At 73.4% G+C, this 57671-nt stretch carries 50 protein-coding genes (1 of these 50 running past the window's edge); 12 read left to right on the forward strand and 38 right to left on the reverse strand.

Annotated features, from left to right (window positions below; all coding sequences use genetic code 11):
* Nucleotides 1-46 precede the first annotated feature (46 nt).
* The 19 genes from PKC53_RS07195 to PKC53_RS07285 form a co-directional block, all read right to left on the reverse strand.
* Nucleotides 47-1813: a branched-chain amino acid ABC transporter ATP-binding protein/permease gene (locus tag PKC53_RS07195; RefSeq protein ID WP_324427691.1), complete on the reverse strand. Its 1767-nt coding sequence runs from the start codon at nt 1811-1813 to the stop codon at nt 47-49.
* Complete coding sequence (locus PKC53_RS07200) at nt 1810-2862, reverse strand: branched-chain amino acid ABC transporter permease (RefSeq protein WP_324427692.1); 1053 nt, start codon at nt 2860-2862, stop codon at nt 1810-1812. Before PKC53_RS07200 ends, PKC53_RS07195 begins: the two co-directional genes overlap by 4 nt.
* 55 nt (nt 2863-2917) lie before the next feature.
* Complete coding sequence (locus PKC53_RS07205; RefSeq protein ID WP_324427693.1) at nt 2918-4054, reverse strand: ABC transporter substrate-binding protein; 1137 nt, start codon at nt 4052-4054, stop codon at nt 2918-2920.
* Nucleotides 4055-4127: 73 nt separating this feature from the next.
* Nucleotides 4128-5354: a CoA transferase gene (locus PKC53_RS07210; protein ID WP_324427694.1), complete on the reverse strand. Its 1227-nt coding sequence runs from the start codon at nt 5352-5354 to the stop codon at nt 4128-4130.
* 10 nt (nt 5355-5364) lie between these two features.
* Nucleotides 5365-7749 (reverse strand): molybdopterin cofactor-binding domain-containing protein, encoded by a 2385-nt coding sequence (locus PKC53_RS07215; RefSeq protein WP_324427695.1) that lies wholly within the window; start codon nt 7747-7749, stop codon nt 5365-5367.
* Complete coding sequence (locus PKC53_RS07220; protein ID WP_324427696.1) at nt 7746-8234, reverse strand: (2Fe-2S)-binding protein; 489 nt, start codon at nt 8232-8234, stop codon at nt 7746-7748. The genes PKC53_RS07215 and PKC53_RS07220 overlap by 4 nt, the downstream gene beginning before the upstream one ends.
* A complete protein-coding gene (locus PKC53_RS07225) occupies nt 8218-9156 on the reverse strand; it encodes an FAD binding domain-containing protein (RefSeq protein WP_324427697.1) in 939 nt (312 codons plus the stop codon). Before PKC53_RS07225 ends, PKC53_RS07220 begins: the two co-directional genes overlap by 17 nt.
* A complete protein-coding gene (locus PKC53_RS07230) occupies nt 9153-10811 on the reverse strand; it encodes a methylmalonyl-CoA mutase family protein (RefSeq protein ID WP_324427698.1) in 1659 nt (552 codons plus the stop codon). Before PKC53_RS07230 ends, PKC53_RS07225 begins: the two co-directional genes overlap by 4 nt.
* A complete protein-coding gene (locus PKC53_RS07235) occupies nt 10808-11248 on the reverse strand; it encodes a cobalamin-dependent protein (RefSeq protein WP_324427699.1) in 441 nt (146 codons plus the stop codon). Before PKC53_RS07235 ends, PKC53_RS07230 begins: the two co-directional genes overlap by 4 nt.
* On the reverse strand, nt 11245-12378 hold the full coding sequence (locus tag PKC53_RS07240) for an acyl-CoA dehydrogenase family protein (protein WP_324427700.1): 1134 nt from the start codon (nt 12376-12378) through the stop codon (nt 11245-11247). Before PKC53_RS07240 ends, PKC53_RS07235 begins: the two co-directional genes overlap by 4 nt.
* Nucleotides 12379-12381: 3 nt before the next feature.
* On the reverse strand, nt 12382-14106 hold the full coding sequence (locus PKC53_RS07245) for a hydantoinase B/oxoprolinase family protein (protein ID WP_324427701.1): 1725 nt from the start codon (nt 14104-14106) through the stop codon (nt 12382-12384).
* Entirely contained in the window at nt 14099-16258 is a 2160-nt protein-coding gene (locus PKC53_RS07250; protein WP_324427702.1) for a hydantoinase/oxoprolinase family protein, read from the reverse strand. The genes PKC53_RS07245 and PKC53_RS07250 overlap by 8 nt, the downstream gene beginning before the upstream one ends.
* Nucleotides 16255-17841: an AMP-binding protein gene (locus tag PKC53_RS07255; protein ID WP_324427703.1), complete on the reverse strand. Its 1587-nt coding sequence runs from the start codon at nt 17839-17841 to the stop codon at nt 16255-16257. Before PKC53_RS07255 ends, PKC53_RS07250 begins: the two co-directional genes overlap by 4 nt.
* Complete coding sequence (locus PKC53_RS07260; RefSeq protein ID WP_324427704.1) at nt 17838-19049, reverse strand: thiolase family protein; 1212 nt, start codon at nt 19047-19049, stop codon at nt 17838-17840. Before PKC53_RS07260 ends, PKC53_RS07255 begins: the two co-directional genes overlap by 4 nt.
* Nucleotides 19046-19825, reverse strand: coding sequence for a GntR family transcriptional regulator (locus PKC53_RS07265; protein ID WP_324427705.1), 780 nt, complete (start codon nt 19823-19825; stop codon nt 19046-19048). The genes PKC53_RS07260 and PKC53_RS07265 overlap by 4 nt, the downstream gene beginning before the upstream one ends.
* Before the next feature lie 374 nt (nt 19826-20199).
* On the reverse strand, nt 20200-20514 hold the full coding sequence (locus tag PKC53_RS07270) for a hypothetical protein (protein ID WP_324427706.1): 315 nt from the start codon (nt 20512-20514) through the stop codon (nt 20200-20202).
* Complete coding sequence (locus PKC53_RS07275; RefSeq protein ID WP_324427707.1) at nt 20511-20849, reverse strand: hypothetical protein; 339 nt, start codon at nt 20847-20849, stop codon at nt 20511-20513. The genes PKC53_RS07270 and PKC53_RS07275 overlap by 4 nt, the downstream gene beginning before the upstream one ends.
* A 156-nt stretch (nt 20850-21005) precedes the next feature.
* Nucleotides 21006-21641 carry a response regulator transcription factor gene (locus tag PKC53_RS07280; RefSeq protein ID WP_324427708.1) on the reverse strand — a complete coding sequence of 212 codons (636 nt, stop codon included), beginning with the start codon at nt 21639-21641 and terminating at the stop codon, nt 21006-21008.
* On the reverse strand, nt 21638-23998 hold the full coding sequence (locus PKC53_RS07285; protein WP_324427709.1) for an ATP-binding protein: 2361 nt from the start codon (nt 23996-23998) through the stop codon (nt 21638-21640). The genes PKC53_RS07280 and PKC53_RS07285 overlap by 4 nt, the downstream gene beginning before the upstream one ends.
* 130 nt (nt 23999-24128) lie before the next feature.
* On the opposite strand from PKC53_RS07285, the gene PKC53_RS07290 reads away from it, so the two are divergent.
* Nucleotides 24129-25232 (forward strand): helix-turn-helix transcriptional regulator, encoded by a 1104-nt coding sequence (locus PKC53_RS07290; protein ID WP_324427710.1) that lies wholly within the window; start codon nt 24129-24131, stop codon nt 25230-25232.
* Between the two features lie 47 nt (nt 25233-25279).
* Here the strand turns inward: PKC53_RS07290 and polA are convergent, their stop codons facing one another.
* Nucleotides 25280-28012, reverse strand: a complete 2733-nt coding sequence (gene polA / locus PKC53_RS07295; RefSeq protein WP_324427711.1) for a DNA polymerase I — start codon at nt 28010-28012, stop codon at nt 25280-25282.
* A 66-nt stretch (nt 28013-28078) separates the two neighbouring features.
* On the opposite strand from polA, the gene PKC53_RS07300 reads away from it, so the two are divergent.
* The 6 genes from PKC53_RS07300 to PKC53_RS07325 all read left to right on the forward strand — a co-directional run bounded on the left by PKC53_RS07300 (nt 28079) and on the right by PKC53_RS07325 (nt 33635).
* Nucleotides 28079-28405 (forward strand): hypothetical protein, encoded by a 327-nt coding sequence (locus PKC53_RS07300; protein WP_324427712.1) that lies wholly within the window; start codon nt 28079-28081, stop codon nt 28403-28405.
* A gap of 8 nt (nt 28406-28413) precedes the next feature.
* Entirely contained in the window at nt 28414-29391 is a 978-nt protein-coding gene (locus PKC53_RS07305; RefSeq protein ID WP_324427713.1) for a homoserine kinase, read from the forward strand.
* 4 nt (nt 29392-29395) lie between these two features.
* Entirely contained in the window at nt 29396-30229 is an 834-nt protein-coding gene (locus tag PKC53_RS07310; protein WP_324427714.1) for a BPSS1780 family membrane protein, read from the forward strand.
* Nucleotides 30230-30343: 114 nt separating this feature from the next.
* A complete protein-coding gene (locus PKC53_RS07315) occupies nt 30344-31279 on the forward strand; it encodes an amidohydrolase family protein (RefSeq protein ID WP_324427715.1) in 936 nt (311 codons plus the stop codon).
* Nucleotides 31280-31293: 14 nt separating this feature from the next.
* Nucleotides 31294-32208 carry an amidohydrolase family protein gene (locus PKC53_RS07320; protein WP_324427716.1) on the forward strand — a complete coding sequence of 305 codons (915 nt, stop codon included), beginning with the start codon at nt 31294-31296 and terminating at the stop codon, nt 32206-32208.
* A gap of 56 nt (nt 32209-32264) precedes the next feature.
* On the forward strand, nt 32265-33635 hold the full coding sequence (locus PKC53_RS07325) for a UbiD family decarboxylase (RefSeq protein ID WP_324427717.1): 1371 nt from the start codon (nt 32265-32267) through the stop codon (nt 33633-33635).
* Nucleotides 33636-33732: 97 nt separating this feature from the next.
* On the opposite strand, the gene PKC53_RS07330 is transcribed toward PKC53_RS07325, so the two are convergent.
* Nucleotides 33733-33921, reverse strand: a complete 189-nt coding sequence (locus tag PKC53_RS07330) for a hypothetical protein (RefSeq protein ID WP_324427718.1) — start codon at nt 33919-33921, stop codon at nt 33733-33735.
* A gap of 13 nt (nt 33922-33934) precedes the next feature.
* Between PKC53_RS07330 and PKC53_RS07335 the strand changes: the two genes are divergently transcribed.
* Nucleotides 33935-34807: a hypothetical protein gene (locus PKC53_RS07335; protein WP_324427719.1), complete on the forward strand. Its 873-nt coding sequence runs from the start codon at nt 33935-33937 to the stop codon at nt 34805-34807.
* Nucleotides 34804-35367 carry a c-type cytochrome gene (locus tag PKC53_RS07340; protein WP_324427720.1) on the forward strand — a complete coding sequence of 188 codons (564 nt, stop codon included), beginning with the start codon at nt 34804-34806 and terminating at the stop codon, nt 35365-35367. The genes PKC53_RS07335 and PKC53_RS07340 overlap by 4 nt, the downstream gene beginning before the upstream one ends.
* Nucleotides 35368-35385: 18 nt before the next feature.
* Here the strand turns inward: PKC53_RS07340 and PKC53_RS07345 are convergent, their stop codons facing one another.
* From PKC53_RS07345 to PKC53_RS07390, 10 genes are all read right to left on the reverse strand, one after another.
* A complete protein-coding gene (locus PKC53_RS07345) occupies nt 35386-36426 on the reverse strand; it encodes an XdhC family protein (RefSeq protein ID WP_324427721.1) in 1041 nt (346 codons plus the stop codon).
* A gap of 18 nt (nt 36427-36444) precedes the next feature.
* Nucleotides 36445-37494: a GTP-binding protein gene (locus tag PKC53_RS07350; protein ID WP_324427722.1), complete on the reverse strand. Its 1050-nt coding sequence runs from the start codon at nt 37492-37494 to the stop codon at nt 36445-36447.
* On the reverse strand, nt 37491-39815 hold the full coding sequence (locus PKC53_RS07355) for a xanthine dehydrogenase family protein molybdopterin-binding subunit (protein ID WP_324427723.1): 2325 nt from the start codon (nt 39813-39815) through the stop codon (nt 37491-37493). The genes PKC53_RS07350 and PKC53_RS07355 overlap by 4 nt, the downstream gene beginning before the upstream one ends.
* A complete protein-coding gene (locus tag PKC53_RS07360; protein ID WP_324427724.1) occupies nt 39812-40288 on the reverse strand; it encodes a (2Fe-2S)-binding protein in 477 nt (158 codons plus the stop codon). The genes PKC53_RS07355 and PKC53_RS07360 overlap by 4 nt, the downstream gene beginning before the upstream one ends.
* Entirely contained in the window at nt 40285-41151 is an 867-nt protein-coding gene (locus PKC53_RS07365; protein ID WP_324427725.1) for a xanthine dehydrogenase family protein subunit M, read from the reverse strand. The genes PKC53_RS07360 and PKC53_RS07365 overlap by 4 nt, the downstream gene beginning before the upstream one ends.
* A 327-nt stretch (nt 41152-41478) precedes the next feature.
* Entirely contained in the window at nt 41479-42078 is a 600-nt protein-coding gene (locus PKC53_RS07370; RefSeq protein WP_324427726.1) for a UbiX family flavin prenyltransferase, read from the reverse strand.
* A gap of 2 nt (nt 42079-42080) precedes the next feature.
* Nucleotides 42081-43499, reverse strand: a complete 1419-nt coding sequence (locus PKC53_RS07375) for an amidohydrolase family protein (protein ID WP_324427727.1) — start codon at nt 43497-43499, stop codon at nt 42081-42083.
* A complete protein-coding gene (locus PKC53_RS07380) occupies nt 43496-44320 on the reverse strand; it encodes an ABC transporter permease (RefSeq protein WP_324427728.1) in 825 nt (274 codons plus the stop codon). Before PKC53_RS07380 ends, PKC53_RS07375 begins: the two co-directional genes overlap by 4 nt.
* A gap of 28 nt (nt 44321-44348) precedes the next feature.
* Nucleotides 44349-45158, reverse strand: coding sequence for an ABC transporter ATP-binding protein (locus PKC53_RS07385; RefSeq protein ID WP_324427769.1), 810 nt, complete (start codon nt 45156-45158; stop codon nt 44349-44351).
* Between the two features lie 55 nt (nt 45159-45213).
* Entirely contained in the window at nt 45214-46182 is a 969-nt protein-coding gene (locus PKC53_RS07390) for an ABC transporter substrate-binding protein (protein WP_324427771.1), read from the reverse strand.
* A 136-nt stretch (nt 46183-46318) separates the two neighbouring features.
* Here PKC53_RS07390 and PKC53_RS07395 point away from each other — a divergent pair, with 136 nt between their 5' ends.
* Entirely contained in the window at nt 46319-47224 is a 906-nt protein-coding gene (locus tag PKC53_RS07395; protein WP_324427729.1) for a LysR family transcriptional regulator, read from the forward strand.
* Nucleotides 47225-47276: 52 nt separating this feature from the next.
* Nucleotides 47277-48545, forward strand: a complete 1269-nt coding sequence (locus tag PKC53_RS07400; RefSeq protein ID WP_324427730.1) for an acyl-CoA dehydrogenase family protein — start codon at nt 47277-47279, stop codon at nt 48543-48545.
* Nucleotides 48546-48560: 15 nt separating this feature from the next.
* Here the strand turns inward: PKC53_RS07400 and PKC53_RS07405 are convergent, their stop codons facing one another.
* The 4 genes from PKC53_RS07405 to PKC53_RS07420 are packed head-to-tail and all read right to left on the reverse strand — an operon-like array spanning nt 48561 to nt 52436.
* Nucleotides 48561-49031 (reverse strand): rhodanese-like domain-containing protein, encoded by a 471-nt coding sequence (locus PKC53_RS07405; RefSeq protein ID WP_324427731.1) that lies wholly within the window; start codon nt 49029-49031, stop codon nt 48561-48563.
* Between the two features lie 34 nt (nt 49032-49065).
* Nucleotides 49066-50535: an aminotransferase class V-fold PLP-dependent enzyme gene (locus PKC53_RS07410; protein WP_324427732.1), complete on the reverse strand. Its 1470-nt coding sequence runs from the start codon at nt 50533-50535 to the stop codon at nt 49066-49068.
* Between the two features lie 5 nt (nt 50536-50540).
* Nucleotides 50541-51704: a DUF819 family protein gene (locus PKC53_RS07415; RefSeq protein ID WP_324427733.1), complete on the reverse strand. Its 1164-nt coding sequence runs from the start codon at nt 51702-51704 to the stop codon at nt 50541-50543.
* Nucleotides 51705-51710: 6 nt separating this feature from the next.
* Entirely contained in the window at nt 51711-52436 is a 726-nt protein-coding gene (locus tag PKC53_RS07420; protein ID WP_324427734.1) for a ribonuclease activity regulator RraA, read from the reverse strand.
* Between the two features lie 218 nt (nt 52437-52654).
* On the opposite strand from PKC53_RS07420, the gene PKC53_RS07425 reads away from it, so the two are divergent.
* A complete protein-coding gene (locus PKC53_RS07425) occupies nt 52655-54772 on the forward strand; it encodes a TonB-dependent receptor (protein WP_324427735.1) in 2118 nt (705 codons plus the stop codon).
* 13 nt (nt 54773-54785) lie between these two features.
* On the opposite strand, the gene PKC53_RS07430 is transcribed toward PKC53_RS07425, so the two are convergent.
* From PKC53_RS07430 to PKC53_RS07440, 3 genes are all read right to left on the reverse strand, one after another.
* On the reverse strand, nt 54786-54995 hold the full coding sequence (locus tag PKC53_RS07430; protein ID WP_324427736.1) for a 4-oxalocrotonate tautomerase: 210 nt from the start codon (nt 54993-54995) through the stop codon (nt 54786-54788).
* 98 nt (nt 54996-55093) lie between these two features.
* Nucleotides 55094-56587, reverse strand: coding sequence for a nucleobase:cation symporter-2 family protein (locus tag PKC53_RS07435; protein ID WP_324427737.1), 1494 nt, complete (start codon nt 56585-56587; stop codon nt 55094-55096).
* A gap of 96 nt (nt 56588-56683) precedes the next feature.
* A protein-coding gene (locus PKC53_RS07440; RefSeq protein ID WP_324427738.1) for a urate hydroxylase PuuD crosses the window boundary here: on the reverse strand, nt 56684-57671 show its 3' portion. Its footprint extends 224 nt past the window's final position; only the last 988 of its 1212 coding nucleotides appear in the window; the start codon falls outside the window, past its right edge; the stop codon is at nt 56684-56686.

Genomic DNA, 57671 nt, shown 5'->3' on the forward strand with positions numbered 1-57671 from the left:
CCCGCGGGAGGACGAGCGCCGCCTTCGGGCGGCCGGGCGGCGGCGCTCACTGCACCCCCCCGAGGTAGGCCTCGATCACCGCCGGGTCGCGCTGCACCTGCCGCGGCGTGCCCTCGCACAGCTTGCGGCCGGACTCCATCACGACCACGCGGTCGACCAGCCCCATCACGAAGTCCATGTCGTGCTCGACGAGCAGGATGCTCAACCCCTCGTCGCGCAGCTGGCGCAGCAGCGCCGCGAGCGCGCGCTTCTCGCCCAGCCGCAGCCCGGCGGCGGGTTCGTCGAGCAGCAGCAGCACCGGGTCGGCGGCCAGCGCGCGTGCGATCTCGACGACGCGCTGTTGCCCCAGCGGCAGGCTGCCGGCGGCGTCGTGCAGGTGCGCGCCCAGGCCCACGCGCTCGATCTGGCGCGCCGCCTCGGCGAGCAGCCGGCGCTCCTCGGCGCGGTCGGCGCGCAGCATCGCGCGCAGCGTGCCGCCGCGGCCGCGCAGGTACGCGCCGAGCGCGACGTTGTCGAGCACCGACATCGCCGACACCAGCCGCACGTGCTGGAAGCTGCGCGCCAGCCCCAGGCGCGCGATGCGGTGCGGCGGCAGCGCCTCGACGCGCCGGCCCTGCAGCCGCACCTGGCCGGCGCTGGCGGCGACGGTGCCGCTGACCAGGTTGAACACCGTGCTCTTGCCGGCGCCGTTCGGGCCGATCAGCCCGAGGATCTCGCCGCCGCGCAGTTCGAACGACACGCCGTCGACCGCCACCAGCCCGCCGAAGCGCTTGGCCAGCGACTGCACCTCGAGCAGCGGGGCGCCGGCTGCGGTGCGCTCGCGCCGCGCCAGCGGTTCGGCCGGCGCCGGCGGCGGCGCCGCGCTTGCCGGCAGCCAGCGCGCCAGCGCCGGCGTCAGTCCCAGCCGCGTGCGGTGCAGCAGCAGCACCATCAGCACGCCGAAGACGATGATCTCGTAGTTGCCGGTGGCGCCGAGCACCGCCGGCAGCGCCTCCTTCAGCCACTCCTTGAGCACCGTGAGGATCGCCGCGCCGACCACCGCACCCCAGACCTGCGCGGCGCCGCCGATCACCGCCATGAACAGGTAGTCGATGCCGGCGTTGACGCCGAACGCGTGCGGGCTGACGAAGCGCAGGAAGTGCGCGTGCAGCCAGCCGGCCACGCCGCCGAGCAGCGCCGCGTAGACGAACACCAGCAGCCTCAGCGACGCGACGTCGACGCCGAAACTCGACGCCATCGTGCCGCGGAAGCGCAGCGCGCGGATCGCGCGCCCGTTGCGCGAGTCCAGCAGGTTGCGCGCCGCCGCGAGCGCCGCCAGCAGCGTGCCCCAGATCAGCCAGCTCATGCGCGCGCCGGTGTCGGCGTGCCAGTCGGCCAGCGACACCGGCGGCAGGTTGTCGATGCCGCTGTGCGCACCCAGCCCCGGCAGGTAGGCGAACAGGTGGTAGATCGCGATGCCCCAGGCGATGGTGGCGATCGTCAGGTAGTGCCCCGACAGGCGCAGCGTCACCGCGCCGATCAGCAGCGCCGCGGCGGCCACCGCCACCAGGCTCGCCGCCAGCCCGAGCCACGGCGACAGCCCCGCGGCGGTGCTCAGCACCGCGGTGGTGTACGCCGCGATGCCGACGAAGGCCTGCTGCCCGAACGAGACGATGCCGGCGATGCCGGTCATCACCACCAGCCCGAGCGCGACCAGCGCGGCCAGCCCGATGTAGTTCAGCAGCGTGACGTGGAACGCCGGCAGCGCCAGCGGCGCGGCGACGAAGGCCGCCGCGCCCGCGGCCGCCAGCGCGGCGCGCCGCGCGCGCGTCATTCGTCCTCCTCCTCGTGCTCGACGGCGTGCGCGCGCGCCGCCAGCGAGCGCCACAGCAGCACCGGCAGGATGAACGTGAAGACGATGACTTCCTTGAGCTGGCTGGCCCAGAACGACGAGAACGCCTCGAGCAGGCCGACGCCGAGCGCGCCGAGCGCCGCCAGCGGGTAGCTCGCCATGCCGCCGAGGATCGCGCCGACGAAGCCCTTGAGCCCGATCATCAGCCCGGTGTCGTAGTAGACGGTGACGATCGGCGAGATCAGGATGCCCGACAGCGCGCCGATCGCCGCGGCGAGCGTGAACGCGGCGCGCCCGGCACGCGCCGGCGGGATGCCCACCAGCCGCGCGCCGACGCGGTTGACCGCGGTCGCGCGCAGCGCCTTGCCGCCGTAGCTGCGGCCGAAGTACAGCGCCAGCGCCGCCATGCTCGCCAGGCTGGCGCCGAGCACCCACAGGCTCTGGGCGCCGACGCTGACCGGCCCGAGCGCGAACGACGCGCCGGCGATCGCGCTGGTGCGCAGCCCCTCGGCGCCGAACATCACCAGCGCCAGACCCATCATCGCGTAGTGCACCGCCATCGAGACGATGAACAGCACCAGCACCGAGCCCTGCGCCAGCGGCTGGTACGCGAGCCGGTACAGCAGCGGGCCGAGCGGCACCACCAGCGCCGCGGTCAGCGCCATCTGCAGCGCCAGCCCCGGCGCACGCGGCGCGGCCCACGCGGCGACGCCGGCCACCGCGGCCGGCAGCACGAGGTACGCCAAGGCGATGCGCGGCAGCCGCGGCCACGCGCGCTCGCGCCACGCCGCGGCGGCCTCGACGGCGGCGACCGTCGCCCCGGCGCCGAGCAGCAGCCAGGCGGTGGCGGGCACGCGGCCGAGCTGCAGCGTGCCCAGCGTCAGCGCGGCGTAGACGACGAACTCGCCCTGCGGCACGAAGATCACGCGCGTGACCGCGAACACCAGCAGCAGCGCCAGCGCGAGCAGCGCGTAGATCGCGCCGCTGGTCGCGCCGTCCTGCGCCAGCCACAGCGCGATCTCCGTGTTCATGCCCGCCCCCGCGGCCGTTGGGTCGCGCCGCGGCGCGCCGGCGCGACCGCCCGCGTCACTTCGTCAGCCGCCACTTCCCGTCGGCCACGTGCACGAGCACGCGCGCGCGCTCGTCGAGCCCGTTGCGGTCGTCGGCGCTGAGGCTGTAGACGCCGTGCGTGCCGACCACGTTCTTCACGTTCTCGATCGCGTCGCGCAGCGCGGCGCGGAACTCGGGCGTGCCGGGCCTGGCCTTCTTCAGCGCCTGCGGCGCCGCGGCCTCGAGCAGCAGCACCGCGTCGTAGCTGTAGCCGGCGAAGGCGTTGCGGCTGCCGGCGCCGAACGCGGACTCGTAGCGCTGCACGAAGTCCAGCGACACCTTCTTCGTCGGGAAGTCCGCCGGCAGTTCCTCGGCGACGATGAGCGCGCCGGTGGGCGCGATCGCGCCCTCGGCCGCCGCCTTGCCGGTCTGGATGAACGGCAGGTTGACGGTGCCGTGGTTGTGGTAGATCGGCCCCTTGAAGCCGCGTTCGACGAGCGCGATCTGCGGCGTCGCCGCCGGCGAACCCGACCCGCCGACCACCACCGCGTCGGGCCGCGCGGCCATGATCTTCAGCACCTGGCCGGTGACGCTGGTGTCGGCGCGCGCGTAGCGCTCGTTGGTGACGACCTCGAAGCCGTGCGCGGGGGCGAGCTTGGTGATCGCGTTGTAGACCAGGTCGCCCCAGGTGTCGGAGAAGCCGATGAAGCCGATCTTCTTCAGGCCGCGCCGGCGGATGTCCTGCGCCACCGCGCTCATCATCAGCTCGGTGGGCTGCGGCACGATGAACACCCAGGGCTGGCGCTCGGCCGGCAGCGGGGGCAGCGGCGTCAGCGAGATCATCGGCGTCTTCGACTCGGCGGCGACCTGCGTGATCGCGACCCCCGAGGGCACGCCGTTGGAGCCCATCAGCACGTCGACCTTGTCTTCGGTGACGAACTTGCGCGCGTTCTTCGCCGCGTTGTCGGGCTTGGACTCGTCGTCGAGCACGATGTAGCGTACCGGCTCGCCGGCGATCGTCGCCGGCACCAGCTGGAACGCGTTCTTGTACGGGATGCCCAGCGACGCGCCGGGCCCGGTGGTGCCCAGCGTGACGCCGACGGTGATCTCGGCGTGCGCGGCGGCGGCCAGGGCCAAGCCGACCGCCAGCGTGGCGAGGCGTTGCGATGTCATGGTGTCGTCTCCTGTGTCGCTTCGTGGGTGGACCCCCGGGGCGGTCTCGGGCCGCCCTCGGGGCAAGGCGCGCCTAGGCGTGCGCGGGCGGCCCGGTGGCCGCGGCGACGACGCCGGCGGCCGCCAGCGCGTCGATCTCGGCGCCCGCCAGCCCCGCCTCGGCGAGCACGGCGCGCGTGTGCTCGCCGTAGCGCGGCGCCATCGGCAGCGCGGCGCGCGCGCCGGCGACGTCGACCGCCATCGGCTGCATGCGCACCTCGCGGCCGTCGGGCAGCGTGGTGCGCGTCAGCCGCGCCGCCAGCGCCGGCAGCTCGCGCACCTGGCGGATGTCGTAGATGCGCGTTGCCGGAATCGTCGCCGCGGCGAGCTCGGCGAGCAGTTCGTCGACCGACGCCTGCGCCGTCACCGCCGCCATGTCGCGGTGGATCGCCTCGCGCTCGGCGTGGCGACCCTCGTTGGTCAGCCGCACCGCGTTGGCCACCGGCGCGAAGCGCGGGATCGCGGTCAGCCGGCGCCACTGCACGTCGCTGCCGATCGCCAGGTAGACGTAGCCGTCGCGCGCCGGGTAGACGTTGGTCGGGATGAACTTGCGGTGCTCGTTGCCGGCGCGCGTGATCTCGTCGGGTCGGCAGCCGAAGTCCACCAGCGGCAGCACGGTGATCAGCCACGACGCCGCGGCCTGCAGCATCGACACGTGGATCGTCTGCCCGGCGCCGGTCTCGGCGCGCTCGACGAGCGCGCGCATCACGTTGGCGTACAGCTCGTCGCCGGCCTTCAGGTCGACGATCGGGATGCCCGCCAGCATCGGCGGGCCCTCGCGCTCGCCGGTGACCTCCATGTACCCGGCCATCGCCTGGATCACCGGGTCGTAACCGGGCGCGTTCGGGTGCTGCGGCCCCATCGCCGAGATGCCGGCCCAGATCAGCGCCGGGTGGCGCGCGCGCAGCGCCTCGGGCGCGATGCCCAGCGCGGCGTAGCGCGAAGGCACCGTGTTGCAGCAGAACACGTCGACGCCCAGCGCATCGATCAGCCGGTGCAGCAGCTCGTGCGCACGCGCGTCCTTCAGGTTCAGCGCGATCGCCTGCTTGCCGACGTTCGGCGCGACGAAGTAGCTGCGCCGGTCGTCCGCGGCGTCGCCGCCCAGGCGCGAGCCGATGTAGCGGTTCGGGTCGCCCGGCAGGCCGTCGGCGCCGGGCGTGGCCTCGATGCGGATCACGCGCCAGCCGAGCTGCGCGAAGCGCAGCGTCGCGTACGGCAGCGACAGCGCCTGCTCGAGCGACAGCACGGTGCGCGGCTTCATCGCGACGGGCTCAGGCCGCGGGCAGCGCGGGCACCGGGCGCACCGGCGGCAGCGCGCCGCGCAGCGCGCGGTACACGCGCTCGGGGGTGAACGGCAGGCTGGTGATGCGCACCCCGGTGGCGTTCTCGATCGCGTTCGCGGTGGCCGCGGCGATGCAGATCGACGGCGCCTCGCCGACGCCCTTGGCGCCGCGCGGGCCCTCGCCGTCCATCGTCTCGATGAACGCGATGTCCATCTCGGGGATCTCCGGCGCGGTGACCAGCTTGTAGTCGCGGAAGTTCGGGTTGCGCACCGCGCCGTGGTCGACGAGCAGGTTCTCGGTCAGCGCGTAGCCCTGGCCCATCACGATGCCGCCCTCGATCTGGCCCTCGATGCCCAGGCGGTTGAGCACGCGCCCGACATCGTGCGCGCCGGTCACCTTGAGCATGCGCACGACGCCGGTGGCGGTGTCGACCTCGACCTCGACGACCTGCGCCGCCCAGGCGTAGGCAGCCGAGACGTCGCCCTTGAAGCCCTTGTCCTGGTGCACGCTCGGCGGCTCGTAGTAGTGCGTGGTCATCACCAGCTCGGCGCGCTCGCTGAAGTGCAGGCTGCGCAGCAGGCGCGGCAGGTCGACCAGCTTCTCGCCGCCGGCACGGCGCACGACGTGGCCGCCGGCCAGCTCGAGGTCGTCGGCGCGGCAGTCGAATCGCGGCGCCGCGGCGGCGAGGATCTTCGCCTTGGCCTTGCGCGCCGCACCGATCGCCGAGTTGCCGGCGATGAAGGTGGTGCGGCTGGCGTGCACGCCGACGTCCCACGGCGTGATGTCGGTGTCGTTGTTGACCACCGTCACCGCGGCGATCGGCAGCCCCAGTTCCTCGCACACCAGCTGCGCGAGCACGGTCTCCGAGCCCTGGCCGATCTCGCTGGCGCCGGTGATCAGCGTGACGTGGCCGAAGTCGTCGAGCTTGAGGATGGTGCCGCAGCCGTCGGACGGGTAAATCTTCGCGCCGCCGCCGACGTGCAGCATCGCCGCGATGCCGATGCCGCGCTTGAGCGTGCCCGGCTCGTGGCGTTGCGCGGCGTAGGCGCGGCGCTTGGCGACGTAGTCGCTGCGTTCGGCGGCGCTTTGCAGGCAGTCGCGAAAGCCGCAGCTGCGAAACACCATGCCCTGGCCGCTGACCTCGCCGGGCTCCTGCGCGTTCTTCAGCCGCAACGCGAGCGGGTCCATGCCGATCGCGTCGGCGAGCCGGTCCATGTGCTGCTCGACGGCGAACGTCGCCTGCAGGTTGCCGTAACCGCGGAACGACCCGGCGTACGGGTTGTTGGTGTAGACGGCGAGCGTGTGGTAGTCGCAGTGCGGCACGCGGTACAGCGACGAAAAGGTCTGCATCATCACGAACGGCGTCGTCGCGCCCCACGACGTGTACGCGCCGTTGTCGTGGATCGTGCGCACGCTGCGGAAGGTCAGCGTGCCGTCCTTGGTGCAGCCCGAGCGCAGCGTCAGGCGCACCGGCTGGCGCGTCGGCGACGCGACGAACTCCTCCTCGCGCGAGTAGACGAGCTTGACGGGCCGGCCGGTGGCGCGCGCGAGGAACACCGCGATGACCTCGAACGGGTAGATGTCGAGCTTCGAGCCGAAGCCGCCGCCGATCGGCGGCTGCACGATGCGCACGCGCGCCGGGTCGATGCCCAGGTACTCGGCGAACTCGCGCTTGTGCAGGAACGGCACCTGCGTGTTCGAGATCAGCTGCAGGTTGCCCTTGGCGTCGAACTCGGCGATCACGCCCGAGGTGCCCATGCAGCAGTGCGTCACGTAGTGCAGCTCGAAGCTGTCCTCGACGACGACGTCGGACTCGGCCTCGCCGCGCACGACGTCGCCGTGCGCGTAGTCGAAGCGCATCGCGACGTTGTCGGCCTTGCCCGCCAGCCCCACCGGTGCGCCGGGCCTGGCGCCTTCGATCGGCGGGTGGATCAGCGGCGCACCGGGGGCGAGCGCGTCCTGCGCGTCGCCGAGCACCGGCAGGTCGTCGTACTCGACGTCGATCAGCGCCAGCGCGGCACGCGCGATCACCTCGGTGTCGGCGGCCACCGCGGCGATCTCGTCGCGCACGCTGCGCACGCGGTCGGCCTTCAGTGGCAGGTGGTCCTTGGCGACGCCGATCGGCCGCTGGTCGGGCACGTCGGCGGCGGTGAGCACCGCGTGCACGCCCGGCAGCGCCTTCGCGCGCGAGGTGTCGATGCGCACGATGCGTGCATGCACCCGCGCGCTGCGCAGGATCGCGCCGTGCAGCTGCCCCGGCACGTCGATGTCGTGCAGGTAGCGCGTCTTGCCGGCGGCCTTCTCGGGCGCGTCGAGCTTGGTGATGCGCTGGCCGATCAGCGAGCCGGCGGCCGGCGTGGCGACGTCGTTCACGGGGTGCCCTCCCTGGCCAGCGCGGCGCCGGCGTCGACGACCGCATCGACGATCTTCTGGTAGCCGGTGCAGCGACACAGGTTGCCCTCGATCGCGCGCTTGGCCGCCGCGGCGTCGGGCGCGGCGTCGCGCTCGAGCAGCTCGACGGCCTGCATCACCATGCCCGGCGTGCAGAAGCCGCACTGCACCGCGCCGTGCTCGACGAAGGCGCGCTGCAGCGCGCGGGCGCGCGCATCGGCGGCCACGCCCTCGATCGTCACCAGCTCGCGGCCGTCGCAGTCGACCGCGAACATCAGGCACGACGCGACGGACCTGCCGTCGACGCGGACCGTGCACGCGCCGCACTCGCCCTCGCCGCAGCCGTGTTTGGTGCCGGTCAGGCCGCACACCTCGCGCAGCAGTTCGAGCGCGCTCATGTCCACCGGCACGCGTTCGCGCCGCGGCACGCCGTTGAGCGTGAAGCCGATTTCAACGTCGAGCGACATCGTCGATCATCCTTTGCGTGAGGTTGCGCACCAGCTCGCGGCGGTACCAGCCGCTGGCGCGCACGTCGTCGATCGGCGACGCCGCGTCGGCGGCGGCCTGCGCGGCGGCGGCGGCGAGCGCGGCGTCGGGCACGCGGCCCTCGAGCAGCGACTCGGCGGCGCGGGCGCGCAGCGGCACCGGCGCGACCGCGCCCAGCGCCAGGCGCACGCCGTGCAGCGCGCCGCGGCCGTCGCGGCGCGCCGCCAGCGCCAGCGAGATCGTCGAGATGTCCAGCGCCGGACGCGTGCCGGCCTTCTCGAAGCGCACCACCTGGCCGGCCGGCGCCAGCGGCACGCGCACCGCGGTCAGCAGCTCGTGCGGCGCGCGGCGCGTGCGCCCCGGGCCGTCGAAGAAGGCGTCGAGCCGCATGCGGCGCGTGCGCACCTCGCCGTCGTCGTCGAGCGCGGCGAGTTCGACCTCGGCGTCGAGCGCGAGCAGCGGCGTCGCGGTGTCGGACGCCGGCGAGGCGTTGCACAGGTTGCCGCCCAGCGTCGCGGCGTTGCGCACCTGCGCGCTGGCGAAGCGGTCGGCGGCGACGGCCAGCAGCGGCGCGTGCGCGCGCACCAGGGGGTGCTCGAGCAGCGTGGTGATCGTCACCAGCGTGCCGAGCAGCAGCGCGTCGCCGTCGACCGCGACGCGGTCCAGCCCCTCGACGCGGCGGATGTTGAGCAGCGTCGGACGCGGCGGCACGCGGCGCGCGTGGCTCTGCGGCATCAGGTCGGTGCCGCCGGCGAGCACGGTCGCACCGCCGGGGTGCGCCAGCGCGCCGAGCGCGGCGGCGAGCCCGGTGGGTGCCAGGTAGCGCTGCACGCCGCTCAGGGGGCCACCCTGCGCAGCGCCCGCCGCGAGGGCCATCGCCCGGGAGACGGCCGGCGCGCTCATGCGACCACCTCGGCGCGCGCGCGCGCCAGCTCGGCCAGGTCGGGCTCGTCGAAGCGCACCGGCTCGACGTAGCGCCCGAACACGCCGACCAGCCGCTCGGTGATCTCGCCGACGCTCGCGTAGGCCTGCACCGCGTCGACGATCGCCGGCATCAGGTTGCGTGCGCCGCGTGCGTCGGCCTCGATGCGCGCCAGCGCGCGCGCCACCGCGGCGGCGTCGCGTTCGGCGCGCACGCGCTGCAGCGCCGCGACCTGCGCCGCCGCGGCCGCCTCGTCGTAGGGGTGCATCTCGACGTCGCGTTCGCTCTCGCCCTCGGTGCGGTAGCGGTTGACGCCGACCTTCGGGAACTCGCCCGACTCGATCGCGCGGCGCAGCCGGTACGCCTGCGCCGACACGCGCGCCTGGATCACGCCCTGCTCGATCAGCTCGACGATGCCGCCGGCGGCGTCGGTCTCGGCGACGATGCGCTGCATCTCGTCGCGCATCCGGTTGGTCAGCGTCTCGACGTAGTACGAGCCGCCGAGCGGGTCGACGGTGTCGGCCAGCCCGATCTCCTCGACGAGCAGCTGCATCGTGCGCAGCGAGATGCGCTGCGCGTACTCGCTGGGGATCGTGTAGGCCTCGTCGTAGCAGCACAGGGCCATCGTCTGCGCCCCCGACAGCGCGCCGACCAGCGCGTAGTACGCGCCGCGCACGATGTTCAGCTCGGGCTGCTCGGCGGTCAGCCCGCTGCCGCCGCCGCCGGCGATCATGCGCAGCCACATCGACGACGGCTTCTTCGCGTCGTACTGCTCGCGCACGATCTTCGCCCACAGCCCGCGGCCGGCGCGGAACTTGGCGACCTGCTCGAACAGGTTGCCGTAGATGTTGAAGTTGTACGACAGCCGGTCGGCGAAGTCGTCGATCGGCACGCCGCGGCGGACCACCTCGTCGGCGTAGGCGCGCGCGATGCAGAACGCCCACGCCATCTCCTGCGTCGGCGTCGCGCCCGACTCGCGGATGTGGTAGCCGCACACCGACACCGGGCTGTACTTCGGCGCGTGCTCGGCGCAGTACTCGATGGTGTCGCCGACCAGGCGGATCGAGGGCTCGACCGGGAAGATCCAGGTGCCGCGGCCGACGAACTCCTTGAGGATGTCGTTCTGCGCCGTGCCGCGCAGCGTCTTCAGGTCGAAGCCGCGCTTGGCGGCCATCGCCAGGTACATCGCGATGAGGATCGCCGCCGAGCCGTTGACCGTCAGCGACACGGTGATGCGGTCGAGGTCGATGCCGTCGAACGCGATCTCGAAGTCGCGCAGCGTGTCGACCGCCATGCCGACGCGGCCGACCTCGCCCGCGGCGCGCGCGTCGTCGGAGTCGAGCCCGCACTGCGTGGCCAGGTCGAACGCGACGTTCAGCCCGGTCTGGCCGTTGGCGATCAGGTACTTGAAGCGGCGGTTGGTGTCGGCGGCGTTGCCGAAGCCGGTGTACTGCCGCATCGTGAACGGCTGCTTGCGGTACATCAGCCGGTGGATGCCGCGCGTGAACGGGTACTCGCCGGGGCGCCCGAGCATCGCGAGCCCGCCGCTGGCGTCGACGTCGTCGGCGGTGTACAGCGGCTGGATCGGCAGGCCCGACTCGTTGACCACCGGGCGGATCGTCACTTCGTTCTTCATCGCGCGGCCTCCTCGGCGGCGGGTCGGGCGGCGCGGCGCGGCGCGTGCGCGCGCACGAAGTCGCAGGTGGCGTCGAGCGCGCTGCCCACCGGGAACACGCCGACGAAGCCGAGCGCGCGCAGCGCGTCGTGGTCGGCCGCGGGGATGTTGCCGCCGATGATCCACAAGCGGTCGGCGAGCCCGGCGGCGTCGAGCAGCGGCTCGAGCCGGCGGCAGAAGTCCAGGTGCGCGCCGGCCATGCTCGACAGCGCGATGACGTCGGCGTCGTGCGCCAGCGCCGCGTCGCGCACCTGCTCGGGCGTCTGTCGCAGCCCGGTGTAGCGCACGTCGAAACCGGCGTCGATCATCGCTCGCGCGACGACCTTGGCGCCCTGGTCGTGTCCGTCGAGCCCGGGCTTGGCGAGCACGACCCGAATCTTGCGGCCAACCGCGTTCATGCACACAACTCCTTCGCGACGATCAGCTTGAGGATCTCGCTCGTGCCGCCGCCGATCAGCGTGAAGCGCACGTCGCGCAGGTGGCGCTGCACCGGGTACTCCATCGCGTAGCCGTAGCTGGCCAGCACGCGCGCGGCCTGGTCGCAGACCATCGCCGCGGTCTCGCTGGCGTGCAGCTTGGCCATCGCGGCCTGCTGGTGGTGCGGCCGGCCGGCGGCGTGCAGCCAGGCCGCGTGGCGCACCAGCAGCACCGCCGACTCGAGCGCGGTGGCCATCTCGGCGAGCTTGAGCTGGATCGCCTGGAAGCGGTCGATCGGCTTGCCGAACTGCACGCGCTCGCCGGCGTAGCGCACCGCGTCGGCCAGCGCGGCGCGCGCGATGCCGACGGCCATCGCGCCGGTGATCACGCGGATCTCGGCGAGCAGCTTGCGAAGGTGCGACTCGCCGTCGCCCTCTTCCTTCGACAGGCGGTGGCTGTCGGGCACGAAGCAGGCGTCGAAGCCGACCTCCGAGGTCGGCAGCGCCCACACGCCCATCTTGCGGATCTCGCGCCCGACGGCGAAGCCCTCGAACCCGCGCTCGACGAGGAAGATCGTCAGCTTGCGCTCGGGACCGGCCTTGGCGAACACGGTGAAGAAGTCGGCCACCGGCGCCGAGGTGATCCAGGTCTTGCGCCCGTCGAGCAGGTAGCCGCCGTCGACCCGGCGCGCCGTCGTCGCGATGCCGCCGAGGTCCGAGCCGGCACCGGGCTCGGTCATGCAGATCGCGCCGATCTTCTCGCCGCGCAGCGCCGGCACCAGCAGCCGCGCGACGATGTCGGCGTTGCCGAGCATCTGCAGGAACTTGGTGCCCATCAGCGACTGCATCGCCGCTGCGCCGGCCAGCGACATCGAGCCGCGCGCGACCTCCTCGAGCGCGAGCGCGAACTCGGGCAGCCCCAGCCCCGACCCGCCGACCTCGGCCGGGTAGCGCAGCCCGAACAGGCCGAGCCCGCCGAGTGCGGCGAACAGCTCGCGCGGAAAGGCGTGAGCCTCGTCGATCGCCGCGGCCTGCGGCGCGACGCGCTCGTCGACGAATCGCGCGAACGCGTCGCGGATCGCGCGCTGGGTGTCGTCGAGGTCGAAGTCCATCGCTCAGACGCCGTGCGCCGACAGTTCGGCCTCGGTCATGCCGTAGTCGCGCACCGCCGCCTCGCGGCTGATCACGCCGTTGCGCACCTCGTCGGCGAGCACGCGGCGGTCGCGAAGCTTCGGGTCGCCCCAGCCGCCGCCGCCGTTGGCCACCTGGTGGTACACGGTGCCGCGCGGCACGCCGGTGATCAGGTCCTTGTTCCTCGGCACCACCACGCGCCCGTCGGGGTAGGTCAGGCGGATGAAGTTCAGCCCCGCGCCGTGACCGCCGGCCAGCCCGAACGCGCCCTCGAAGTCGCCGTCGCCGAAGGTCACGAGCTGCGTGTCGTCGCTGCCGATCTCGAAGATCGTCTCCACCCCGAGCCCGCCGCGCCACTGGCCGGCACCGCCGGAGTCGGCGAGCAGCTCGTGGCAGATCAGCCGGTGGGGGGTCTGCTGCTCGAACATCTCGTAGTCCTGGTCGAGCACGCCGCCGCTGGCGTCGATCATGCCGATGTGGTCGTAGCCGTCGCAGCCGTGCAGCGCGCCCGACCCGCCCTTCAGCCCCATGAAGCCGATGTCGACGTACTTCTCGCCCTTGCCCGGGTCGATGCCGGTGGTCAGCGCCGCGAGCAGGTTGTTCCAGCCGGCGGTCACGCGCTCGGGCAGCACCGCGCTGAGCGCGCGCTGGATCGCGTCGGCGTTCGGCGGGCACAGGTGGTTGCCGAACGTCGTCGCCTTCGGGTAGGCGGCGTTGAGGATCGTGCCCTCGGGGATCACGATCTCGATCGGCTCGACCATGCCCTCGTTGTGCGGGATGTCGGGGTTGACCATCTGCAGCAGCGTCAGGATCGTCGCCGACGCGCTCGAGGTGAAGGTGCCGTTGACGAAGCCGTTCGTCTGCGGGTCGGTGCGCGAGTAGTCGAAGCGCACCGACCGGTCGTGCACCTCGATGTCGACGCGGATCGTGAACTTGCTGCCCTCGTGGCGGCCGTCGTAGTAGACGTAGCCCTCGCCGCTGTAGCGCCCGTTGGGGATCTTCGCGATCTCGGCCTGCATCATGCGCCGCGTCGCGTCGAACAGCGCCTGCTTGTGCGCGCGGTAGCTGGCCGCGCCGTACTTGCCGATCAGCTCGGCCAGGCGCCGCGCGCCGACCTCGCAGGCACCCATCTCGGCTTTCATGTCGTGCTGCACGATGTCCAGCCGGACGTTGGCGAAGATCAGGTTCCACACGTCGCGCCTCAGCACGCCGCGGTCGACCACCTTCACCGCCGGGATGCGCAGCGCCTCCTGCCAGACCTCGACGGCGTTCGGGTTGTAGCCGCCGGCCACCGCGCCGCCGATGTCGGCCTGGTGGCCCTTGACCGCGGTCCAGCCGACGAGCTCGCCGTCGAAGAACACCGGGCGGAACACCGCGACGTCGTTGTTCTGGTTGCCCAGCGTGAACACGTCGTTGTGGAAGAACACGTCGCCGTCGTGGATGTCGCCGTCGAAGGTGCGGCGGATGTGCTTGCACACCGGCGCCAGCGAGAACGCCAGGATCGGCAGGTTCTCGGTCTGCTCGAGCATGCGGCCCTCGGCGTCGTACAGCCCGGTGACGTAGTCCTTGGCCTCGCACAGGATCGGGCTGCGCGTGGTGCGCTGCATCGAGATGCTCATCTCGTCGGTGATCGCCTTGAAGCTGCGCGCGTACACCGACAGCAGGATCGGGTCGATCGCCGCGTCGCGGTCGCGTCCGGGTTCATGCATGTTCGACCTCCCGCGCGTGCAGCGCCGTGTCCACCAGGTCGCCGCGCCCCTTGGCGTAGAGCACGAACGACCCGAGCGCGTCGACGACGCCGTCGTAGCCGTCGCTGACGAACACCGCGGTGGTGCGCTGCTCGATCAGCGCCGGCCCGGCGACGCGGTGCCCGCAGCGCAGCCGGTGGCCGTCGTACACCGGCACGTCGGCAAAGGCGTCGCGCTCGGGCACGTAGACGCTGCGCCGCCCCTTCAGCGCCGCCGACGCGTCGGCGTCGCCGGGCGCGTCTCGGTGCAGCGCCGGGCGCTCGACGCCGCCGATGGCCTGCAGTCGCAGGTTGACGATCTCCACCGGGCTGCCCTCGGCCTCGAGCGTGTAGCCGAACAGCCGCCGGTGCTCGTCGTGGAACGCGCGCGCGATGGCCGCCGCGTCGCGCCGCTGCACCGCGTCCAGCGGCACCGCCACCGAGACCTCGTGGTACTGCTTGACGTAGCGGCAGTCCAGCCGCAGCTCGCGCCGGCGGCGCGCCGGCGGCACGCGTTCGTCGTCGAGCAGGCGCTCGCCCTCGGCGACCATCTCGCCGATGCGCGTGGCCAGCGCGGCCCAGTCGAGTGCGTCGACCCGCGCGACGAAGGTGCGCACGAAGTCGTGCCGCAGCTCGCCCATCAGCATGCCGAAGGCGCACAGCACCGAGGCCTCGCGCGGCACGACGAGCAGCGGGATGCCCAGCTCGGTGCAGATCGCGCAGCCGTGGATCGGGCCGGCACCGCCGCCGGGGATCAGCGGGAACTCGCGCGGGTCGAAGCCGCGCTTGATCGTCACCTCGCGCACGCCCTGCGCCATGTTGTTGCACGCGACGCGGTACATGCCGGCCGCGGCCTGCTCGACCGTCAGCCCCATCGGGCGCGCGAGGTGCGTGTCGATCGCGCGCCGCGCCGCGGCCACGTCGAGCGCGATGCTGCCGCCGGCGAAGTAGTCCGGGTCCAGGTAGCCGAGCACCAGGTTGGCGTCGGTGGTCGTCGGCAGTTCGCCGCCGCGGCCGTAACACGCCGGGCCGGGGTCGGCGCCGGCGCTGTGCGGGCCCATGCGCAGCAGCCCGCCGTCGTCGAGCCACCCGATCGAGCCGCCGCCGGCGCCGATGGTGTGGATGTCGAGCATCGGCAGCGCGATGCGCCGGCGCGCGATCTCGCCGTCGTTCTTCACCAGCGGCGCGCCGACCGCCAGCGAGGCCTCGAAGCTGGTGCCGCCCATGTCGGTGGTGATGACGCGGTCGCGGCCGAGCGCGCCGACGCAGTACAGCCCGGCGCCGGGACCGCCCGACGGGCCCGACAGCAGCGTCAGCGCCGCCTTGTCGCGCGCCGCCGCCGGCGTGATCACGCCGCCGTTGGACTGCATGATCAGCAGCAGCCCGTCGAAGCCGACGCCGGCCAGCCTCGCGACCAGCGCGTCGAGGTAGTGCCCGAGCTTTGGCCCGACGTAGGCGTTGAGCACCGTGGTGCTGACGCGGTCGTAGAAGCGGATCGCCGGCAGCACCTCGGTGGACACCGACAGGTAGACGTCGGGCCACTCGGCGCGCACCAGCGCGGCGGCGGCCTGCTCGTGCGCCGCGTTGGCGAACGCGTTCATGAAGCACACCGCGAGCGCCTCGACGCCTTCGTCGCGCCAGCGGCGCAGCTGCGCGCGCACCGCGTCGAGGTCCAGCGGCTCGACCTCGCGGCCGTCGCGGTCGATGCGCCCGGGCACGCCGACGCGCCGCACGCGCGGCACCAGCGCGGCGACGTTGGTGAAGCGGTTGTCGTACTGCGCCTCGCGCACGCCGCGGCGCATCTCGAGCGCGTCGCGCACGCCCAGCGTGGTCAGCAGCGCGGTCTTCGCGCCGGTCGAGGTCAGCGTCGCGTTGGTGGTGACGGTGGTGCCGTGCACGATGGTGTCGATGCCGCGCACGAAGTCGCGCACCGACTGCGGCGGGTCTGTCGCCGCAGCGATCTGCGCCAGCCCCTCGACCACCGCGATCGACGGGTCGTGCGGGGTCGACAGGGTCTTGTGGATGCGCGGGCGCTCGCCGTCGCGTGCGATGACGAAGTCGGTGAACGTGCCGCCGACGTCGATGCCCAGCTTGATGCCGCGACCGCGCGGCCTCGGTGACGCGGCGATGTTCACGCGATCCCCTCCTTGGCGCTCGGCGACGCCGTGGCGTCGGCCGCTTCGGCGGCGAACAAGCGCCGCAGTTCGTCCTTGCGCACCTTGCCCAGCGCGGTGCGCGGCAGCGCGTCGACGAAACGCAGCCGCTTCGGGTGCTTGAAGCGCGCCAGCCGCCCGGCGAAGCGCGCGAGCAGCCGCTCGGCCGAGGGCTCGACGCCGGCGCGCGCGACCACCGCGGCGGCCACGACCTCGCCCCAGCGCGCATCGGCCACGCCGACCACCGCGGCGTCGGCGACGTCGGGGTCATCGAGCAGCACCGCCTCGACCTCGGCCGGGCTGACGTTCTCGCCGCCGCAGATGATCATGTCCTTGAGCCGCCCGTCGATGTGCAGCAGGCCGTGTTCGTCGAAGTGGCCGCTGTCGCCCGAGTGGAACCAGCCTTCGGCGTCGATCGCGCGCGCACTGCCCTCGGGGTCGCGCCAGTAGCCGAGCATCAGCGTGCGTGCGCGCACCCACACCTCGCCGCTGGCGCCGGCGGCGGCGTCGCGCCCGTCGGCGTCGACGACGCGCAACTCGACCCCGGCGGCCGGCGCGCCGGCCGCGCCGGCGTGGCGCACCGCCTGCTCGGGGCGCAGGCACGCGGCGATCGGCGCGGTCTCGGTCGCCCCCCAGACCTGGATCAGCGGCACGCCGCGCGCGTGCACCGCGTCGATCAGCCGCCGCGGCACCAGCGTCGAGCCGGTGCTGATCGCGCGCAGGCTCGACAGGTCGGCGTCGCGCCAGCGCGGGTGCGCGAGCATCGCGTCGAGCTGCGCCGGCACCAGCACGGTCAGCGTGATGCGCTCGGACTCGATCGCGTCGAACACCGCGTCGGCGTCGAAGCGCGGGTGCAGCGTGACGCTGGCGCCGGCGCGCAGCGCGGGCGTCGTGAGGATGTTCAGCCCGCCGACGTGGAACAGCGGCAGCGTGGTCAGCACGCGATCGTCGGCGCCGAGGCCGTGCATCGCGTCGCTGGCGTCGGCGTTGGCGGCGAGCGCGTCGGCGCTGAGCAGCACGCCCTTGGCGCGGCCGGTCGACCCCGACGTGTAGCACAGCAGCAGCGGCGCGGCAGCGTCGGCCCCCCCGCCCGGCTCGCCGCCCTGCCCGGCGCCGACCGCGCCGCCCCGCCCGGCCGCGAGCAGCGTCTCCCAGCGCGACCACCCCGGCGGCGCGTCGCCGCCGATCGTGGCGCAGCGCGTGTGCGGCGGCGCGACCGCGTGTGCCGCGCTCGCCGCGGCGAAGTCGGCGTCGGCGACGAACAGCACGGGTGCCGCCTCGTGCAGCATCGCGCGGTGCTCGGGCGGCGCGAGGCGCCAGTTCAGCGGCATGAGGATCGCGCCCAGCCGCGCGCAGGCGAACAGCGCGACCAGCATGTCGCCGCGGTTCAGCCCCAGCCACGCCAGCACGTCGCCGCGCCCGACGCCGGCGCGCGCGAGCGCCGCCGCGGCGTCGTCGACGCGCCGCGCGAGGTCGGCATACGTCAGCGCCTGGCCGTCGCAGCGCAGCGCCGTGCTCCCGGGCCGCAGCCGCGCCTGCGTGGCGATCCACTGCGCGACGCTCACCGCGCGTCCCCCACCTCGAGCACCACCGCCATCGCGGTGTCGCCGGCCGCGCAGCCGGTGAACAGGCCGCGCCCGCCGCCGCGCAGCGCGAGCGCCTCGATCAGTTCGATGACCGCGCGCGTGCCCATCGGCGCCTGCGGATGGCCCCACACCAGCGAGCAGCCGTACGGGTTCATCGCGCGCCAGTCGACGCCGGTGGCACGAGCGAAGTACAGGTCGTTGACGGCGAACGGGTTGTGCGTCTTCACGACGTCGACCTGCGCGATGCCGATGCCGGCCTGCGCCAGCGCGCGCTGCGCCGCCGGCACCGTCGCCTCGGGCATGTGCGCCAGCTCGGCGCGCGCCTGGCCGAAGCCGAGCAGGCGCACCGCGACCTTCGGGTCGCTGGCCAGCTCGCGTGCGCGCTCGCGCGTCGCGACGACGATCGCCGCGCTGCCGTCGGCCGGGTGCGTCTGGGCGCCGTAGGTCACCGTGCCGCCGGGCTGCACCGGCTTGAGCGCGGCCAGCCCCTCGGGGGTCGAGCGGCTGACGCCCTCGTCGCCGTCGAGCGTCGCGGCGGTCTTGCGGTAGCCGGGCGCGGGCACCTCGAACGGCAGCGTCATGAAGCGCCTGAGGAACGCGCTGCCGTCGGCGAGCGCGTCGGCGTACTGCGCCTCGCGGCGCAGCACGAGGTCGTGCTGCTCGGCGGTGCCGATGCCGTGCCGCGCGGCGACGTTCTCGGCGGTGGCCAGCATCGCGTGCGGGCCCAGCGGGTCGCAGCCGAAGTTGTCGAGCACCCAGTCCTCGCAGGCGCCGGTGCCGCCGGGGCCGCGCGGGTTCGGGTAGTACAGGTGCGGGCCGTTGCTGGTGCGGTCGCAGGTGACGACCAGCGCCGCGGTGGCCATGCCGCACTGCAGCTCCTGCGCCGCGGCGAGCAGCGTGCGCACGCCGGTGGCGCAGGCCTGCATCAGCGTCGGCCCGCCCAGGCGCGGCGCGCCGATCAGCCCGGCCAGCCACGGCAGCCCGTAGAACGAGTGCTTCTGCGGCACCGAGAAGCCGAGCACGCCGTGGTCGAAGGCCTGCGCCGGGTCGATGCCGCGGTGCGCCAGCTCGCGGCGCGCGACGTGCGCGGCGAACTCGATGCTGTGCAGTGCGGCGAAGCTGCCCTGCCAGCGCGCGAACGGCGTGCTCCAGTAGGCGCCGTACGGGATCTCGGCGAGCGCGCTCATCGCGTCCTCCTTGGAGCGCGGCGGCGCGCCACGCCGTCGCCGTGGGTGACCCCACCGCCGTCGCTCGGTGTTTGCGTACCGCCGCCGGGCAGCGTCTGCGCGTCGCCGTCGGCCAGGCCGGTGGCGCTGAGGAACGCGCGCCGCGCCTGCGTCAGGTGTTCGTGCGCGGCGGCCGCCGCGGCGTCGCCGTCGCCGGCGGCCAGCGCCGCGGTGATGCGCGTGAGCCCGCGCAGCACGATGGTGCGCACGGCGGCGTCGCCGAGCGTGATCGCGCGGATGTGCTGCATGTGGTCGGCGTACAGCTCGATCGCACGCACCAGCCGGCGGTTCGGCACCAGCGCCAGCCAGGCGCTGCGGAACGCGACGTTGGCCTCGCGGAACGCCTCGCTGTCGCCGGCGCGGTGCGCGGCACGCGCGCGCCCCAGCGCGGCCTCGACGTCGGCGCGCCGCGCCCGGGTGGTGGTGATCGGCGCGATGCCCCGCAGCGCGGCGGGCTCGAGCAGGAAGCGCAGCTCGTAGATGTCGTCGATGTCGCGCCGCGTCAGCGCCGGCACCGTGTAGCTGCGGCGGTCGACCGACAGCAACCCCTCGCTGGCCAGCCGCGCCATCGCCTCGCGCACCGGCGTGCGCGACACGCCGAGCTGCGTGGCCAGCGGCACTTCCTGCAGCGGCACGCCGACGTCGATCGCGCCGCGGCGCAGCTGCGCGCGCAGCGCCTCGTAGACCTGGTCACCCAGCCCCGGTGCACGTTCGACCGGCTTGATCGGCTGCTTCACGACGGCCCTCGCGGTGCGGCATCGCCGAAGGGCGACGCGTCGTGAATACTGTATACATAAGACACGACGGCGCGTCAGCGGATCGGACCGGAGCCGGGTGCGCCCGCGTTGCGGCAGATCAAACTTCCGGTGCGCTGCGCGGCGCGCGACGACGCGGCGTCGACGCACCCTGGGCGCAACCCTGGGCGCGCACCTGCCCGCCGTCAAGCGCTGCAGCGCGCCGGCCTGCACGTCGGCGCGTTCGATCGTTCGCGGCGCGAGGCGGGCCTGGCCGCCCCGTGCGCGTCGAGCCGGGCATGGCCGGCGGGGACCCTGCCGCTGCGCTGGCGGTGCCCCCGGGGCGGGCGCCGACAGCGCTGCGGGGGCGGTTCAGATCACTCGTCGTACGCCGCCACCGCCAGCGGTGCCGGGTTCGGCGCCACCTCGACCTCCCGCCAGTCGATGCGGTACGCCGCGCTGAAGCCGGTGTCGGCCGAAGGCAGCGGCGACCGCGCCGCGTCGACGCCCGGCGGCGGTGACGGCGGCGCGACCCCGTACGGCGACGGCGCCAGCACCGGGACCAGCGCGATCGCGGCAAACACCGCCACCCCCGCGAGCAGCAGCGCCGTGCGCCAAGCCGCGCCGCCGGCGACGCGCCGGCGCCCGACGTGAGGCGGCGTGCGGCGCCGCGGTGATCGTGTGGCGCTCATGACGACCCTGCCTTCGCGGCGGTGCGCAGGCCGTCGCGCAGCAGCGCGGCGCGCCAGGTCGCGCGTTGCGTCGGCGTCGCGCCGAAGTCGCGCCCGTACAGCTGCGGCCCGTGGCGCTGCATCAGCAGCGCGATGCGCGCGGCCTCGCCGTCGCCGGCGTCGGCGAGCGCACCGACGACCCGGTAGGCCTCGTCCCAGTGGCCGCGCTCGTAGGCGTCCATCGCGGCGTGCATCGTCGTCGGCGTGGTGGTCTGCGCGATGCCCGCGGTGCACGCCATCGCGGCGAGCAGCGCGAGCAGATGGCCGGCGTGCCGGCTGCGGGGTGCGTGGATCATGGTCGTTCCTCCATGTCGGTGACCATGCGCACGACTCTAGGCAGCGCGCGTCGCCGGCTCATCCCCTCGCGAGGGGAGGGGCGGCTCTGCCCGGCGGCTTAGACGAAGGGCGTAGACCGACGGCGCCGGCGGCAGGCATGCACGACCGCCGGCCGGTCAGCCGCGTGCACCGACGTCGAGCTCGAGCGAGCGCACGATCGCCTCGCTGCGGTTGCGCGCGCGCAGCACGCGCAGGATCGCCGCCACGTGCACCTTCACCGTGCCCTCGCTCAACCCGAGCGCGCCGGCGATCGCCTTGTTCGGCAGCCCGCGCTGCAGCAGCGCGAGCACCTCGCGCTGGCGGGCGGTCAGCGCCTGCAGCGCCGCGGCGTCGCCACCGGCGTGCCCGCCGGGCACGACACTGTGCCAGCCGACAAGATGCGCGCCGGCGCCGTCGCCCGACAGCACCGCGCGCACCACGTCGCCGATCACGTCGCTCGACTCGCGCTTGCCGATGAAACCCGCGGCACCGGCGGCGCGCGCGGCGCGCACCGTGCCCGCGTCGTCCTGCGCCGACACCACCCACACCGGCGTGCCCGGCCAGCGTTCGACGATGCGCCGCACCCCCTGCACACCGTCCATGCCGGGCATGTTCAGGTCGACCAGCACCAGCGCGGGGGCCTCGCCGCCGAGCGCCAGCAGGCCGGGCAGGTCGGCCGCGGTGTCGACGGCGCCGACCTGCGGCAGCGCCGCGACCATGCTGCGCAGCGCGTCGCGCAGCAGCGGATGGTCGTCGGCGACCAGCACCCTCACGGCGCCACCCCGGCGGTCACCGTCGACGCAACGGCACCCGCAGGCGCGCCGACGCCGATCTCGCCGGCGCGACGCCGCACCACGACACCGAGCCAGGTGCGCAGCGTCGGCGCCGCCACCGGCTTGGACCACCAGTCGAAGCCGCTGGCGTGCAGCGCGGCGAGCTGCGGCGGCGCGGTGTCGCCGGTCAGCAGCACCGCCGGCGTCGCGGTGCCGAACTCGGCGCGCAACACGGCGATCGCCTGGTCGCCGGTGTCACCGTCGACCAGGCGGTAGTCGGCGACGATTGCCGACACCGGCGGGCGGCCCAGCGCGCGCCACTGCGCCAGCACGCCACCGGCGTGCGCGGCGCCGAGCACGACGCAGGCCCACTGCGCGAGCAGCGCGCCCAGCGCGTCGCGCACCTGGGCGTCGTCCTCGACCACCGCGACCACCAGCCCGGCGGGCAGGTCGTCGTCGGCCGCCGCCGACGCCGCCACCGGGGGTTCGTCGGTGGCCGGCACGCGCAACGACAGGCAGGTGCCGCGTCCGGTCACCGAGCGCAACTGCAGCGGCGCGCCGAGGATCGCGCACAGCCGGCGCACGATCGACAGCCCCAGCCCGAGCCCGCGTTGCCGGTCGCGCTGCACGTTGGCCACCTGGTAGAACTCGTCGAACACGCGCGCCTGCTCGGCGCGCGCGATGCCGCAGCCGGTGTCGCGCACCTCGACCAGCCAGTGCGGCGCGCCGCCGCTTCGCAGGCGCCAGCTCAGCAGCACGCCGCCGCGCTCGGTGTACTTCAGCGCGTTGTCCAGCAGGTTGCGCACGACGCGCTCGAGCAGCGCGGCGTCGGTGCGGGCGTAGGGCGTCGCGCGCGCGACGCCGGCGTGCACCGCCAGCCGCAGGCCCTTGGCGGCGGCCGGCGCGGCGAACTCGTCGGCCAGGCGGTGCAGCAGCTCGAACAGGTCGACCGGCCGCGGCTGCGGACGCACCAGCCCGGCGTCCATGCGCGAGATGTCGAGCAGCGCATCGAGCATCGCGCCCAGCGCGGCGAGCGCGGCGCCCATGCGCTGCACGAGCAGCCGCTGCGGCACGGCCAACGCCTCACCGCGCAGCGTGCCGAGGTACAGGTCGAGCGCCTGGATCGGCTGGCGCAGGTCGTGGCTGGCCGCGGCGAGGAAACGCGACTTGGCCTCGTCGGCCGCCAGCGCGCGGTCGCGCGCGGCTCGCATGTCGTCGAGCGCGACGCGCAGCTCGGCGCTCTTGGCCGCGACGCGCTGCTCGAGGTGCGCATTGACCTGCTCGAGCTCGCGCGCGGTGCGCACGTAGCGGTCGATCAGGATCCACGCGACGAGCACGATGAACAGCGCGCCCGAGTACGGCGTCAGGTACACCGGGTTGTTGTCGGTGAAGGCCCGCGCCGTCAGCCAGTCGCGTGCGGCGAACGCCAGCGACACCGCGCCGGTCGACGCCAGCAGCACGCTGTCGGCGTTGCGCCGGCGCCAGGCGTCGGCGACCACCGCCCACACCGCGACCGCCACCGCCGCGATCAGCGCCAGCCGCCAGTAGGCGGCGGCGTCGAACAGCACGCCGAAGGCGTCGGCGGCATACAGCAGCGGTGGCGCCGCGAGCACCGCCAGCCACAGCGTGCGGTCGAAGCGCGGCCAGCGTCGCTGCGCGAAGCGCAGGCAGAAGACGACCAGCATCGCGACGAAGCCGCTGTACAGCACGTGCCACCAGATGCTGTAGTGGGCGCCGGTCAGCAGCGGCGCCGGCAGCAGCGTCCAGCCGGTGTGCAGCGCCCAGCCCAGCGCACCGACGCCGAAGTAGCCGTACAAGGGGTCGCGCCCGTGCCGCACCCACAGCAGCAGCACGCACAGCGCCAGGCAGGCCATCACGGTCGCGACGAAGGCCGGACCGATGACCACGCCCAGCAGCCGCCGTTCGTGCATCTGCCGCAGCGCCTCCTCGTCGCCGACCCACACCGCCGACACGCTGACCGTGCCCGGCCCCGCGGCGACGATCTCGATGTCGTTGTGCCCGGTCTGCACGAACTCCGACGGCAGCGGGATCACGCGCAGCCGACGCACGCTGCGCGGCAGAGGCTGCGCGGCGTCGGCCAGGCGGTCGTCGACGACGTGGCCGTTGACCGCGATGCGCGCGTGCGCGACCAGCCCGGGCAGGTACAGCGCCAGGTCGCGCAGCGGCGGCGCCAGCGAAGCCCGCAGGCGGTACGTCACCGGCGCCGCCGGCGCCGCGGCGACCCGGTCGGGCAGGCGCACCACGTCGGCCTGCCCGTCGACGCTCACGCGGATGGCGGCGTCGACGGCCTGCGGGCCCGGCGCGGCGCCCCACGCCGCCGCGGCGCCGAAGGCCACGGCAGCGACGACGCGTGCGACCCACGAGCCCACCCTGCCCACGATGGCGCGATTGCGCCACGGTCGCCAGCGCGGCGCATCCTCTTCCTAGGGGGCGACACAGGGGGTGTCGCGGCGCTAGCGTCGCGACATGTCGAAGCGCGCGGCCGAACTTGCCCGCCTGCGCGCGCTCGGCGCGATGGGGCTCGCCGCCGAGACCGTCGTGCCGGCGCTGCTCGAGGCACTGCACGCCATCGTGCCGTCGTCGCGCAACCGCTTCGGCTGGGCCGACGCCCGCGGGCGGATGTCGAGGCTGTACGTCGAGGGCCCGATCGACCACCGCATCGCCGCGCACTACTTCGCCGAGTACCACGAGCGCCGCGAGGCCGACACGCTGCCGACCTTCTCCGACACCGTGCTCGGCCGCGCCGCCGGCCGCGTCGACGAGCGATGCCGTCCGGCGTTCTACCGCAGTGCGCTGTACCACGAGGTGTGGCGCCCGCACGGGCTGCACACGCGCATCGAGGCGGTGGTGCGCGGCGCGCGCGGCCAGCCGCTCGGCGCGCTGGCGCTTTACCGCGGCGCCGGCGACCCGCCGTTCACCGCCGACGACGAGTGGCTGCTGGCGCAGGCCGCGCAGTACGCGACGCGCCCGCTGGAGGCGGCCTGCCCGGTGCCGCGCGCGGCCGAGTACGTGTCGCGGCGCGACCGGCGCGCCCAGCTCGGCCTGGACGCGCAGGGCGAACTGCTGCACCTGTCGCCCGACGCGCTGAAGCTGCTGATGCTGTCGCACGGCGGCATGACGCCGGCGGCGATGGCGCGCGCACCGCGGCGCGAGGACTTCCCGACCCTGTCGATGCTGTGGCAGCACCACCAGCGCGCGCACGCGCTGAGCGACGACCCGCTGACGGTGACCGTCGAGAATGCGTGGGGGCGCTTCGTCTTCGACACCGCGGTGCTGGCGCCGATGCACCCCGCGCAGGCACCCGTGATCCACGTGGGCATCCAGCAGCAGGAGCCGCTCGCCCTGGCGCTGCGGCGCACCATCGACGCGCTACCGCTGTCGTCGGCGCAGCGCGAGGTCTGCGCGCTGCTCCACTCGGGCCTGTCGCAGGCCGAGATCGCGCGCACGCTGTCGGTGGCGCCGTCGACCGTCGCCGACCATGTGAAGAAAATCTACGGACGGCTCGACGTGCACTCGGTGCACGAGCTCGGCGAGCGCATCCGCCAGCTCACGGCCAGGCAGCTCGCGTGAAGCCCCCTCCCCCCCCCCGGACGCGCCATCGCCGCTTCGGGGATTCCTCAGTGCGCCTGGTCCCAGTTCGCGCCGACGCCGACCTCGGCGAGCAGCGGGACCCGCAGTTCGGCGACGCCGGCCATCAGCCGCGGCACCGCGTCGCGCGCCCAGGCGAGCTCGGCGTCGGGCACCTCGAACACCAGTTCGTCGTGCACCTGCATGATCATGCGCGTCGCGCGCTGCTCGCGGTCGATCGCGCGCTGCACCGCGATCATCGCCATCTTGATCAGGTCCGCCGCAGTGCCCTGCATCGGCGCGTTGATCGCCTGCCGCTCGGCGGCGGCGCGGCGCGGGCCGCTGCCGCCCTTGATCTCGGGCAGCCACACGCGCCGCCCGAACAGCGTCTCGACGTAACCCTGCTCGGCGGCGCGCCGGCGCGTCTCGTCCATGTAGCGCCTGACGCCGGCGAAGCGCTGGAAGTAGCGGTCGATGTAGTCCTTCGCCGCCTTGGTCTCGATGCCCAGGTTGCTCGCCAGCCCGAACGCGCCCATGCCGTAGATCAGGCCGAAGTTGATGACCTTGGCGTAGCGGCGCTGCTCGCTGCTCACGGCGTCGAGCGGCACGCCGAACACCTCGGCGGCGGTGGCGCGGTGCACGTCCAGCCCCTGCGCGAAGGCGCGCAGCAGGCCGGGGTCCTCGCTGATGTGCGCCATGATGCGCAGCTCGATCTGCGAGTAGTCGGCGCTGACGATGACGTGCCCCGTCGGCGCGACGAAGGCCTCGCGGATGCGCCGCCCCTCGGGCGTGCGGATCGGGATGTTCTGCAGGTTCGGGTCGTTGCTCGCCAGCCGACCGGTCACCGCCACCGCCTGCGCGTAGCTGGTGTGCACGCGCCCGGTGCGGGGGTCGACCATCTGCGGCAGCTTGTCGGTGTAGGTGCCCTTGAGCTTGGCCAGGCCGCGGTGTTCGAGGATCTTCGCCGGCAGCGGGTAGTCGGCGGCGAGCTCGGTCAGCACGTCCTCGTCGGTGCTCGCCGCGCCGCTGGCGGTCTTCTTCTTCACCGGCAGCCCAAGCTTGCCGAACAGGACCTCGCCGATCTGCTTCGGGCTGCCCAGGTTGAACGGTTGTCCGGCAAGTTCGTAGGCTTCGCGTTCGAGCGCGACCATGCGCTCGGCCAGCTCGCGGCTCTGCTGCGCCAGCAGCTTCGCGTCGATCAGCACGCCGTGGCGCTCGATGCGCGCGAGGATGACGCTGACCGGCAGCTCGATGTCCTGGTAGACGCGCCGCAGCCCCGGCTCGGCGGCGATGCGCGGCCACAGCACATGGTGCACGTGCAGCGCCATCTCGCTGTCCTCGCCCGAGTACTCGGTGGCGCGCTGCACGTCGACCTGCGAGAACGGGATCTGGTTCGCCCCCTTGCCGCACAGGTCCTCGTAGCTCAGACCCTTGCGGTTCAGGTGCCGCTCGGCGAGTCTCTCGAGGCCGTGGCCCAGGTGCGCCTCGAGCACGTAGCTCTCGAGCAGCGTGTCGTGCGCGACGCCGGCCAGCGCGATGCCGTGGTTCGCGAACACGTGCGTGTCGTACTTCAGGTGCTGGCCCATCTTGGCCGCCTTCGGGTCCTCGAGCCAGGGCTTGAGCCGTGCGAGCACGTCGGCGAGGGGCAACTGCGCCGGCGCGTCGGCGTAGTCGTGGGCGAGCGGCACGTACGCCGCCTCGCCCGGCGTCACCGCGAAGCTCACGCCGACGATGCGCGCGCGCATCGGGTCGAGCGAGTCGGTCTCGGTGTCGAGCGCGACCAGCGCGGCGCCGGCGACGCGCTGCATCCAATGCTCGAGCCGCTCCCACGCAAGCACCGTCTCGTAGTGGCGCGCGAGCGGGGCCGCGGCGTCGCCGGCCGCCGGCGGCGCGCCCTCGGCCGCGCCGCCGAGCGCTTCTTCCAGCTCGCGCTTCCACGTGCGGAAGCCGTAGCGGTTGAAGAAGTCGAGCAGGCCCTCGCGGTCGACGTCGCGCAGCCCGAGCGCGTCGAGCGAAGGCCAGCCGGGCACCGCGCCCGACAGGTCGCAGTCGGTGGCCACCGTGACGAGGCGCCGGGCCTGCGGCAGCCAGTCGAGCGCCTTCTTCAGGTTCTCGCCCGCGGCACCCTTGATGCCGTCGGCGGCGGCGATCACGCCGTCGAGCGAGCCGTGCTCGGCGATCCACTTGGCCGCCGTCTTCGGGCCGACCTTCTCGACGCCGGGCACGTTGTCGACCGCGTCGCCGACCAGCGTCAGGTAGTCGACGATGCGCTCGGGCGGCACGCCGAACTTGGCCGTCACGGCGTCGACGTCGAGCGTCTCGTTGCTCATCGTGTTGACCAGCGTGACCTGCGGCGAGACGAGCTGCGCGAGGTCCTTGTCGCCGGTCGAGATCACGACGCGCTGGCCGGCCTCGGCGGCGCGCCGCGCCAGCGTGCCGATCGCGTCGTCGGCCTCGATGCCGGGCACCTCGAGCACCGGCCAGCCGAGCAGGCGCGCCACCTCGTGGATCGGCGCGAGCTGCTGCGCCAGCGGCCCGGGCATCGGCGGGCGGTGCGCCTTGTATTCGGGGTACCACGCGTCGCGGAACGTCGGGCCCTTGGCGTCGAACACGCAGGCCGCTTGCGCCGCGGGCACCTGCTCGCGCAGGCGCCTGAGCATCGCGATGAAGCCGTGGATCGCGCCGGTGGGGAAACCGTCGGGCGCGGTCAGGTTCGGCATCGCGTGGTAGGCGCGGTACAGGTAGCTCGACCCGTCGACGAGCAGCAGCGTGTCTTGCGTCATGCCGGCATGGTACGGCGCGGGCGCGCGCACCGACCGTGCCCGAGGGGCGTCGGTAGAATCCCTCGCATGTCGCCGACCCCGATCCGCCTGCTGGCCTGGACCTTCGCATGGCTGTGCTCGCAGGCGTGGGCGCAGCCGCCGCTGGCCCCGTCGGGCGCCGCGCCGACCCCGCCCGAGCCGCGCGTGCAGCGCAGCGTGGTCGAGGACGACGGCGTTCGCGTCGAGGAACTGCGCGTTCGCGGCGAGGTGCGGCGCATCGTCGTGCAGACCAAGGGCGAACGCGGGTCGCGCTACGAGGTGCTGCCCGCCGACGGGGCGCGCAACCTCGCCCCCGGCCCCGGCTCCACCCGCGGCGCCGCCGGCCAGCGCGTGTGGCACGTGCTGAGCTTCTGACGGCGTTCATGGCGGTGTTCACCGAGGTCTCGTTCGACGAGGCCGACGCCCTCGTCGATCGGCTCGACATCGGCCGCCTGGTCGCGCTGCACGGCATCCGCGCCGGCATCGAGAACACCAACTACCTCGTCGTCACCGACCGCGGCGAGTGGGTGCTGACGCTGTTCGAGCGCCTGGGCCTCGACCAGCTGCCGTTCTACCTGCACCTGATGAGACACCTGGCGCGCAAGGGCCTGCCGGTGCCCGAGCCGCGCGCCGACGCCGGCGGCGAGATCCTGCACACGCTGCGCGGCAAGCCGGCGGCGCTGGTCGACCGGCTGCCCGGCGCGCACCAGCTGGCGCCCGACGCGCACCACTGCGCGCAGGTCGGCGAGGTGCTCGCGCGCATGCACCTGGCCGTCGCCGACTACCCGCGCCGGCAGCCGAACCTGCGCGGGCTCGACTGGTGGGCGCGCACGGTGCCCGAGGTGCTGCCGCACGTCGATGCGCCGCAGGCCGCGCTGCTGCGCGACGAACTGGGGTTCCAGCAGGAGCTCGCCGCGTCGCCGGCGCACGCGGCGCTGCCGCGCGGGCCGATCCACGCCGACCTGTTCCGCGACAACGTGATGTTCGACGGCCTGCCCGGGCGCGAGCGGCTCACCGGCGTGCTCGACTTCTACTTCGCCGGCGTCGACGCCTTCGCCTTCGACCTGGCGGTGTGCCTGAACGACTGGTGCGTCGACCTCGACAGCGGGCGCGGCGTCGACGAACGCGCCGCGGTGCTCGTCGGCGCCTACGAGGCGGTGCGGCCGCTGGCCGGCGGCGAGCGCCGCCTGCTGCCGGCGCTGCTGCGCGCCGCGGCGCTGCGTTTCTGGCTGTCGCGGCTGCGCGACTGGCACCTGCCGCGCGACGCGCAGTTGCTCGAGGCGAAGGACCCGGCGCCGTTCGAGCGCGTGCTGCGCGGGCGCATCGCCACGCCGTGGCACCCACCGCCGCCGGCCGACTGACCCGATGGCCCTGCACCTGCGCACCGTCGAGCCTCGCCAGGGGCTGGCGTGGCTGAAGGCGGCGTTTCGCACCTTCTTCCGCCGCCCGCTGGCGTTCACGCTGCTGTTCGTCGTGTTCCTGCTCGGCGCGCTGGTCGCGATGGCGCTGCCTTACCTGGGCGGCATCGTCGTGATGATGGCGCTGCCGCTGCTGTCGCTGGGCTACATGGTGGCCACGCGGTCGGCGCTCGCCGGCGGGCCGGTGCACCCCGGCCAGCTGTTCGAGCCGCTGCGCGGCGACGACCGCCGCCGCCGCGCGTTGCTGCAGCTGTGCGCCTACTACGCGCTGGCGACGCTGCTGGTGATGGTGGTGTCCGACGCGCTCGACGGCGGGCGCTTCGAGCGCGTGCAGGTGCTGCTGGCCACGCCCGATCGCAGCGGCACCGAGACCGCCGAACTCGACGCGCTGTTCGACGACGACCGGCTGCTGTGGGGCGTCGTCGCGCGCTTCGGCCTGACCGCGCTGCTGGCGATCCCGTTCTGGCACGCGCCGCCGCTGGTGCTGTGGGGCGGCCAGGGTGCGCTGCAGGCGCTGTTCTCGAGCACGCTCGCGGTGTGGCGCACGCGCGCGGCGATGCTGCTGTACGTCGGTGGCTGGCTGGCGATGATCGCACTGGTCAGCGTCGCGTTCGGCCTGCTGTTCGGCCTGCTCGGCGTGCGCCAGCTCGCCGGGCTGGTCGCGATGCCCGCGGCGCTGGTGTTCACCTGCGTGTTCTACGTGTCGCTGTACTTCACGTTCACCGACACCTTCGGCGACAGCCCCGCGCCTCAAGGCGACGACGCGATGGCCGCGGCCTGAAGGCGGTCCGCGCCCCGGGCTGATCGCCGGCGCCGATCAATTTATCCCGTTGCCCCCGTTTGTCGATCGACACGGCGGTGTCAGCATGGGTGTGCCCCACCCGTGAGGACCGCGATGATCATCGACACCAGCTGTTACCCCACCGACCAGGTCGACCTCGCCTGGTGGCACGACGGCGAGCCCTTCACCGGCGAGCGGCTGCTCGCGATGATGGACGGGCCGTACTTCGTCAACGGCAAGCCGCGGCGCATCGACAAGGCGTTCATCCAGCCGCCGCAGGGCAACACGATCTACACCTGGACCGACGGCGAGCTGTCGGGGCGCGAGTCGATCGACGCCTACATGGCCTACACGCTGAAGATGGTGCAGGCCCACCCCGACCGCTTCATCGGCTGCTTCGTCTACAACCCGCGCTGCGGCGTCGAGGCCAGCGTCGAGGCGCTCGAGCACTACGTGAAGGTGCACGGCTTCAGGATGGTGCAGATGCAGGCCAACATGCACGCCTACCGGCCCGACCGCGCGCTCGACTGGGTGCGCCCGTGCTTCGAGAAGTGCGCCGAGCTCGGCGTGCTGGTCAAGCTGCACACCGGCGACGGCCCGTACAGCATCCCCACCGAGTGGGTGCCGATGATCAAGGCCTTCCCGACGGTGAACTTCATCATGGCGCACTTCGGCGTGCAGACCGGCGGTGTGTACTGCTTCGAGCCGTACCAGTGGGCGATGGAACTGCCCAACGTCTACTGCGAGTCGGGCTGGTGCCTGCAGTCGCGCATCGTCGAGTTCGCCAAGACGCTGCCCAGGCACAAGATCCTGTTCGGCAGCGACACGCCGCCGAACGAACCTGGCATGTGGCTGCGCCTGCTCGAGGTGCTGTGCAGCAACCCGCCGCAGGGGCTCAACCTCGACGAGGACACGCTCGAGGATTACCTGGGCAACAACGTGGCGCGCATGGTCGGCCTGCCGACCTCGCCGCCGCCGCGCAGCTTCGACGAGGCCTGCGAGCGGCTCGGCCGGCGCGTCGAGCCGCAACCCGTGATCCCGCTGTACTGAGCCGCGAGCGCATCATGATCATCGACACCCACCTGCACCCGACCAACCTCGTCGACGAGGCCTGGCGCCACACCGGCACGCCGTTCACCGGCGAGCGCATGCTCAAGCTGATGGACGGGCCGTACATGATCAACGGCAAGCCCCGGCGCATCGACATGGGCTTCATCCAGCCGCCCCCGGGCAACACCGGCTACCGCGACGGCAACCGGCGCGGACGCGACGGCATCCGCGACTACATGGCCTACATCGCCGAGCTGTGCCAGAAGTACCCCGACCGCTTCATCGGCAACTTCACCTACAACCCGCGCTGGGGGCCGGAGAACGGCGCGCTCGAGATCGAGCACCACCACAAGGCCTACGGCTTCAAGATGATCAAGCTGCACGCCAACATGCACGGCTACCGGCCCGACCGCGCACTCGACTGGCTGCGCCCCGCGATGAAGATGTGCGCCAAGTACAACATCGTGGTGCTGATCCACACCGGCGACGGGCCGTTCACGATCCCGACGATGTTCTACCCGATCATCCGCGAGTTCCCGATGGTCAACTTCATCATCGGTCACTTCGGCATCCAGACCGGCGGCAACTACAGCTTCGAGGCGTTCTGGATGGCGATGGACACGCCCAACGTCGTCTGCGAGTCGGGCTGGTGCTTCCAGGCGCGCATCGCCGAGTTCGCCAAGCAGCTGCCCAAGCACAAGATCGTCTTCGGCACCGACAGCCCGCCGAACGAACCCGGCATGTGGCTGCGCGAGCTCGAGATGCTGTGCGCGCCGCCGCCGCACGGCATCGGCCTCGACGAGGACACGCTCGAGGACTACATGGGCAACAACATCGCGCGGCTGGTGGGCATCAAGACCACGCCGCCGCCGCGCGACATGGCCGAGGCGCAGGCGCGGCTGACCGACACCTACGCGATGGTCGACTGACCCGCCGCGGCGGCGCCCGACGACGCCGCTGCGCCACCGGGCGACGGAGCAACGGCATGCACATCGACGGCGCGCAGGACGCGCAATCGTTCATCGCGCGCTACCGTGCCGAGCGGCCCGACGACGTGCTCGTCGTCGGCGAGCCGGTGTCGGCCGACCAGGAGATCACCGCGGTCGTCAACGCGCTCGAGCGCGACGGCCGCCGGCCGCTGTGCCTGTTCGAGCGCGTCGGCGGCCTCACGGTGCCGGTGGCGACCAACCTGTTCGCGTCGCGCGAGCGCGTCGCGCACTGGTTCGGCGTGCGCGTCGACCGGCTGCACGAGGCCTACCAGGCGCGTGCGCGCGCCGCCTGCGCGCCGCGCGTGGTCGAGTCGGCGCCGGTGAGCGAGGTCGTGGTCAGCGACGGTATCGACCTGGCGCACCAGCTGCCGATGCTGCGCCACTTCGCCAGCGACCGCGGCCCGTACGTGACCAACGCGGTGATCGTCGCCGAACACCCCGACACCGGCGCCGGCAACATGAGCTACCACCGCTCGACGCTGCACGCGCGCGACGCGCTGGCCACCAGCCTGCACTCGCGCGGCGACCTGTGGCGGCTGCTGCAGATCGCCGCCGCGCGCGGGCGACCGCTGCCGGTGGCGATGGTCGTCGGCATGCACCCGCTGGTGATGCTCGCCGCGTCGGCGCGGCTGCCGTTCGGTGCCGACGAGCGCCACGTCGCCGGCGGCCTGCTCGGCGCGCCGCTCGAGGTGGTGCGCACGCCGCGCCACGGCATCGCCGTGCCGGCGGGCGCCGAATACGTGCTCGAGGGCGTCATCGACCCCGCGGCGCACGCCGACGAGGGGCCGTTCGGCGAGTTCACCGGCTACTCGTCGAACCGCTCGACGAACAACCTGCTGCAGGTGCACACGCTGATGCACCGCGCGCGCCCGATGCTGGTCGACGTGATGGGCGGCAACGCCAGCGAGCACCTGAACCTGGCGCGCATCCCGCGCGAGTCCGAGATGGTGGAGAAGATCCGCCAGCGATTTCCCAGCGTCACCGCGCTGCACTACCCGACCTCGGGCACGCACTTCCACGCCTACGTCGCGCTCAAGCCGATGCGCGACGGCGAGGCGCGCCAGGTCATGCTCGGCCTGCTCGGCTGGGACCCGTACCTGAAGACCGTGATCGCGGTCGACGACGACGTCGACGTGACGCGCGACGAGCAGGTGCTGTGGGCGCTGGCCACGCACTTCCAGCCGCACCGCGACCTGATGGTCATCGACGGCCTGCCCGGCAGCGCGCTCGACCCGTCGGCCTCGGGCGCGGGCACCACGTCGCGCATGGGGCTGGACGCGACACGCGGCCGGGACTTCGACGGCGTGCTCGCGCAGATCTCGCCGCAGGCGCTCGAGCGCGCCGCGGCGATCCTCGAGCCGCGCTGAGCGCATCGGCAAGCCGCGGTGCGGCGGCGGGCGATGGCCCGCCGCCGCCGGCTCCTCTGGGCGATTCCGCGGCGCGCGGCGGCGCACACAGTACGGGTCACGCGATCCGATCCGCCACGCCGACGCCGCCGCCCGCCCCAAGCTCCGTCCGCCGCGCCGCGACCGCGCTGCTGTGCGGCGCGTCGCTGGTCGCCGCGGCGGCCGCCGACCCCGTCTGGCCGCAGCGGCTGACCGACACCGGGCTGCCGCTGAACGGCGAACCGCCGGCCGACATCGCCGGCTTCACGCCGCAGTACCCGTTGTGGTCCGACGGCACCCTCAAACGGCGCTGGATCCGCCTGTCCGCGGGCGCGGCGATCGACGCGTCGGACCCCGACGCCTGGCGCTTCCCCCCCGGCACGCAGCTGTGGAAGGAGTTCGCGCTGGGCGGGCGCAAGCTCGAGACGCGGGTCGTCGAACGCCGCGCCGACGGCCGCTGGCACTTCGCGGCCTACGTGTGGGACGCGGCCGGCGGCGATGCCACGCTCGCGCCGGCCGAGGGGATGACGATCGCCGAGGACGGGGCGCCGAACGGGCGCTACGTCGTGCCCTCGCGCAAGGACTGCCTGGCCTGCCACGGCAGCACGCGCGTGCCGGTGCTCGGTTTCTCGGCGCTGCAGCTGTCGCCCGACCGCGACCCGCTGGTGGCACCTCGCCCGCAGCGCGGCGACGTCGACCTGCGCAGCCTGGTCGGAGGCGGAAAGTTGCAGCGGCTGCCCGCGGCGCTGCTCGAGGCGCCGCCGCGCATCGCCGCCGACTCGGCGGTCGAGCGCGCGGCGCTGGGCTACCTGCACGGCAACTGCGCGCACTGCCACAACCGCAGCGAGTGGCGCGCGCCGGTGCGGTTAACGCTCGAACAGTCGGCGACGGACCCGGCAGCTTCGTCTGCCGCCGTGCTGCGCTCGCTGGTCGACGCGAGCAGCCGCTGGCGCCCCCCGGGTCGCCGCGACGACGCACGCATCGCGACGCCGGGCCGGCCCGACGACAGCGTGCTCGTCGTTCGCATGCGCACACGCGACGCGCGCACGCAGATGCCGCCGCTGGGCACCGACCGCCCCGATCCCGAAGGTCTGGCGCTGGTGCAGCGCTGGATCGAACACCACCTCACCCGCTCGATGGAGAACGCACCGTGACCACCGCCCGAATCCCGCCGCACCGCGCCAACCGCCTCGCCGCGCGCCGGCCACTCGCCACCACGGCCACGCTGGCGGCAGCGCTGCTCGCTGCCAACGCCGCCGCCCAGGTCGGTGGCGCGCCGAGCGTCGAGATGGCCGCGCGCGGCAAGTACCTGGTCGCCACCCCGGGCTGCATGGACTGCCACACGCCGCTGAAGATGGGCCCCAAGGGGCCGGAGCCCGACCTGTCGCGCACGCTGTCGGGCCACCCCGAGGGCCCTTGGCTGGTGATCTCGTCGGCCACCAACACCGCGTTCGCCGGCCCGTGGGGCGTGAGCTTCGCGGCCGACCTGACCCCCGATCCCGACACCGGCCTGGGCGAGTGGACGTTGCGCGACTTCCGCGAGACGATCCGCACCGGCCGGCACATGGGCCGCGGGCGCGAGGTGCTCCCGCCGATGCCGATCCCGGTCTACGCCAATTTCACCGACGACGACCTCGCGGCGATCTACGCGTACCTGCGCACGCTGCCGCCGGTGCGCAACCGCGTGCCCGAGCCCTGGCCGGCGGCGAAGTGAGGCGCGCGGCCCGGCCGCTCAGCGCAGCGGCTCGGCGCCGCACAGCACCGCGCCGCCGGGTGCGACCTCGAGCATCGCCTTCGCGGTGGCCACCTCGGCCGCCGGCGGCAGCGCGACGCCGTTCTTCACCGCGAGCAGTTCGGCCATCACGCTGACCGCGATCTCGGCCGGCGTCTTGCTGCCGATGAACAGGCCGATCGGCCCGCGCAGCCGCGCCAGCGCGTGCGCCGGCACGTCGAAGTGCTCGGCCAGGCGCACGCGGCGCGCGTCGTTGTTGCGCCGCGAGCCGATCGCGCCGACGTAGAACGCCTCGCTGCCCAGCGCCTCGATCAGCGCCAGGTCGTCGAGCTTGGGGTCGTGGGTGAGCGCCACCACCGCGCTGCGCCGGTCGGGGCGCAGCGCGCGCACCGCGTCGTCGGGCATCTCGGCGCTCAGCGCGACGCCGGGCACCGCCCAGGTGTCGCGGTACTCGCTGCGCGGGTCGCACACGGCGACGCGAAAGCCGCTGAACAGCGCCATCGTCGCGACGTACTCGGCGAGCTGGCCGGCGCCGATCAGGAGCAGCCGGTACTCGGGGCCGAAGGTCACGGCCAGCGTCGCGTCGTCGCGCCGCAGCCCCTCGGGCCGGTCGGCGGGCTCGAGCGTGACGGCGCCGTCGGCCAGGCACACCCGCCGGCGCATCAGCGCGCCGGCTTCGAGCCGCTCGACCAGCGCGGCCAGCGTCGCCGCGTCGGGGTCGAACTCGAGCAGCAGCTCGAGCGTGCCGCCGCAGGGCAGGCCGAAGCGGTGCGCCTCGTCGGCGGTCACGCCGTAGCGCACGAAGCGCGGCGCACCGTGCGGCAGGCCACCGTCGTGCACGTGGCGCGCGATCAGGTCGTCCTCGATGCAGCCGCCCGACACCGAGCCGACGGCAACGCCGTCGTCGCGCAGCGCCAGGATCGAGCCCACCGGCCGCGGCGACGAGCCCCAGGTGTGGACCACGGTGGCCAGCAGCGCGTGCCGGCCCGCGGCACGCCAGTCGCGCAGCGCGCGCAGCACCGTCAGATCGAGGTTCTCCATGCCGCGATGGTACGGAGCTCAGTCGGCCAGGCAAGCGCGCAGGCCGCGGTCGAGTTGCGCCTCGTCAAGTTCGCGGCCGATGAACACCAGCTTGCTCTGCGGCTTGCGCCCGCCCCAGTCGTCGGCCGGCTGCAGGTCGATCAGCCGGTGCACGCCCTGCAGCACGTGGCGGCGCTCGTCGCCGTCGATCGCGACGATGCCCTTGAGGCGGAACAGCTGGTCGCCGCGCGCGTCGGCCAGCGTCGCGAGCCAGTCGAGCAGGCGCTGACGGTCGAACGCGGCGTCGAAGACGCGCGACACCGAGTCGACCGAGGGGTCGTGCGCGTGGCCCGGCGCATCGGCGTGGGCGTGCGCGTGGTCGCAGTGCGCGTCGCACGCGTGCGCCAGCGCGTCGTCCTGCAGCACCATCGGCGGCGGCAGGAAGCCGCTGATGCCCAGGATGCGTCCGACGTCGACCCTGGCGTAGCTCGAGCGCAGCATCTCGGCGGTCTCGTTGATCGCGCGCACGCGCGCCTCGAGCGTCGTGAGCTCGTCCCCGGTCGCGAGGTCGACCTTGTTGATCACGATGCGGTCGGCGGTGACGATCTGCTCGACCGCCTGGTTGTCGGCGCCGTCGAGCCGCGGGTCGTCGAGGTGCGCCAGCGCATGCTTCGCGTCGACCAGCGTGACGATGGCGTCGAGCCGCACCTGGCGCGCGACCTCGTGGTCCATGAAGAAGGTCGCCGCCACCGGCGTCGGGTCGGCCAGCCCGCTGGTCTCGACCAGGATGTGGTCGAAGCGCTCGCGCCGCGCGAGCAGCTTGCCCAGCACCTGCACCAGGTCCTCGCGCACGTCGGCGACGCAGCAGATGCACCCGTTGGTCATCTGGTAGATCTCCTCCTCGCTGCTGAGCACGAGGTCGGAGTCGACGTCGATCTCGCCGAACTCGTTCTCGATCACCGCGATGCGGTGGCCGTGGCGCTCGGTCAGGATGTGGTTCAGCAGCGTCGTCTTGCCCGCGCCCAGGAACCCGGTGAGGATCGTCACCGGCACCGGACGCGCGCGCGCGAACAGCGTGGGCTCGCTCATGGATTCACCTCGGCCAGGGCCTGCAGGACCTTCTCGGGGGTGATCGGGAAGGCGCGGAAGCGCACGCCGATCGCGTCGTGCACCGCATTGGCGATCGCCGGCCCGATCGCGATGATCGGGTCCTCGCCGATGCCCTTGGCGCCGTACGGGCCGCCGGGGTCGGGGGCGGTCTCGAGCATGATCGTGCGGATCGGCGGCATGTCCATCGACAGGGGCATCTTGTAGTCGACGAAGCTGGCGTTCAGCGAACGGCCGGTCCGGGGGTCGACCAGGTGGTCCTCGGTCAGCGTATGGCCGATGCCCTGCTGGATGCCGCCCTCGATCTGTCCCGACGCCGCCACCGGGTGGATCACCTTGCCGAACTCGTGCACCGGCACGACCTGCAGCACCTCGATCTGCCCGGTCTCGGTGTCGACCGCGACCTCGACGAAGTGCGCGGCGAACGAGTAGGCCTTGGTCGGCGTGTAGCTGCCGTGGCCGACGAGGTGCGCCGACGGAATGCCGAGCGCCGGCTGCATGACCTCGCGCACGCCGACGCTGCGCTGCGGGTGACCGGTCACCGAGACGACGCCGTCGCGCACCACGAGGTCGCGCGGTGGCGCGTCGAGCCGCTGCGCGGCGCGCTCGAGCATCTGCGCCTTGACCTGCTGCGCCGCGATCTGCGCCGCGCGCCCGACCATGAACGTGGTGTGGCTGGCGAAGGCGCCGATGTCCCACGGCACGACGTCGGTGTCGCCGTGCACCACCGAGACGTCGTCGAACTTCACGCCCAGTTCCTCGGCGACGATCTGCGCCAGCGCGGTGTGCGCACCGGTGCCCAGGCCCGCGGCGCCGGTCAGCAGCGTCGCGCTGCCGTCCTCGTTCATCTTGACGATGGCATTGCCCTGTTCCTTGATGCCGGGGTAGGCGCTCGAGCCGTGCATCTCGCAGCCGATGCCCCAGCCGTAGCGCAGCGCACCCTTGGGCGCGCGCTTGCGCGGGCGCTCGACGCCCCAGCCGACTTCGGCCATGCCGCGGCGGATGCAGTCCTCCAGGCCGTGGCCGACCAGCGGGTGGCCCGACGGCGCGACGTCGCCGTCGCGCACCGCGTTCTTCAGCTTCAGCGCCGCCGGGTCCAGGCCGAGCCTCTCGGCCGCCTCGTCCATCTGCAGGTCGAGCGCCCAGTACGCCTGCACCACCCCGTAGCCGCGGAACGCGCCGGCGATCGGGTTGTTGGTGTAGACGCACAGGCCCTCGAGGTCGACGTTCTCGCAGCGGTACAGCGAGGTCAGCGATGCGGTGCCGACGTTGGTCACGCCCGGCCCGTGCGAGCCGTAGGCCCCCGAGTCGTACACCAGGCGCGCCTGGCGTGCGGTGATCGTGCCGTCACGCTTGAACCCCTGCTTGAGCCAGATGCGGCACGGGTGACGCGATCGCCCGCCGAGGAAGGTCTCCTTGCGCGTGAACTCCATCTTCACCGGCTTGCGCGTCTGCCTGGCGAGCAGCGCGCACAGGAACTCGTGCTGGAACAGGTCCTGCTTGGCGCCGAATCCGCCCCCCATGTGGTCGACGAGCACGCGCACGTGGTTCAGCGGCAGCCCGAGCACCTCGGCGAGCGCGCCGCGCACCATGAACGCGGTCTGCGTCGAGCTCCACATCGTCAGCTTGCCGTTGCCGTCCCACTGTGCGACGCAGACGTTGGGCTCCATGTACGCCGGCGTCGGGCGGCCGGTGCGGTACTCGCCCTCGATCACGACGTCGGCGTCGGCGAAGCCACGTTCGACGTCGCCGCGCACGACGCGCGTGGGCGGCTGCACGAGGTTGCCGCCGGGGCCGACGTCGTGGATCAGCGGTGCACCGGGGGCGCGCGCGGCGTCGGTGTCGAACACCGCCGGCAGCGGCTCGTACTCGACTTCGATCAGCGCGAGCGCCTGCTCGGCGATCTCCTCGCTGACCGCGGCGACCGCGGCCACGCCCTCGCCCCAGTAACGCACCTTGCGGTCGAGGATGTACTGGTCCTTCGTGCACGACGCCGAGCGCGGGTGCGGCGAGCCGTAATGCAGCACGCGCGGCACGTTCTCGTGCGTGAGCACCGCCTTGACGCCGGGCAGCGCCAGCGCGCGCGACGCGTCGATGCGCACGATGCGCGCGTGTGCGACCTGGCTGCGCAGCGTCTTGCCGTACAGCATGCCGGGCAGTTGCAGGTCGCCGACGTAGACGGCGTTGCCGGTGACCTTGTCGAGCAGGTCGCGGCGCTTGACGCTGTGGCCGACCACCGCCAGGGCGCCGGCGGCCTCGGGCTGCGCCAGCGCGCGCGCCTCGTCGATCACGTGCGCGTTCATGCCGCGACCTCCTGCCGCGCGCAGCGCTGCACCGCCTCGACGATCTTCGTGTAGCCGGTGCAGCGGCAGATGTTGCCGGCCAGCGCGAAGCGGATCTCGGCCTCGGTCGGGTTCGGGTTCTCGTCGAGCAGCGCCTTGGCCATCATCAGCACGCCGGGGGTGCAGAAGCCGCACTGCGCCGCGCCGCACTGCATGAACTGCTCCTGCAGCGGATGCACGTGGTCGGGGCCGGGCTGCAGGCCCTCGATGGTCTGCACCTCGGCAGCTTCGGCCTCGACGGCGAGCACCAGGCAGGCGTTGACCGGGCGACCGTCGACGACGACGGTGCACGCCCCGCAGTCGCCGACGTCGCAGCCCTTCTTGGTGCCGGTCAGCGCGGCCTCGACGCGCAGGGCGTCGAGCAGGCTGCGGTGCGGCTCGACGTGCAGCTCACGCGGCTCGCCGTTGATCGTCAGCTTCACCAGTCGTTTCATCGTGCTCGCTCCAGGGATTGTTCGATCGCGCGCCGGGTCAGCACGCCGACCATGCGGCGGCGGTACTCGGCGCTCGCGCGCACGTCGCTGATCGGCCGGCTCTCGTCCATCGCGGTGCGCGAGACGACCTCGAGCAGGCCCGGGCCGACCCGCTCGCCGCGCAGCATGTCCTCGGCGCGGCGTGCGCGCATCGGCGTCGGCGCGACGGCACCGAGCACGATGCGCACGCCGTCGACCGCGCCGTCGTCGGCCAGCGTCAGCGACACCGCGACGCCGACGGTGGCCAGCTCCATCGCCTTGCGCCGGCCGTGCTTCAGGTAAGCCTTGCCGCTGCGCGCCGGCGGGGGCGGCAGCGTGAACGCGGTGACGATCTCGTCGCGCGCGAGCACGGTGCGCCCCGGCCCGGTGAAGAAGTCCTCGGCCGCGATGCGACGCGCACCGTCGGGCCCGTGCGCATGCACGACGCCGGCGTCGGCGATCAGCGGCGGCAGCGTGTCGGCCGACGGCGAGGCGCGGCAGACGTTGCCGGCCAGCGTGGCGCGGCAGCGCACCTGGATCGACCCGAGCTCGCGCGCCGCCTGCCACAGCCCTGCGTAGTGGCGCTGCACGTCGGGCGAGGTCTCGATGTCGCGCACCCTGACGAGCGCGCCGACGTGCAGGCCGTCGCGCGCGTCGTAGCTCAGGCGGTCGAGCGCCGGCACGCGCTTCAGGTTGATCAGGTGCGCCGGCCTGCGCACCTGCTCCTTCATCTCGACCAGCAGGTCGGTGCCGCCGGCGAACACGCTGGCCTGGCCGTCGTGGCAGCGCAGCAGCGCGACGACATCGTCGAGCGTGGTCGGCGCGTGGTAGTCGAAGGGCCTCATCGGCAGTTCCCTCACGGTGTCTGACGCGTGCATCGTGCAGGGCCGCCCCCGATCGGTAAACGGGCTGAGTCGTATATCTTGATCGGATCACTCGATGAGTGCCGCTCGATGCCGCGGCGCCCGTCGTCGCCGGGTCGGCATGGGGACGGCCCGCGCGGGTCGGACCGGTGCGGTCGCCCGCGCTGCGCACTGCCGCGGCCTTGGCGGGTCGGCTGCCCGCGCTCCGCGGCGGCGCCGTCGTGCGGTGCGGGTGCACCCGGCTTCAGCATGCGCACGCCTCGCGCACGGCGGGTGCAGCGGGCCCCGGCGCCGCGCCGAGCCGGCGCGTCAGCCCGCGACCGCCGCCCTGCGCTCGGCCGCCGTACCGGCCCAGCGGTGCACGGTGCCGACGTCGAGGTCGAACAGGTCGAGCACGCGGCCCAGCGTGTGGTCGACCATCTCGGCCAGGTTCGCCGGACGGGCGTAGAACGCCGGCACCGGCGGCGCGACGATCGCGCCCATCTCGGTGACCGCGACCATGTTGCGCAGGTGCACCAGGCTCAGCGGCGTCTCGCGCGCGAGCAGCACCAGGCGCCTGCGCTCCTTGAGCATCACGTCGGCGGCACGTGCGATCAGCGACGCCGCGTTGCCGGTGGCGATCTCGGCCAGCGTCTTCATCGAGCACGGCGCCACGACCATCCCCAGCGTGCGGTACGAGCCGCTCGCGACGCACGCACCGACGTCGCCGTTCGAGTGCACCTGGTGCGCCAGCGCGTGCAGGTCGGCGAGCTTGGTCCCGCTCTCGCAGGCCATCGTCAGCTTCGCGGCGCGGCTGACGACCAGGTGCACCTCGAGGTCGTCGACGCCGCGCAGCAGCTCGAGCAGCCGCTGGCCGTAGACGAAGCCCGACGCGCCGCTGATGCCGACGACGATGCGGCGCATCGCCACGCTCAGCCCGCGGCGATGCGACGCACCGCGGCGCGCGCCTCGTCGCGCAGCGCCGCCAGGTCGAGGCCCGGGACCGCGTCGTCCTCGGCGACGACGCGCCCGTCGCACAGCAGCCACTTCAGCCGCGGGCGCGCGCCGCTGGCCACCGGCGCGACGCCCGGGTCGTGCAGGCCGAAGAAGCGCGGGTCGTCGAGCGACCACACCGCCAGGTCGGCGGCCATGCCCGGCGCCAGCGTGCCGACGCCGTCGAAGCCGAGCACGCGCGCGCCGCCGGCGCTGGCCCAGTGCATCACGTCGTACGCGGTGACCGCGTCGGCGCCCGCCTCGCCCTGGCCTTCGGGCCGCGCGCGCGACCGGCTGCCCGCGTGCGCGCGGTGCACCAGCCACGCGAAGTGCAGTTCGCTCGCCATGTCGGCCGCTTCGTTCGACGCGGCGCCGTCGACGCCGATCGACACCGGTGCACCGAGCCGTGCCAGCGCCGGCGCCGGCGCCACGCCGCTGCCCAGCCTGCCGTTGCTCTGCGGGCAGTGCGCGATGCCGGTGCCGGTGGACGCCAGCAGACGCTGCTCCGACGGCGAGACGTGCACCAGGTGCGCGAACCACACGTCGGGCCCCAGCCATTCGTGCTCGGCCGCGAACTCGACCGGCAGCATGCCGTGCTGCTGGCGCACGTGCTCGATCGTGGCCACCGTCTCCGACAGGTGCGAGTGCAGCGGCACGCCCATCGCGCGCGCCGCGCGTGCCACCGGCTTCAGCTCGTCGGCGCGCAGCGAGACGTTGATCGTCGTCGGGGCGAACGCGACGCGGCGCATCGCGCGCGATCCGCGCTGATGGAAGCGCTGCACCGTGCGCTCGACGTCGGCGAGCATGCCGTCGAGCCTCTCCGGGCGCTGGTGCGCCGGCGCGTCGGCCTCGACGTGGCGCACCTGCGTCGCCCCGCCGCGCAGCAGCATGAAGCGCAGCCCGAGCCGCTCGGCCTCGTCGAACAGCACCGCCGACGTGTCGAAGCCGATGCCCGGGTGGTAGAGGTAGTGGTGATCGGCCACCGTCGTGCAGCCCGACAGCAGCAGTTCGACCAGGCCGATGCGCGCCGCCAGCCGCAGCGTCGCCTCGTCGAACGCGCCGCGGTGACGGTACGGGACCGCCTGCAGCCACGGCATCAGCGTGCGGTCGATGCCTGCCGGAACGCCCTTGAGCAGCGACTGGAACAGATGGTGGTGCGTGTTGACCCAGCCCGGCGTGACGACGCAGTGCGCGGCGTCGAGCACGCGCTCGCCGGGCCGGGCGTCGAGCCCCCGGCCGACCTCGACGACGACGCCGTCGGCCACGCGCAGGTCGCTGGCGTCGCTGCGTGCCGCGGCGCCGGCGGCACCGGTGACCAGCGCGTCGGCGCCGCGGATCAGGTAGCGGCCGGCGCTCAATGGTCCATCTCGCTTTCGTGCCAGCCGCCCAGCGCCCACTTCGACAGCGCCGCCATCGCCATGAACAGCACGATGCCGGTAGCGGTGATCAGCAGCAGCGCCGCGAACAGCCGCGGGATGTTGAGCTGGAAGCCCGACTGCAGGATCTGGTACGCCAGCCCCGACGCGGTGCCTCCGGTGCCGGCGACGAACTCGGCGACCACCGCGCCGATCAGCGCCAGACCGCTCGAGATGCGCAGGCCGCCGAAGAAGTACGGCAGCGCCGAGGGCACGCGCAGCCGCATCAGCGTCTGCCAGCGGTTCGCGCGGTTGAGCTTGAACAGGTTCTTCAGCCCCGGGTTGACGCTGCGCAGGCCGAGGATCGTGTTGCTGATGATCGGGAACAGCGCGACGATGGTCGCGCAGATCACCATCGCCGGGATCGGGTCGCGAACCCAGATGATGATCAGCGGCGCGATCGCGACGATCGGCGTGACCTGCAGGATGATCGCGTACGGGAACAGGCTGACCTCGATCAGCTTGCTCTGCACGAACAGGAACGCCGCGGCCACGCCCAGCACGACGGCCAGCGCGAACGCGGCGAAGGTGATCTTCAGCGTCGTCATCAGCGCCGACGACAGCAGCGCCCAGTCGGCGACCAGCGTGCGCGCGATCTCCAGCGGCGACGGCACCAGGTAGGCCGGCACCTCGAACCAGGTGCACACGGCCTGCCACAGCGCGATCAGCAGCACGCCCAGGGTGGCCGGTGCGCCGACGCGCACGGTGGTGCGGTCGGCCAGCGCCGGCACGTCGCCGGCGGTGACGGTGGGGGTGGCGCTCATGGGGTTCTCCGGCGGTGGGCGGCGGCGCTCAGCGCTCGCCACGGTTGGCGCGCGCGAGGTGCTCGGAGAGCACGCGGCAGTTGTCGATGAACGGCTGCGACACGCGGTACGCGTCGTCGCGTTCGGCCGGCGCGTCGATCGCGACGTCGGCGATCACGCGCCCCGGGCGCGCCGCCATCACGACCACCCGGCTGGACAGGAACACCGCCTCGTAGATGCTGTGCGTGACGAACACCACCGTGAAGCCGCGCTTGCGCCACAGCTGGTACAGGTCGCTGTCGAGCCTGTTGCGCGTGAACTCGTCGAGCGCGCCGAAGGGCTCGTCCATCAGCAGGATGCTCGGCTGCACCGCCAGCGCGCGTGCGATCGACACGCGCATCTGCATGCCGCCCGAGAGCTCGCGCGGGTACACGCGCGAGAACTGCGACAGACCGACCATCTCCAGCGCGTCGCGCACGCGCGGCGCGCTGTCGTTCTTCGCGACGCCGGCGAGATCCAGCGGCAGGCGCACGTTGTCGTCGACGCGCGCCCAAGGCATCAGCGTGGCTTCCTGGAACACCATCGCCATCGAGCGGTGGCCGCTCGCCGGCCCGGCGGCGTCCTCGCCGTCGTGCAGCACGATGCGCCCCGACGACGGCGCCTCGAGCCCGGCGAACATCTTCAGCAGCGTGCTCTTGCCGCAGCCCGAGGGCCCGAGCAGCGAGACGAACTCGCCGCGGCGCACGCGCACGCTGGTGTCGTTGAGCGCGTGGGTACCGTTCGGGTAGGTCTTCTCGACGCGTTCGGCCTCGAGCACCGTGTCGCCGCCCTGCGGCGCGTTCGCCAGCAGGCCGGTCATCGCCGTCATGTCCATGATGTCGCGCTTCACTCGCTGGCTCCCGGTGGTGGCCGCGTCAGGGCATGATGCCCAGGTCCTTGACGAACTTCGTCGTGTACGCGCGCTTCCAGTCGGTGTCGGGCTTGAGCAGCCCCCACTCGACCATGAACTTCGCGGTGCGCTCCCAGCGCTCGTCGGTCATGATGCCGATACCCAGCCTGGCCGCGTCGCCGCCGGTGACCACGCCCATCTCCTTGAGCTTGGCCAGCCCGAAGGCCAGCTGGCCGTCGGTCATGTTCGGGTTGTCCTTCTTGATCAGCTCGTTGGCCGGCGCCGGGTTCGCGAGGTAGCTCTTCCAGCCCTCGATCGACGCGCGCACGAAGCGCTGCACCACGTCGGGCTTCTCGTCGACCATCTTGCGCGTCGTCGTCAGCGCCTGCGTGTACGGCGGGTAGCCGTGCGCCGACAGCAGGAAGAAGTTGGTCTTCAGCCCGCGCTGCTGCGCCTGGTACGGCTCGGACGACGGGAACGCCTGCTGCACGATGTTGCGGTCGGCGAAGAACGGCTGCATGTTGAAGGTGTACGGACGCATGTGCGCGTCGGTCAGGCCGTACTTCTTCTTCACCCACGGCCACCAGTAGGTGGTGCCGGTGCCGGCGACGAGCACCGTGCGGTCCTTCAGCTGCGACAGGTCGGTGACGTCGTCGTGCGCCAGCAGGCCCTGGATGTCGAACTGAAACGGCGCCGCGACGGTGACCAGCGGGAAGCCGCGCTCGACGCCCGACAGCACCGCGAAGTCGTAGTTCATGACGAAGTCGCTCTGCCCGGCCAGCAGCAGCTGGATGCCGTTGACCTGCGGCCCGCCCATGCGGATCGTCACGTCGAGCCCGTGCTTCTTGTAGATCCCGGTGGCCAGCGCCTGATACAGCCCGCCGTGTTCGGCCTGCGCGAACCAGGTCGTGGTCACGCTCACCTTGTCCTGCGCGTGCACCGCGGCGCCGGCGGCGATCAGCAGCGCCGCCGCCAGTCCACGTCCCCATCGCATCAGCATCGAATGCGCCATTCGTCGTCTCCTGTTGCATGTGCTCTGTCGGCACGGTGGTCGAAACCGTCGATGCATCGTTGCATCTCATCGCTCATCGAGGAACGGGCATACTGGGATAAGTTGATCAGGTGAACCTATGAATGTGACGCTGCGCCAGTTGCGCGCCTTCATCGCCGTCGCCGAGGCGCAGCACTTCACGCGCGCCGCCGAGCGGCTCGACCTGTCGCAGTCGTCGGTGAGCACACTGGTGCGCGAGCTCGAGGAGAACCTCGGCCTGCGCCTGTTCGACCGCCACACGCGCATGCTGCGGCTGACCCACGCCGGGGCCGAGATCCTGCCGCTGGCGCGCAAGGCCATGGCCGATCTCGACAGCGTACTCGGCAGCTCGGCCGAACTGCGCACGCTCGGGCGCGGGCGCGTGTCGATCGCCGCCGCGTCGCTGCAGGCGGCACTGATGCTACCGCCGGTGATGCGCCGCTACGCCGAGGACAATCCCGGCGTCAAGGTCAACCTCTACGACGTGCCCGAGCACGAGGTGATCGAGAAGGTGCGCACCGGCGAGGTCGACTTCGGCCTCGGCTCGGACACCGGGGCGCAGCGCGACATCAGCGCGCGGCTGCTCGTCACCGACGTGTTCGTCGCCGTGATGCGCCCGGACCACGCGTTCGCGCGGCGCAGGGAGCTGAGCTGGCGCGACATCGCGCCGATCCCGCTGATCGGCCCGCCGCCGGGCAACGCGGTGCGCGAGCAGCTCGACTTCGCGCTGGCGCACGAGGGCATCAGGCTCGAACGGCGCTACGAGGTCGCGCTGCCGCTGACGATCCTGGGCATGGTCGAGGCGGGGCTGGGCATCGCGGTGATGACCTCGGCGATGTCGCGGCTGGCGCGTGCGCTGGGGCTGGTGACGCGTCCCGTGACCAAGCCGCGCGTCGAGCGCGAGATCTCGCTGCTGTTCCACGCCGACCGCTCGCTGTCGCCGGCGGCGCAGAACTTCCGCGACCTGCTGTTCGCCAGCCGCGACAGCTTCGGCGACGGCGAATAGCGTCGCGCGCGCGACAGCCGCCGCGTCGCGGCGCTGAGACGATCGGGCTGCCATGGACTTCTCGCCCTCGACCACCAGCGTCGCGCTGCAGCAGCGCCTGCAGCGCTTCATGGACGACCTGCTGCTGCCGTCGCTGGCCGACTGGCACCGCTGGGCCGACGCCGGGGCGTACCCGTTCGACGTGCTCGAGCCGCTGCAGGCGCAGGCGCGCGCGCTCGGGCTGTGGAACCTGTGCCAGCCGACGCTGCGCCCCGACCAGCCGGGCACGCGGCTCGACCACCTCGACTACGCGCCGCTCGCCGAGACGATGGGACGCGTGCCGTGGTCGGCGGAGGTTTTCAACTGCCAGGCGCCCGACAGCGGCAACGTCGAGCTGCTGCAGCGCTTCGCGACGCCGGCGCAGCGCGAGCGCTGGCTGGCCCCGCTGCTGCGCGGCGAGATCCGTTCGTGCTTCGCGATGAGCGAGCCCGACGTCGCGTCGTCGGACCCGACGCAGCTGGCCACGCGACTCGAGCGCGACGGCGACGGCTGGCGCCTGAACGGACGCAAGTGGTTCGTCACCGGCGCCGCGCACCCGCTGTGCCGCGTCGCGCTGGTGCTGGCGCGCCACGCCGACGCACTCGACGCGCACCGCGCGCACTCGATCGTCACGGTGCCTTTCGACACCCCCGGGCTGGCCGTCGAGCGCAACATCCCGGTGCTCGACCACGTCGCGCTCGAAGGCCACTGCGAGATCGTGCTGCGCGACGTGCGCGTCGGCGCCGGCGACCTGCTCGGCGAGACCGGCGCCGGCTTCGCGATGGCGCAGACGCGGCTCGGCCCCGGGCGTGTGCACCACGCGATGCGCAGCATCGGCCAGTGCGAGCTGGCGCTCGAACTGATGTGCGAGCGCGCGCTCGAACGCCGCGCCTTCGGCGAGCGCATCGGCGACTTCGCCAACGTGCGCGACTGGATCGCGCACTCGCGCGTCGAGATCGACCAGGCGCGGCTGCTGGTGCTGCGCACCGCGTGGCGGCTCGACCGCGACGGCGGCGACGCGGCGCGCATCGACGCGTCGGCGATCAAGCTGGTCACCGCGCAGCTGCAGACGCGGGTGCTCGACCGCGCGATCCAGGTGTTCGGCGCGATGGGGCTGTCACCCGACACGCCGCTGGCGCGGCTGTGGAGCTGGGGCCGCGCGCTGCGCCTGCTCGACGGCCCCGACGAGGTGCACCTGCGCGGCATCGCGCGCGCCGAGCTGGCGCGCGCCCGCGCGCGCGGCGCGGCCAACGCGGTGCACCTGCGGCGCTGGCTGCCGGCGGCGCACGGCGACGCCGGCTGAACCCGCCCGCGCCCGCTACCGCGGGCGCGGGCGCCGCTGCTCGGGGCGCAGCGGCGGCGACAGCCAGGCCTCGGCCGCATCGGCGTCGACCGCGTGGCCGGCGCCGTCGACCAGCGGTAACTCGGCGTCGTTCCAGCCGCGCAGGCCGGTGCGCAGCGACGCGACGTCGACGAAGCCCATCGCCTGCATCACGTCGGCCGCCAGCAGCGATCGGTGGCCCGAGCGGCACACCACGACGACCTCGGCGTCGCGGCCGCCGGCGAGCACCGGCTCGGTGACGTCGTGGTCCCACTCGCAGGCCTGCTCGAGCAGCCCGCGCGGCACGTTCAGTGCGCCGGCGATGCGCAGGCGCCCGAACTCCGCGGGCTCGCGCACGTCGAGCAACAGCGGCGCCGGCGAGCGCTGCAGGCGCTCGCGCAGGTCCCACGGCATCAGCTCGCGCACCCGCGTGCGCGCGTCGTCGAGGAGCTCGTCGTAGCGTTTCATGCGTTCTCCCGGATCCCCGCGACGGTGCGCGACGTCAACGCCGCGCGCCACGCCGCCGCTGCCAGTCGACGTAGCGCAGCGCCAGGCGCTCGACCCAGCCGCGCGCGCCGGGCTGCGCGCCCGGCGCTTCGGCGTGCACGTCCAGCGGCGCCGCGCCCTGCGCGTACTGGCGAACGAACATCTCGCGCACCTGCCGCCGCACCAGGCCGCGCAGCGGCACGTGCGCGAGCATGCCGTAGGTGGCCGCGCTGCCCCGGCGCGCCAGCGACGGATCGGCGCGCACCTCGGCCACCGAGGCCGCCAGGTCGGCGAGGTAGCGATCGACCACCGCCGCGTGCTGCGCGGTGACCATCGCGTGCAGCCCCTCGGGGCGCTGCACGCGGTTCACCGACCAGCCGCGCGCGTCCATGCGGTCGCCCACCGCGTAGATCGCCAGCGCCGGGTCGCTCGAGCCGTAGGCCAGCAGCGGGCCGCTGGGCTCGCCGAGAACGGCCAGGCCGCCGATCGCCGCCACGCCGTCGCGCAGCCGGGTGAAGGCCTCGTGGGTGCGCAGCGCGAGGTCGCGGTAGCCGTCGGTGCCCAGGCGCTGCAGCGTCGCCCAGGCCGCGGCGTACGCGCCGCCGGCGCGCGTGCCCAGCAGCGCCGGCGACGCGAACACGCCGCCCGGCCAGTCCTCCTTGACGAAGGCCTGGTGCGCGAACAGGTCCAGCCGGCGGTAGGTGATCGTCGACGCGCCCTTGGCCGCGTAGCCGTACTTGTGCAAGTCGGTCGAGATCGAGGTCACGCCGGGCACACGGTAGTCCCACGGCGGCACCGGCACGCCGTTCATCGCCATGAACGGCAGGATCATCCCGCCGACACAGGCGTCGACGTGCAGCGGCACGCCGCGGCGTGCCGCGATCTCGCCCATCGCCTCGATCGGGTCGATCGTGCCGTGCGGGTACTCGGGCGCCGAGCCGAGCACCATCACCGTGTCGCGGTCGATCAACGCCTCGAGCTTCGAGACATCGGCGCGCAGCCGCGCGTCCAGCGGCAGCAGCACCGGCTCGATGTCGAAGTACTCGGCGGCCTTGAACCACGCGACGTGCGCGCTGACGGGCAGCACCATGCGCGCGCGCCTGACGCCCCGCGTCGCGCGCGCCAGGTCGCGGTAGGTCTTGGCGGCGAGCAGGCAGCTCTCGGTGCCGCCCGAGGTGAGCACGCCGCAGGTCGCCGCGTCGCCGTGCTGCAGGCGCGCCACCGCGGCGACGATCTCGCCTTCCATACGCTTGAGGCTCCTGAACGCGCCGGGGTTCAGCGCGTTGGCCGACGCGTACAGGCGCCAGGCCCGGGCGAGGAACTCGTCGTGCGCCTCGTCGAGCCAGTACACCAGGCTCCACAGCCGGCCGTGGCGGTAGTCGGGGTCGTCGGCACCGAAGCGCTCGAGGTCGTGCAGCACGGCGTCGGCGGGGCGGCCCGCGGGCGGCAGGCCGTCGTGGGCGGGCGGTGTCGGCGTGTCGGGCATGGCGGTCAGGCGTGGCTGCGCATCAGCAGCGCCACGGCGATGCCCAGCTGGGTGCCGATCGCGTAGCCGATGACGCCGGTGCCGATGCCCGAGGCCAGCAGCTCGCGGCGGCCCAGCGAGCGCGCGACCAGCGGCACGAAGGCCGGCGAGCAGATCGCCGACACCGAGGTGACGAGGAAGGTGCCGGCGTCGATGCCGGCGATCCGTGCCAGCAGCGCGTGCAGCGCGAGGCTGCCGAACACCGCGGCGACGACGAAGCCCAGCAGCGACAGGTCGGCCCACTCGATCGCGTCGAGCCGCGCCATCGACGCGACCGCGAAGCTGAACACGTAGATCAGGTACATGCCGGTCTTGTACGACACCGCGAGCCGGCGCACCGCCGGCAGCAGCGACGCGGCCAGGCCGAAGGTCGCGAGCAGCGCGACGACCAGCGCGGTCGCGTGGGCGCCGCCGACCGCCTCGCCGATGCCCACCGCGGCGGCGACGACGAGCGCCGCCACGCCCAGGCTGCGCACCGCGCCGACCAGCCCGGCGCGCGTCAGCAGCTCGCGGTAGTCGTCGTCGTGCGCCGAGCCGGCGTCGCCGTCGACGGGTTCGCCCGCGCCCGAGCGGGTCGCGGCGGGCGGCGGGCGCAGCCAGCGCGCCGCCAGCCGCGGCGCCAGCGTCAGCATGAACAACAGGTAGGCGGCACCGACCGCGGTGTCGAACGCGTTGAACACGAGGTAGCGCGTGTCGTCGACGCCGAGCCCGGTCTTGATCGCCGCCAGGTTCGGCGTGCCCCCGGTGTACACGCCCACCGCGAGCCCTGCCAGTTCGTGCGCGGCGGCCACGCCTTGCGCGCGCCACGCGAAGGCCAGCGCCACCGCGACGGCCACCACCGACAGCACCGCCAGCGCCATCGACACCAGCGCACGCCCGGCGATGCGCGACCACGCGCGCAGGTCCACCGTGAACAGGATCATCGGCAGCGCCAGCGCGATCGCCGCCTCCGACACCGCTTTCTGCACCGGCAGCCCCGAAGCCGGCAGCGGGCCGAGGTTGCCGGCCAGCAGCCCGGCCGCGTAACACAGCACGATCGCGCCGACCCGGTGCGCCCACGCCTGGCGCTGCACCAGCGCCAGCGCGAGCGCCGGCACGGCGAGGAACACGAGCACGAGCAGCGCGGTCATCACCCTTCAGCCGCCATGTTCGCGCGCCCAGGCCTGGTAACGCGCCGCGTGCACGGCGTCCGGCGGGTACAGCCCCGGCAGCGCCGCGCCGCCTTCGACCTCGCGCATGATCCAGCCCTCGAGCCGCTCCTGTTCGACGGCTTCGGCGGCGACCGCGTCGAGCAGCGCCGCCGGGATCAGCACCGCGCCGTCGCCGTCTGCGACGATCACGTCGTCCGGGAACACCGCGACGCCGCCGCAGCCGACCGGCTGCTGCCAGCCGACGAAGGTCAGCCCCGCCACCGAGGGCGGCGCCGCGGTGCCGCCGCACCACACCGGCAACCCGGTGCCGAGCACGCCGGCGGCGTCGCGCACGACGCCGTCGGTGACCAGCGCCGCGACGCCGCGCCGCCGCATGCGCGCGCACAGGATGTCGCCGAAGATGCCGGCGTCGGTCACGCCGATCGCGCCGACCACCGCGATGCACCCGGCGGGCATCGCCTCGATCGCCGCGCGCGTCGACACCGGCGCGCCCCACGACGCCGGTGTCGCCAGGTCCTCGCGCGCCGGCACGAAGCGCAGCGTGAACGCGCGACCGACCCGCCGCGGCGCCGGCGCCGCCAGCGGTCGCGCACCGCGAATCCAGACGTTGCGCAGGCCCCTCTTCAGCAGCACGGTGGTCAGCGTCGCCGTCGACACGGCTTCGAGCGCGCGTTGCAGGTCGGTGTCCAGCGGCGGCATCTCGGCGGGCATCGCGGTCCTCGGCGGTCGTGGCGCGGCGCATTGTCGGCCCGAACGCCGCGCGACGGCCAGCGACCGGCGCGCGGCAACCCCGGGCCTGCGCGGGCCGGGCAGGCCTCCTACACTCGCGCGCCGTGGCCCCACGCCCCGATCGCCGCGCCGCACCGTTGCCACCCTGCCCGCCTGGCTGCGGTCGCCCGCGCGTCGCCCGACGTCGCGGAGGCGCGCTCGTGGCGTGGCTGCTCGCCGCCGTCGCCCAGGCTGCCGCACAGGACGACGACGCCGAGCGCGTCGTGGTCACCGCCAGCGGGACCGCGCTGCGGCTGTTCGACACGCCGTACGCGGTCGGCGTCGTCGACGCGCGGCAACTGCGCGCCGCCGGTCCGATGGTCAACCTGTCGGAGGCGCTCACGCGCGTGCCGGGCATCGTCGCCCACCACCGCCACAACCACGCGCAGGACCTGCAGATCCACTCGCGCGGCTTCGGCGCGCGCGCCAGCTTCGGCGTGCGCGGCATGCGGCTGTACAGCGACGGCATCCCCGCCAGCGGCCCGGACGGCCAGGGGCAGGTGTCGCACTTCGACCTCGCCGGCGCGCGGCGCATCGAGGTGCTGCGCGGGCCGTTCTCGGCGCTGTACGGGCCCAGTTCAGGCGGCGTGGTGTCGCTGGTCAGCGCCGCGCCGGCCGACCGCCGGGTCACGCTCGCCGGCGACCTGGGCAGCGACGGGCTGCGCCAGTGGCGCGCCGGCGTCGAGTCGCCGTTCGACGGCGGCTTCAGCCTGCGCGCGCAGTTCGGGCAGTTCGACATCGACGGCTTGCGCCCGCACAGCCGCGCCGAGCGCAGGCTGGGCAACGTGCGGCTGGGCTGGGACGGCGCGCACGACCGCGTGGTGGTCGTGCTCAACGCCATCGACCAGCCCGCCCTCGACCCGCTGGGGCTCACGCGCGCGCAGTTCGAGGCCGACCCCGACCAGACCGCCGCGATCGCGCTGCCGCAGCAGCGCCCCGGCCAGGGCTTTCGATACCACACGCGCAAGGACACGCGGCAGACGCAGGCCGGCGTGCAGTGGCAGCACCGCTTCGACGGCGACGGCGCACTGCGCGAGAGCCGGGTCGGCGTCTACGCGGGACGCCGCGCGGTGACGCAGTGGCAGTCGATCCCCGACACCGTGCAGTCGGCCAGCCCGACGCACCCGGGCGGCGTGATCGACTTCGACCGCGACTACCACGGCGTCGACGCCCGCCTCGTCTGGCGCTGGACGATCGCCGGGCAGCGTGCGCTGGACCTGGTGGCCGGCGCGGCCACCGAGACCAGCGCCGAGGAACGGCGCGGCCACTTCAACTTCGTCGGCGACGGCGACGCACGCGTGCTCGGCGTGACCGGCGCGCTGCGCCGCGACGAACGCAACCGCGTGCGCACGCGCGACGGCTACGCGCAGGCGCAGTTCGACCTCGCCGGCGCCTGGACCGCCACGCTGGGCCTGCGCCACGGTCGGGTCGACTTCCGTTCAGACGACCGCTTCGTCGTCCCCGGCACGAACCCCGGCGATGCGCCGCTGAACCCCGACGACTCGGGGCGCCTGTCGTTCGCCTACACGCAACCGGTGGGGGCGCTGCAGTGGCGCGCGGCGCCGGCGCTGCGGCTCTACCTGAGCGCGGCGCGCGGCTTCGAGTCGCCGACCTTCAACGAGCTGGCCTACCGCCCGGGCGGCGAGAGCGGGCTGAACCGCGCGCTGCGAGCGCAGACCAGCCGCCAATGGGAGCTCGGCGCGAAGTGGCGGCCGGCCGACGGCGTCGCGCTCGACGCGGCGTGGTTCGACGCGCGCACCGACGACGAGATCGGCGTCGCGTCGAGCAGCGGCGGGCGCACGGTGTTCCGCAACGTCGGGCGCACGCGGCGCCACGGCGCCGAGCTGGACCTGCGCTGGCGCATCGCCGAGGCCTGGCGTGCGCAGCTGGCGGCCACCTGGCTCGACGCGACCTACGTCGATGGTCCGCTGTCGGCGGGCCGCCGCATCGCCGGCACGCTGCAGCGCTGGGGCTACGCCGAACTGGCCTGGCTGCCGGCGCCGGCCGTCGAACTGGCGCTGGAGGGCCGTGCGCAGGGCGACCTGCCGGTCGACGACGCGAACACCGACTTCGCCGCCGGCTTCGCGCTGCTGTCGCTGCGCGCGCAGTGGCGCATCGATCTCGGCGCGGGCCGGCTCGACCTGCTCGGCAGGATCGACAACCTCGCCGGCCGCCGCGTCGTCGGCAGCGTGATCGTCAACGAGGCGAACCAGCGCTTCTTCGAACCGGCCCCGGGGCGCGGCTGGCTGCTGTCGGCGCGCTGGAGCGTGCCGTTCTGAGCGAGGGCGATGCTCAGCCGCCGGCCGGCTTCGGGGCGGTCTTCTCGCTCCACAGCACGCCGCCGGTGGCCCAGTCGTGGCGGCGGATGTCGTAGAAGACGACGTCGACGGCGTCGGCGCTGCCGCCGAGCACGCGCACGCAGGCCTCGGTGAGTTCGCGGGCCAGCGCCTGCTTGTGCTGCGGCGTGCGGCCCTCGAACAGTTCGACGCGGATCGTCGGCATGGGGTTCTCCTGACGGTGGATCGGGCTCGGTCGCGGAAGCGGGGCGATGCGCCGAAGCCGGGCAGGCCCGGCCGCCGGCGCTGCCGGGGTGGTCTCGATCAGTGCGCCTCGGCGGTCTTGGCCGCCTCGATCGCGCCGGCGGTGTCGCCCCTGGCGCCGTTGAAGAACAGGTTCAGCACCACCGCGGCCACCGCGGTGAGCAGGATGCCCGACTCGAGCAGCGGGTGCAGGCTGTGCGCCATGTGCTGCGTCCAGCGCGGCGCCACCAGCGGGATCAGCCCGAACCCGATCGACAGCGCGACGATGTACAGGTTGTTGCGGTTGTGCTTGTAGTCGACCGTCGACAGGATGCGGATGCCGGTGGCCGCGACCATGCCGAACATCACCAGCCCGGCGCCGCCGAGCACGAAGGTGGGGATGCTCTCGACGAACGCGGCCATCTTCGGCAGCAGCCCGAGCACGATCATGATCACCCCGCCGGCCACCGTGACCCAGCGGCTGCGCACGCCGGTGACGCCGACCAGGCCGACGTTCTGGCTGAAGCTGGTGTACGGGAAGGTGTTGAAGACGCCGCCGATCACCGTGCCCAGACCGTCGGTGCGCAGCCCGGCGGCGAGCTCCGCCTGCCCGATCTTCTTGCCGGTGATGTCCGACAGCGCGAGGAACATGCCGGTCGACTCGATCATCACGACGATCATCACCAGCGTCATCGTCAGGATCATCACGATGTCGAAGGTCGGCATGCCGAAGGCGAACGGCGTGACGACGTCGAACCAGTGCGCCTTGGCGACCTTGTCGAAGTGCATCTTGCCCATCGCCGCGGCGACGACGCAGCCCAGCACGATGCCCAGCAGCACCGAGATGTTGGCGACGAAGCCCTTCGTGTACTTCACCAGCAGCAGGATGAACACCAGCACGAGGCCGGCCACCGCCAGGTTGTCGAGCGCGGCGTAGGCCGGGTTGTCGACCATCGGGATCGGGCCGGGCAGGCGCACCGCCGGCGGCGCGGCGCCGGGGGCCACCGGCGCGGCCAGCGCCGGCTCGATCAGCTTGGTCATCTCGACGAGCCTGGGCACGTCGACGTTCTGCGCCATCGGCGCCGGACCGCCCATCGCCCAGCCCACGCCGACGCGCATCAGGCTGATGCCGATGATCGCGATGATCGTGCCGGTGACCACCGGTGGAAAGAAGCGCAGCAGCCGGCTCATCAGCGGCGCGATCAGCACGCTGAGCACGCCGGCGCCGATGATCGCGCCGAAGATCGCGCGCGCGCCCTCGACGCCGCTCTGCGCGTTGGCCATCGCGACCATCGGACCGACGGCGGCGAAGGTCACGCCCATCATCACCGGCAGCTTGATGCCGAAGTGCTTCGTGAAACCCAGCGACTGGATCAGCGTGACGATGCCGCAGGCGAACAGGTCGGCCGAGATCAGCAGCGCGACCTGCTCGGGACTGAGCTTCAGCGCGCGGCCGACGATCAGCGGCACCGCGACCGCGCCGGCGTACATCACCAGCACGTGCTGCAGCCCGAGCGCGGTCAGCCGGCCGGCGGGGAGCCTCTCGTCCACCGGGTGGACGGCGGTTGTGGACATGCTTGTCTCCTCGGCAAGGGGGGGCGGACGGTGGGCCGCGTCGCGGCCCGGGGTGGGCGGTCCCGCGCGGCGCGCGGCGGGTCGGGATCGGGCGGGTCAGTGCACCGGTGCACCGTTGTCGAACCAGCGCTTGACCAGCGCGCGCTCGGCGTCGGTGATCTGCGTCGCGTTGTTCAGCGGCATCAGCTTGAGCACCGCGGTCTGCTGGTACACGGCCTGCGCGTGCTGCTTGAGCAGTTCGGGCGTGTGCAGCGCGACGTTCTTGTTCTGCACGTCGGCGTTGTGGCAGATCACGCAGCGCTGCTCGACCACCGCGCGCACCTCGGCGTAGCCGGCCGGCGCCGCGGCCAGCGCCTTCGCCTCGGCGCTGGGTGGCGGTGGCGCCAGCCACACCGCCAGGCCGACCAGCACCGCGGTGCCGACGACCGCGTGCTCCCACGGCGCGCGGCGGTGCTCGACGTGCGCCTTGTGGCGCGCGACGAAGCTGTGGCGGATCAGCGCGCCGGCGAGCATCAGCAGCACCAGCACCAGCCAGTTGTTCGGGCCCGAGTACAGCCAGCCGTAGTGGTTGGACAGCATCGCGACGATCACCGGCAGCGTGAAGTAGGTGTTGTGCACGCTGCGCTGCTTGCCGCGCCGGCCGTGGATCGGGTCGGGGTTGCGCCCGGCGCGCAGGTCGGCGACGACCTTGCGCTGGCCCGGGATGATCCAGAAGAACACGTTGGCGCTCATCGCCGTGGCGAGCATCGCGCCGACCAGCAGGAACGCGGCGCGCCCGGCGAACAGCTGGCACGCCAGCCACGACGCGAACACGACGAACGCGAAGACGCTGGCGCCGACGACCAGGTCGCCGTGCCGCTTCTGCCCGAACAGGCGGCAGATCGCGTCGTAGATGAACCAGAAGGCGACCAGGAAGACGAGCGCGGCGACGATCGCCGCGCTCGGCGACCAGTCGTGCACGGTCTTGTCGACGAGGAAGCTGCCGGCGTTGAACAGGTACAGCACGGTGAACAGCGCGAAGCCGGTCAGCCACGTGCTGTAGCTCTCCCAGTACGACCAGTGCAGGTTCTCGGGCAGCGGGCGC

The sequence above is a fragment of the Azohydromonas sp. genome, assembly GCF_035325925.1.
GTDB lineage: Bacteria > Pseudomonadota > Gammaproteobacteria > Burkholderiales > Burkholderiaceae_C > Calidifontimicrobium.

Bases quoted from the DNA above. Each gene is read 5' to 3' on its own strand.
- PKC53_RS07365 (WP_324427725.1), bottom strand. From the start codon at position 41,151: ATGAGGCCCTTCGACTACCACGCGCCGACCACGCTCGACGATGTCGTC.
- PKC53_RS07395 (WP_324427729.1), top strand. From the start codon at position 46,319: ATGAATGTGACGCTGCGCCAGTTGCGCGCCTTCATCGCCGTCGCCGAG.
- PKC53_RS07350 (WP_324427722.1), bottom strand. From the start codon at position 37,494: ATGAGCGAGCCCACGCTGTTCGCGCGCGCGCGTCCGGTGCCGGTGACG.
- PKC53_RS07200 (WP_324427692.1), bottom strand. From the start codon at position 2,862: ATGAACACGGAGATCGCGCTGTGGCTGGCGCAGGACGGCGCGACCAGC.
- PKC53_RS07380 (WP_324427728.1), bottom strand. From the start codon at position 44,320: ATGAGCGCCACCCCCACCGTCACCGCCGGCGACGTGCCGGCGCTGGCC.
- PKC53_RS07410 (WP_324427732.1), bottom strand. From the start codon at position 50,535: ATGCCCGACACGCCGACACCGCCCGCCCACGACGGCCTGCCGCCCGCG.
- PKC53_RS07310 (WP_324427714.1), top strand. From the start codon at position 29,396: ATGGCCCTGCACCTGCGCACCGTCGAGCCTCGCCAGGGGCTGGCGTGG.
- PKC53_RS07195 (WP_324427691.1), bottom strand. From the start codon at position 1,813: ATGACGCGCGCGCGGCGCGCCGCGCTGGCGGCCGCGGGCGCGGCGGCC.
- PKC53_RS07315 (WP_324427715.1), top strand. From the start codon at position 30,344: ATGATCATCGACACCAGCTGTTACCCCACCGACCAGGTCGACCTCGCC.
- PKC53_RS07430 (WP_324427736.1), bottom strand. From the start codon at position 54,995: ATGCCGACGATCCGCGTCGAACTGTTCGAGGGCCGCACGCCGCAGCAC.
- PKC53_RS07300 (WP_324427712.1), top strand. From the start codon at position 28,079: ATGTCGCCGACCCCGATCCGCCTGCTGGCCTGGACCTTCGCATGGCTG.
- PKC53_RS07320 (WP_324427716.1), top strand. From the start codon at position 31,294: ATGATCATCGACACCCACCTGCACCCGACCAACCTCGTCGACGAGGCC.
- PKC53_RS07415 (WP_324427733.1), bottom strand. From the start codon at position 51,704: ATGACCGCGCTGCTCGTGCTCGTGTTCCTCGCCGTGCCGGCGCTCGCG.
- PKC53_RS07360 (WP_324427724.1), bottom strand. From the start codon at position 40,288: ATGAAACGACTGGTGAAGCTGACGATCAACGGCGAGCCGCGTGAGCTG.
- PKC53_RS07240 (WP_324427700.1), bottom strand. From the start codon at position 12,378: ATGGACTTCGACCTCGACGACACCCAGCGCGCGATCCGCGACGCGTTC.
- PKC53_RS07385 (WP_324427769.1), bottom strand. From the start codon at position 45,158: ATGACCGGCCTGCTGGCGAACGCGCCGCAGGGCGGCGACACGGTGCTC.
- PKC53_RS07405 (WP_324427731.1), bottom strand. From the start codon at position 49,031: ATGAAACGCTACGACGAGCTCCTCGACGACGCGCGCACGCGGGTGCGC.
- PKC53_RS07390 (WP_324427771.1), bottom strand. From the start codon at position 46,182: ATGCGATGGGGACGTGGACTGGCGGCGGCGCTGCTGATCGCCGCCGGC.
- PKC53_RS07230 (WP_324427698.1), bottom strand. From the start codon at position 10,811: ATGAAGAACGAAGTGACGATCCGCCCGGTGGTCAACGAGTCGGGCCTG.
- PKC53_RS07235 (WP_324427699.1), bottom strand. From the start codon at position 11,248: ATGAACGCGGTTGGCCGCAAGATTCGGGTCGTGCTCGCCAAGCCCGGG.
- PKC53_RS07275 (WP_324427707.1), bottom strand. From the start codon at position 20,849: ATGATCCACGCACCCCGCAGCCGGCACGCCGGCCATCTGCTCGCGCTG.
- PKC53_RS07225 (WP_324427697.1), bottom strand. From the start codon at position 9,156: ATGAGCGCGCCGGCCGTCTCCCGGGCGATGGCCCTCGCGGCGGGCGCT.
- PKC53_RS07355 (WP_324427723.1), bottom strand. From the start codon at position 39,815: ATGAACGCGCACGTGATCGACGAGGCGCGCGCGCTGGCGCAGCCCGAG.
- PKC53_RS07260 (WP_324427704.1), bottom strand. From the start codon at position 19,049: ATGAGCGCGCTCGCCGAGATCCCGTACGGCGCCTACTGGAGCACGCCG.
- PKC53_RS07290 (WP_324427710.1), top strand. From the start codon at position 24,129: ATGTCGAAGCGCGCGGCCGAACTTGCCCGCCTGCGCGCGCTCGGCGCG.
- PKC53_RS07270 (WP_324427706.1), bottom strand. From the start codon at position 20,514: ATGAGCGCCACACGATCACCGCGGCGCCGCACGCCGCCTCACGTCGGG.
- polA (WP_324427711.1), bottom strand. From the start codon at position 28,012: ATGACGCAAGACACGCTGCTGCTCGTCGACGGGTCGAGCTACCTGTAC.
- PKC53_RS07435 (WP_324427737.1), bottom strand. From the start codon at position 56,587: ATGTCCACAACCGCCGTCCACCCGGTGGACGAGAGGCTCCCCGCCGGC.
- PKC53_RS07400 (WP_324427730.1), top strand. From the start codon at position 47,277: ATGGACTTCTCGCCCTCGACCACCAGCGTCGCGCTGCAGCAGCGCCTG.
- PKC53_RS07305 (WP_324427713.1), top strand. From the start codon at position 28,414: ATGGCGGTGTTCACCGAGGTCTCGTTCGACGAGGCCGACGCCCTCGTC.
- PKC53_RS07245 (WP_324427701.1), bottom strand. From the start codon at position 14,106: ATGCATGAACCCGGACGCGACCGCGACGCGGCGATCGACCCGATCCTG.
- PKC53_RS07220 (WP_324427696.1), bottom strand. From the start codon at position 8,234: ATGTCGCTCGACGTTGAAATCGGCTTCACGCTCAACGGCGTGCCGCGG.
- PKC53_RS07210 (WP_324427694.1), bottom strand. From the start codon at position 5,354: ATGAAGCCGCGCACCGTGCTGTCGCTCGAGCAGGCGCTGTCGCTGCCG.
- PKC53_RS07325 (WP_324427717.1), top strand. From the start codon at position 32,265: ATGCACATCGACGGCGCGCAGGACGCGCAATCGTTCATCGCGCGCTAC.
- PKC53_RS07420 (WP_324427734.1), bottom strand. From the start codon at position 52,436: ATGCCCGCCGAGATGCCGCCGCTGGACACCGACCTGCAACGCGCGCTC.
- PKC53_RS07205 (WP_324427693.1), bottom strand. From the start codon at position 4,054: ATGACATCGCAACGCCTCGCCACGCTGGCGGTCGGCTTGGCCCTGGCC.
- PKC53_RS07345 (WP_324427721.1), bottom strand. From the start codon at position 36,426: ATGGAGAACCTCGATCTGACGGTGCTGCGCGCGCTGCGCGACTGGCGT.